General features: G+C 32.3%; 55 protein-coding genes (1 of these 55 cut by a window edge). 2 read left to right on the top strand and 53 right to left on the bottom strand.

The window, feature by feature from the left end; genetic code table 11:
- From LQ598_RS02940 to LQ598_RS02960, 5 genes are all read right to left on the bottom strand, one after another.
- On the bottom strand, positions 1-439 hold the 5' portion of the coding sequence (locus tag LQ598_RS02940; RefSeq protein ID WP_107557068.1) for a hypothetical protein. The gene continues 107 nt to the left of window position 1, outside the view; 439 of the gene's 546 nt are visible here — the first part of the coding sequence; it begins with the start codon at positions 437-439; the stop codon falls past the left edge of the window.
- A gap of 216 nt (positions 440-655) precedes the next feature.
- Complete coding sequence (locus LQ598_RS02945; RefSeq protein ID WP_107536970.1) at positions 656-1,510, bottom strand: peptidoglycan recognition protein family protein; 855 nt, start codon at positions 1,508-1,510, stop codon at positions 656-658.
- Positions 1,511-1,601: 91 nt separating this feature from the next.
- Entirely contained in the window at positions 1,602-2,054 is a 453-nt protein-coding gene (locus tag LQ598_RS02950; protein WP_239745161.1) for a phage holin family protein, read from the bottom strand.
- A gap of 67 nt (positions 2,055-2,121) precedes the next feature.
- Entirely contained in the window at positions 2,122-2,619 is a 498-nt protein-coding gene (locus LQ598_RS02955) for an XkdX family protein (protein WP_236590382.1), read from the bottom strand.
- Position 2,620: 1 nt separating this feature from the next.
- Positions 2,621-3,325, bottom strand: coding sequence for a hypothetical protein (locus tag LQ598_RS02960; protein ID WP_107536972.1), 705 nt, complete (start codon positions 3,323-3,325; stop codon positions 2,621-2,623).
- Positions 3,326-3,398: 73 nt separating this feature from the next.
- On the opposite strand from LQ598_RS02960, the gene LQ598_RS02965 reads away from it, so the two are divergent.
- On the top strand, positions 3,399-4,022 hold the full coding sequence (locus LQ598_RS02965) for a site-specific integrase (protein WP_107536973.1): 624 nt from the start codon (positions 3,399-3,401) through the stop codon (positions 4,020-4,022).
- Positions 4,023-4,115: 93 nt separating this feature from the next.
- Here the strand turns inward: LQ598_RS02965 and rny are convergent, their stop codons facing one another.
- The 33 genes from rny to LQ598_RS03130 form a co-directional block, all read right to left on the bottom strand.
- Positions 4,116-5,675, bottom strand: a complete 1,560-nt coding sequence (gene rny, locus LQ598_RS02970) for a ribonuclease Y (RefSeq protein WP_239745162.1) — start codon at positions 5,673-5,675, stop codon at positions 4,116-4,118.
- 215 nt (positions 5,676-5,890) lie between these two features.
- Complete coding sequence (gene recA, locus LQ598_RS02975; RefSeq protein ID WP_050997830.1) at positions 5,891-6,928, bottom strand: recombinase RecA; 1,038 nt, start codon at positions 6,926-6,928, stop codon at positions 5,891-5,893.
- Positions 6,929-7,130: 202 nt separating this feature from the next.
- Positions 7,131-8,288, bottom strand: coding sequence for a CinA family nicotinamide mononucleotide deamidase-related protein (locus LQ598_RS02980; RefSeq protein WP_107536974.1), 1,158 nt, complete (start codon positions 8,286-8,288; stop codon positions 7,131-7,133).
- A gap of 57 nt (positions 8,289-8,345) precedes the next feature.
- On the bottom strand, positions 8,346-8,927 hold the full coding sequence (gene pgsA, locus LQ598_RS02985; protein ID WP_016910801.1) for a CDP-diacylglycerol--glycerol-3-phosphate 3-phosphatidyltransferase: 582 nt from the start codon (positions 8,925-8,927) through the stop codon (positions 8,346-8,348).
- 64 nt (positions 8,928-8,991) lie between these two features.
- Positions 8,992-9,387 carry a helix-turn-helix domain-containing protein gene (locus tag LQ598_RS02990; protein ID WP_016910800.1) on the bottom strand — a complete coding sequence of 132 codons (396 nt, stop codon included), beginning with the start codon at positions 9,385-9,387 and terminating at the stop codon, positions 8,992-8,994.
- 21 nt (positions 9,388-9,408) lie between these two features.
- Positions 9,409-10,224 (bottom strand): YmfK family protein, encoded by an 816-nt coding sequence (locus LQ598_RS02995; RefSeq protein WP_016910799.1) that lies wholly within the window; start codon positions 10,222-10,224, stop codon positions 9,409-9,411.
- A gap of 16 nt (positions 10,225-10,240) precedes the next feature.
- Positions 10,241-10,945 (bottom strand): elongation factor P 5-aminopentanone reductase, encoded by a 705-nt coding sequence (ymfI, locus tag LQ598_RS03000; protein WP_107536975.1) that lies wholly within the window; start codon positions 10,943-10,945, stop codon positions 10,241-10,243.
- Complete coding sequence (gene yfmH, locus LQ598_RS03005) at positions 10,938-12,227, bottom strand: EF-P 5-aminopentanol modification-associated protein YfmH (RefSeq protein ID WP_016910797.1); 1,290 nt, start codon at positions 12,225-12,227, stop codon at positions 10,938-10,940. Before yfmH ends, ymfI begins: the two co-directional genes overlap by 8 nt.
- Entirely contained in the window at positions 12,220-13,494 is a 1,275-nt protein-coding gene (yfmF, locus tag LQ598_RS03010) for an EF-P 5-aminopentanol modification-associated protein YfmF (protein WP_107536976.1), read from the bottom strand. The genes yfmH and yfmF overlap by 8 nt, the downstream gene beginning before the upstream one ends.
- A gap of 77 nt (positions 13,495-13,571) precedes the next feature.
- The gene (locus LQ598_RS03015; protein ID WP_016910795.1) at positions 13,572-14,285 is read right to left on the bottom strand and encodes a GntR family transcriptional regulator; all 714 of its coding nucleotides are present in this window, start codon (positions 14,283-14,285) and stop codon (positions 13,572-13,574) included.
- Positions 14,286-14,294: 9 nt separating this feature from the next.
- Positions 14,295-16,631, bottom strand: coding sequence for a DNA translocase FtsK (locus LQ598_RS03020; RefSeq protein ID WP_192977739.1), 2,337 nt, complete (start codon positions 16,629-16,631; stop codon positions 14,295-14,297).
- Between the two features lie 88 nt (positions 16,632-16,719).
- Positions 16,720-18,393 (bottom strand): ribonuclease J2, encoded by a 1,674-nt coding sequence (gene rnjB, locus LQ598_RS03025; protein ID WP_239745163.1) that lies wholly within the window; start codon positions 18,391-18,393, stop codon positions 16,720-16,722.
- A 145-nt stretch (positions 18,394-18,538) separates the two neighbouring features.
- Positions 18,539-19,756 (bottom strand): M16 family metallopeptidase, encoded by a 1,218-nt coding sequence (locus tag LQ598_RS03030; RefSeq protein WP_107537038.1) that lies wholly within the window; start codon positions 19,754-19,756, stop codon positions 18,539-18,541.
- 70 nt (positions 19,757-19,826) lie between these two features.
- On the bottom strand, positions 19,827-21,941 hold the full coding sequence (pnp, locus tag LQ598_RS03035) for a polyribonucleotide nucleotidyltransferase (protein WP_239745164.1): 2,115 nt from the start codon (positions 21,939-21,941) through the stop codon (positions 19,827-19,829).
- A gap of 120 nt (positions 21,942-22,061) precedes the next feature.
- Positions 22,062-22,331 carry a 30S ribosomal protein S15 gene (rpsO, locus tag LQ598_RS03040; protein ID WP_016910790.1) on the bottom strand — a complete coding sequence of 90 codons (270 nt, stop codon included), beginning with the start codon at positions 22,329-22,331 and terminating at the stop codon, positions 22,062-22,064.
- A 104-nt stretch (positions 22,332-22,435) separates the two neighbouring features.
- Positions 22,436-23,389, bottom strand: coding sequence for a bifunctional riboflavin kinase/FAD synthetase (locus LQ598_RS03045; protein ID WP_016910789.1), 954 nt, complete (start codon positions 23,387-23,389; stop codon positions 22,436-22,438).
- 12 nt (positions 23,390-23,401) lie between these two features.
- Entirely contained in the window at positions 23,402-24,313 is a 912-nt protein-coding gene (gene truB / locus LQ598_RS03050) for a tRNA pseudouridine(55) synthase TruB (protein ID WP_107537036.1), read from the bottom strand.
- 85 nt (positions 24,314-24,398) lie between these two features.
- Complete coding sequence (locus LQ598_RS03055) at positions 24,399-25,037, bottom strand: hypothetical protein (RefSeq protein ID WP_107537035.1); 639 nt, start codon at positions 25,035-25,037, stop codon at positions 24,399-24,401.
- Between the two features lie 4 nt (positions 25,038-25,041).
- Positions 25,042-26,394, bottom strand: coding sequence for a sensor histidine kinase (locus LQ598_RS03060; RefSeq protein WP_107557072.1), 1,353 nt, complete (start codon positions 26,392-26,394; stop codon positions 25,042-25,044).
- Positions 26,395-26,398: 4 nt separating this feature from the next.
- Positions 26,399-27,076, bottom strand: coding sequence for a response regulator transcription factor (locus LQ598_RS03065; protein ID WP_103323540.1), 678 nt, complete (start codon positions 27,074-27,076; stop codon positions 26,399-26,401).
- Between the two features lie 11 nt (positions 27,077-27,087).
- Complete coding sequence (locus LQ598_RS03070) at positions 27,088-28,467, bottom strand: SLC13 family permease (protein ID WP_107557073.1); 1,380 nt, start codon at positions 28,465-28,467, stop codon at positions 27,088-27,090.
- Positions 28,464-29,648 carry a glycerate kinase family protein gene (locus LQ598_RS03075; protein WP_107537280.1) on the bottom strand — a complete coding sequence of 395 codons (1,185 nt, stop codon included), beginning with the start codon at positions 29,646-29,648 and terminating at the stop codon, positions 28,464-28,466. Before LQ598_RS03075 ends, LQ598_RS03070 begins: the two co-directional genes overlap by 4 nt.
- Before the next feature lie 176 nt (positions 29,649-29,824).
- Positions 29,825-30,169, bottom strand: coding sequence for a 30S ribosome-binding factor RbfA (rbfA, locus tag LQ598_RS03080; RefSeq protein WP_016910782.1), 345 nt, complete (start codon positions 30,167-30,169; stop codon positions 29,825-29,827).
- Between the two features lie 89 nt (positions 30,170-30,258).
- Entirely contained in the window at positions 30,259-30,702 is a 444-nt protein-coding gene (locus LQ598_RS03085; protein WP_016910781.1) for a hypothetical protein, read from the bottom strand.
- Positions 30,703-30,728: 26 nt separating this feature from the next.
- On the bottom strand, positions 30,729-31,718 hold the full coding sequence (locus tag LQ598_RS03090) for an alpha/beta hydrolase fold domain-containing protein (protein ID WP_107557074.1): 990 nt from the start codon (positions 31,716-31,718) through the stop codon (positions 30,729-30,731).
- Between the two features lie 80 nt (positions 31,719-31,798).
- Positions 31,799-32,413, bottom strand: a complete 615-nt coding sequence (locus LQ598_RS03095) for a LysE/ArgO family amino acid transporter (RefSeq protein ID WP_239745165.1) — start codon at positions 32,411-32,413, stop codon at positions 31,799-31,801.
- A 184-nt stretch (positions 32,414-32,597) separates the two neighbouring features.
- Positions 32,598-33,758, bottom strand: coding sequence for a MalY/PatB family protein (locus tag LQ598_RS03100; RefSeq protein ID WP_107557076.1), 1,161 nt, complete (start codon positions 33,756-33,758; stop codon positions 32,598-32,600).
- Between the two features lie 19 nt (positions 33,759-33,777).
- Positions 33,778-35,346 carry a maltose/glucose-specific PTS transporter subunit IIBC gene (malX, locus tag LQ598_RS03105; protein WP_275068175.1) on the bottom strand — a complete coding sequence of 523 codons (1,569 nt, stop codon included), beginning with the start codon at positions 35,344-35,346 and terminating at the stop codon, positions 33,778-33,780.
- A gap of 113 nt (positions 35,347-35,459) precedes the next feature.
- Positions 35,460-36,233 (bottom strand): MurR/RpiR family transcriptional regulator, encoded by a 774-nt coding sequence (locus LQ598_RS03110; RefSeq protein WP_103323411.1) that lies wholly within the window; start codon positions 36,231-36,233, stop codon positions 35,460-35,462.
- A 223-nt stretch (positions 36,234-36,456) separates the two neighbouring features.
- Positions 36,457-36,882, bottom strand: coding sequence for a GNAT family N-acetyltransferase (locus LQ598_RS03115; RefSeq protein ID WP_233709571.1), 426 nt, complete (start codon positions 36,880-36,882; stop codon positions 36,457-36,459).
- Positions 36,883-37,152: 270 nt separating this feature from the next.
- The gene (arsC, locus tag LQ598_RS03120; protein ID WP_107537479.1) at positions 37,153-37,560 is read right to left on the bottom strand and encodes an arsenate reductase (thioredoxin); all 408 of its coding nucleotides are present in this window, start codon (positions 37,558-37,560) and stop codon (positions 37,153-37,155) included.
- A 20-nt stretch (positions 37,561-37,580) separates the two neighbouring features.
- Positions 37,581-38,870 carry an arsenite efflux transporter membrane subunit ArsB gene (arsB, locus tag LQ598_RS03125; RefSeq protein WP_107537480.1) on the bottom strand — a complete coding sequence of 430 codons (1,290 nt, stop codon included), beginning with the start codon at positions 38,868-38,870 and terminating at the stop codon, positions 37,581-37,583.
- The gene (locus tag LQ598_RS03130) at positions 38,867-39,187 is read right to left on the bottom strand and encodes an ArsR/SmtB family transcription factor (protein WP_103323483.1); all 321 of its coding nucleotides are present in this window, start codon (positions 39,185-39,187) and stop codon (positions 38,867-38,869) included. The genes arsB and LQ598_RS03130 overlap by 4 nt, the downstream gene beginning before the upstream one ends.
- A 139-nt stretch (positions 39,188-39,326) precedes the next feature.
- Here LQ598_RS03130 and LQ598_RS03135 point away from each other — a divergent pair, with 139 nt between their 5' ends.
- Positions 39,327-39,542 (top strand): hypothetical protein, encoded by a 216-nt coding sequence (locus LQ598_RS03135; RefSeq protein WP_107536692.1) that lies wholly within the window; start codon positions 39,327-39,329, stop codon positions 39,540-39,542.
- A gap of 247 nt (positions 39,543-39,789) precedes the next feature.
- On the opposite strand, the gene infB is transcribed toward LQ598_RS03135, so the two are convergent.
- The 15 genes from infB to rpsB all read right to left on the bottom strand — a co-directional run bounded on the left by infB (position 39,790) and on the right by rpsB (position 57,598).
- Entirely contained in the window at positions 39,790-41,895 is a 2,106-nt protein-coding gene (infB, locus tag LQ598_RS03140; RefSeq protein WP_016910771.1) for a translation initiation factor IF-2, read from the bottom strand.
- Positions 41,896-41,899: 4 nt separating this feature from the next.
- Entirely contained in the window at positions 41,900-42,226 is a 327-nt protein-coding gene (locus tag LQ598_RS03145; protein ID WP_078356157.1) for a ribosomal L7Ae/L30e/S12e/Gadd45 family protein, read from the bottom strand.
- Positions 42,223-42,507, bottom strand: a complete 285-nt coding sequence (gene rnpM / locus LQ598_RS03150) for an RNase P modulator RnpM (protein ID WP_016910769.1) — start codon at positions 42,505-42,507, stop codon at positions 42,223-42,225. Before rnpM ends, LQ598_RS03145 begins: the two co-directional genes overlap by 4 nt.
- Positions 42,508-42,524: 17 nt before the next feature.
- Positions 42,525-43,592, bottom strand: a complete 1,068-nt coding sequence (gene nusA, locus LQ598_RS03155; protein ID WP_016910768.1) for a transcription termination factor NusA — start codon at positions 43,590-43,592, stop codon at positions 42,525-42,527.
- A gap of 18 nt (positions 43,593-43,610) precedes the next feature.
- A complete protein-coding gene (rimP, locus tag LQ598_RS03160; RefSeq protein ID WP_016910767.1) occupies positions 43,611-44,078 on the bottom strand; it encodes a ribosome maturation factor RimP in 468 nt (155 codons plus the stop codon).
- 121 nt (positions 44,079-44,199) lie between these two features.
- A complete protein-coding gene (locus LQ598_RS03165; RefSeq protein WP_182475363.1) occupies positions 44,200-48,516 on the bottom strand; it encodes a PolC-type DNA polymerase III in 4,317 nt (1,438 codons plus the stop codon).
- Positions 48,517-48,619: 103 nt separating this feature from the next.
- Entirely contained in the window at positions 48,620-50,323 is a 1,704-nt protein-coding gene (locus LQ598_RS03170) for a proline--tRNA ligase (protein ID WP_107536694.1), read from the bottom strand.
- A gap of 17 nt (positions 50,324-50,340) precedes the next feature.
- On the bottom strand, positions 50,341-51,627 hold the full coding sequence (rseP, locus tag LQ598_RS03175; RefSeq protein WP_016910765.1) for an RIP metalloprotease RseP: 1,287 nt from the start codon (positions 51,625-51,627) through the stop codon (positions 50,341-50,343).
- Positions 51,628-51,629: 2 nt separating this feature from the next.
- Positions 51,630-52,760, bottom strand: coding sequence for a 1-deoxy-D-xylulose-5-phosphate reductoisomerase (gene dxr / locus LQ598_RS03180; RefSeq protein ID WP_016910764.1), 1,131 nt, complete (start codon positions 52,758-52,760; stop codon positions 51,630-51,632).
- 15 nt (positions 52,761-52,775) lie between these two features.
- Positions 52,776-53,558 (bottom strand): phosphatidate cytidylyltransferase, encoded by a 783-nt coding sequence (locus tag LQ598_RS03185; RefSeq protein WP_016910763.1) that lies wholly within the window; start codon positions 53,556-53,558, stop codon positions 52,776-52,778.
- Positions 53,559-53,569: 11 nt separating this feature from the next.
- The gene (locus LQ598_RS03190; RefSeq protein WP_016910762.1) at positions 53,570-54,322 is read right to left on the bottom strand and encodes an isoprenyl transferase; all 753 of its coding nucleotides are present in this window, start codon (positions 54,320-54,322) and stop codon (positions 53,570-53,572) included.
- Between the two features lie 140 nt (positions 54,323-54,462).
- Entirely contained in the window at positions 54,463-55,017 is a 555-nt protein-coding gene (gene frr, locus LQ598_RS03195) for a ribosome recycling factor (protein ID WP_016910761.1), read from the bottom strand.
- Positions 55,018-55,034: 17 nt separating this feature from the next.
- Positions 55,035-55,757, bottom strand: a complete 723-nt coding sequence (gene pyrH / locus LQ598_RS03200) for a UMP kinase (RefSeq protein ID WP_016910760.1) — start codon at positions 55,755-55,757, stop codon at positions 55,035-55,037.
- Positions 55,758-55,841: 84 nt separating this feature from the next.
- Entirely contained in the window at positions 55,842-56,729 is an 888-nt protein-coding gene (gene tsf, locus LQ598_RS03205; protein WP_182475362.1) for a translation elongation factor Ts, read from the bottom strand.
- 92 nt (positions 56,730-56,821) lie between these two features.
- On the bottom strand, positions 56,822-57,598 hold the full coding sequence (gene rpsB, locus LQ598_RS03210) for a 30S ribosomal protein S2 (RefSeq protein WP_016910758.1): 777 nt from the start codon (positions 57,596-57,598) through the stop codon (positions 56,822-56,824).
- Positions 57,599-57,671 lie beyond the last annotated feature (73 nt).

Consider the following 57,671-nt stretch of genomic DNA (forward strand, 5'->3'; position numbering starts at 1 on the left):
TATGACTTACAGGTATCGTAATTCCCATTGATTTACCGCTACCTTTAATTTTGGTTTTAGTCCACTTTTTACCTCCACCAGTTACTCTAGCATTTGCACTTTTAAAATTTTTCCTAAATGATGTTAAATGTAAAACTACTTTACCTTTAGTACTAGAGACTTTTTTAGATGCTCCTACCATCGATACTACGTTTACTCCACCTTTCGCTCTTGTTGTGATTTCGTTACTAGCAGTATTTTCTTTTTCTATATAATCTGTCTTATAAAATAAATCATTCTCATCAAAACCATTTTCCATAAAAAATTGCTGACTTTCTATAGGTAATTCATCTAAACTTAATTCTTCTTGCTCTGTAGCTTGAGCTTCATTATTTATTACACCGAAAATACTAAGTAATAAAATGAATGAAACACTAATCAAAATTAACTTTCTCAACATAATAATCACCTCTGTTTAAATTTGATAAGGTTTATAATTATGATTTATGTATATTAACCTTATTCTTTAATTATTATATACATAATATAGACAAAAAATCTATGCAATTTACAAATATTTACTATAATGCAAAAATAACCCCACTCTACAAATAAGAATGGGGTTTGTGTGTATGAACTACCTAGCTGGTAAACTAAATAGAGTAAATATATAACACTATTTCTTACTTGTAATCTTCAAGTCAAACCATAATTTGGTTTCTTTTTCTAACTTCTCATCTTTGTGTGTAATAGGTCCTAACGCACAGTAAAAACGACCAGCTTTAGGGTTAGTTGGGTATTCAAACTCCGCCCACCAGTAGCCATCTTTTTTAGTAACTGAGAAGAAGTTAATATATTGACCTGCCAAAATATTGTTTGATGATGGTAATTCTGGTTCGTTTAAACCAGGTTTCTTCTTAGCTGCGATTGGTGATACACCTTTCTTAGCAGTTGCTTTACCAGACCATTTCCACGTTGTTTTTTTACCGCCATTATAATAATGTTTAATACGAGAAATGAAATAATCTTTTAACTTATTTCGATTAGCTAATGTATCTGGTGCACCTTTTCCAACATGCATATCCCAAGAACGATGTGGGCATGATGTGCCAAAATACTGTCTGTGAAGATTAACTGTCGTACGATTGACTGCTAAGCCATATGATTTCATTACAGCTGCTACTACTTTAAATGTTGCCTCTTCATTTAATTTGAACTGGGCATCTGTTAAACCAGCTGCTGGGTGTGATTGAGTAATTTCGAAACCAATCAAATTACTATTAGCCCAGTTATTACCACAATGCCATTCTACATAATCTGTTGGATGATACCAAAGTGTTTCATCTTTATTAACATAAACTGAAGCCCAACCATTAACATGTGTCCCATTTTGTTCTCTAGTGTATAGCCACGGTAAATATTGATTAGGTGTCATTGAACCGTAATCGTTGTGAATAACAATACCTGCTATACTTGCTTTTTTACCTGTTAATTTACTACCTTTAATGTGTTTTGAATAAATGTTTTTCATTATAAATACTCTCCTTTATTTTTAGTTTTTTCTTGGCTATAACTGCACTGTCATAACCAAGGCATAATAAAAAGCCGACTATTTAGCCGACTTAATTAATATCTTGCTCTTTATTATGTTTAGTTGTGAATTCTTCTTTAATTTCTTGCTTTACTGTTGAACCTTTATCACTTTTAATAACTTGCAATTTTTCAGCTATTTCCTTTGGAACTAATACGCCCATTTCAGCACAATTTTCTACAATACTTAATCCTTCATTCGCAATATAATAGAATATCGTAATCATTAACAAACCACTGTTTAGTCCCAATATTTGATCGATAATATTTTCTAAAACGATAATACAAAAAATCAGCATCTTTCTTGCAAATCCAAACATAGACTTTCGACTCCACAATGATTTGTTCTTTACGGCTTTAGATAATCCTGTAATAATATCTAGGATCATCAATATCATCAGAAACCACATAAGCTTGATGTCTCCTGCATAGATGAATGTATGAAATGCTTCTGACTCTGTAAATTTCACTATAATTTCCTCCATTTCCTCACTCCTTTATCGTCTTTCAATCTATATAAAAAGACACTGAAATTAATCAGTGCCTTGTGATTTATTCATTTTCATCTACATATACTGGATATTCTTCTCCAGTAATTTCTTGATAGTTTCGTTTTGTTAGAGAGCCATTATCCACTAACAATTTTATTGTGAAATTTGTATATATCCCTGCATCATACATGTATTGCACATCAGGAACGAGTATCGGGTTGCCTGGTATTTCAGCGCTTTGTCTAATATGAGCAATCTGAAATAAAATATCGCCTACATATTTGAGTAGACGATGATTGTGCGTTTCTATTTTATTGCTACGTTCAATAAAAAGTTTCAGTTTTTCATTTTGTGAATTTATCGCTTCTTCTAATATTGCTAAGTCACTATTTTTTAAAGGGGGTTCTGCACCAATCCATCTTTGATATTCCCGATCAAAATAAAATGGTTGCCATATCCCAGGATAAGGTGGTATTTCAGTGTAAGGCTCATTTGGATAATCCCAATCACTAATAACATTTCTAGGTGTGCCGTCATACAAATATACTGTTTTGGCCATTCTAATTACCTCCTAAATCATCTATTATCCAAGTGAATTCGCCGTATATATAGTGGCCTGGTAACCACTTAGAAGTATCATTTAAATTACAATAAAATTTTAATGTACCATCTAGATCAACTAACATAACCGCTGGATTCATACTTACTGGTGTTCGTATATAAAAATTTTGAACCTTAGGACACATATGTTTTGGTATGGACCCAAAGGCTGTTTGTGTAACAACATTATTCACATTTACTCTTAAATGCGCAATCTTTACACCATTAACTGTTCTTACACGATATTGACATTGTAAAGCTGTAGGGTCATCAGTTTGGCGTTTTGTAGCATCATTCATAATCTCCCAATCAACCCAACCTGTATCACTATTGAGCGCTTCAAACTCTTCAGCATCTTGTACTCTTTTCCAACCTTTAAATGCGTTAGACTCAACACCATCTGTATGAACAGTTGCATGATATTCAGTATTTAAATGACTCATTATAAGCCTAAATTGTTTACGTCCATTGTTACCCTCGTATACGTCTATTTCAGCATAGTATGATTTGCCATTTGGCTCTTGAGGTGCGTTAACAAGAAAGGCATCAGACGGTACAACACATTCATATAATCCAGGTTTTAAGGCTAGTAAATCATTGTACTCCGAATTTTCTACACCAATTGAACCTAGCGACTTACGTTTGTTTACTTCTGGATTTAGCAATTCCCAATCAGACCAAGTGCTAACTTCTTTTCTCTTAATGTATACTTTACAAATTCTTGAGGAACTATATGTAATGAAATTAACTGCTAATAATATTGATAATAGACGACATTATTTATTTATGTACTATATTGTTGAGTTTTTATCATTAAATGGAATGAGAATAGGAGAATTGTTAGCCATTGAAAACGAAAACGTGGATTTAATTAACAAAAAATTAACTATAGATGGCACTATACAACGAAAAGCAAATTCTAAAGGTCAGTATGGCGTAAAGGATACTACTAAAAACCTTAGCAGTTATAGAACGATAGATTTAACAAATCGCAGTTGTGAAATTTTAAAATCATGTATGTTGGAAAATAAAAAAGCTATTCAATGGGATACCAGGTATACAGACAGGAATTTTATTTTCACCAATTATCGAGGTAACCCTATATATTTTCATAGAGTCAATGAAGCACTTGAAAAAGCTAGAATTAATCTGAATATAAAAAATAAAATCACTACACATACTCTCAGACATACTCATATATCATTTCTAACACAAATGGGTATATCATTAAAAACAATTATGGATAGAGTTGGACATAGTGATTATAGAACTACTCTAGGAATTTATACCCACGTAACAAATCAGATGAAAAACGAGCTGATAAATAAGCTTGAGGACATAGAGCAAAAAGAATTATTATAATCAATCGGCCCTTTTTTGGCCCTTATTTTCACTAAATCATAAAAAAATAACCCTCTAACCATTACGGTTAAAGGGTTTTGAATTTGAAAGCAACTATTTTGCGTATTCTGTTGCTCTCATCTCCCGGACAACTGTCACTTTAATATGCCCTGGATATTGTAACTCGCCTTCTATTTGATCTTTGATATCTCTTGCTATCCTATGTGCTTTCAAGTCATCAATATCTTCAGGGGAAACGATTACTCTAATTTCTCTACCTGCTTGTATAGCAAAGGCTTTTTCTACGCCTTGATAACCTTCTGATATTTCTTCTAATCTTTCTAAACGTTTCACATAGTTTTCTAACGTTTCACGTCTAGCTCCTGGTCTTGCAGCACTTAATGCATCTGCTCCAGCTACCAATATAGAAATAACTGATGTTGGATCTACATCCCCATGATGTGAGTGTATTGCATTTATGACTGTATCATGTTCATGATATTTCTTTGCAAGTTCTACCCCTATTTCAACATGGCTACCTTCAACTTCGTGATCAATAGCTTTACCAATATCATGTAATAAACCTGCGCGTTTTGCTAAAGTGACGTCTTCACCTAGTTCAGCTGCTAACATTCCTGAAAGTTGTGCAACTTCAATAGAGTGTTTCAGTACACTTTGCCCATAACTTGTACGATATTTCATGCGTCCTAAAATTTTAACCAATTCTGGATGTAAGTTATGAATACCTAATTCAAAGGTAGCTTGTTCACCTGATTCTCTCATCAGTTCATCTACTTCTCTTCTCGCTTTTTCAACCATATCTTCAATTCTACCTGGATGAATACGTCCATCAGATACTAAATTAGTTAAAGCTGTCTTAGCGATTTCTCTACGAATTGGATCAAATCCAGATAAAATAACTGCTTCTGGTGTATCATCTATAATTAAATCTACGCCTGTCAATGTTTCTAAAGTACGTATATTTCGACCTTCACGACCTATAATACGACCTTTCATTTCATCGTTAGGGAGATTAACAACTGATACCGTTGACTCAGAAGTATGATCTGCAGCTAATCTTTGAACAGTAATAGCTAACAGTTCTTTTGCTTTCTTATCTACATTTGTTTTTAGTTCACGTTCTTTTTCTTTTACAAGTACAGCAATATCATGTGACAGTTCTTCTTCAACTTGTGAAAATTGCTCTTTACGAGCCTCATCACGTGTTAGTCCGGAGATGCGTTCTAGTTCTTGCTCATGTTTCGTTATTATGTCTTGAACATTACTCTCTTTTGCATCTACCTGTTGTTGTCGCTCTTCAATTTTAGCTTCTTTGTTTTCTAGAATTTCATCTTTTTTGTCTAAAAGATCAGATTTGCGCTCTAAGTTCTCTTCTTTTTGAAGTAATCTTGCTTCTTGCTTTTGTAGGTCACTTCTTCTCTCTCGAATTTCACTATCAAGATGATCTCTAATTTGTTGATTTTCTTCTTTCGCTTCAATCAACTTTTCTTTCTTTAGGCTCTCAGCTTCTTTATTAGCCTCACTTATTATATAGTGAGCAGACTGACGGGCTTGATCTTGCTTTTTAGTTAAGCTATTATGTGCGAAAAAGTATCCTACAACAACACCTAGAATAACTCCTAGCAAAATGAGTAAGAGGGTTAATAAGTCCACATAAACACCTCCTTCTATCTAGGTTATACGTCTTATATATACAAAAATATGATTAAATGGAACAATGGAATCATACAACTCAATTGTACGTTTAAATTTGTACAAGTGTCAAGAACATCAACTTTATTTTTATTACTCTTTCATAAAAAAACATTCTATCAATCAACTTTAAAAAAGTGATTAATAGAATGTTTCAATTTATAGAGATTTACAATTTAATCTAATAAAGTTTCTTGCTCTTTATCTGACTTATCTGCTTTGTCATCTTTTTTAGATTTATCGTCTTTTTTAGCTTCTTCTTTCTTTTTACCGTTGAAGCCTAATTTGTCTCTTAAAATACCATCAATTTCTTCAGTAATTTTTGGATTTTCTTTTAGATACGTTTTAACATTTTCTTTACCTTGACCCATACGCTCACCATTGTATGAATACCAAGCACCAGATTTATCGACAATATCAAACTCAACGGCTAAGTCGATTAATTCACCTTCACGTGAAATACCTTCACCATACATGATATCTACTTCTGCAATTCTAAATGGAGGTGCAACTTTATTTTTAACAACTTTAATTTTAGTACGGTTACCTACTATTTCTTGTCCTTGTTTCAATTGTTCAGCACGACGTACTTCTAAACGAACAGAACTATAGAATTTAAGTGCACGTCCACCTGGTGTTATTTCAGGATTACCGAACATTACGCCAACTTTTTCACGAATTTGGTTAATAAATACAGCAGTTGTATTAGATTTAGAAATAGCTGCTGATAATTTACGTAAAGCTTGACTCATTAATCTTGCTTGTAAACCAACATGAGTATCTCCCATTTCACCTTCAATTTCAGCTTTAGGTGTTAATGCAGCAACTGAGTCGATGATTACGATATCTACAGCACCACTACGTACAAAAGCTTCAGCGATTTCTAACCCTTGCTCTCCGTGGTCTGGCTGTGATAAGTATAGGTTATCAATATCTACGCCTAAGTTCTTAGCATAAACAGGATCTAATGCGTGTTCAGCATCAATGAAAGCAGCTAAACCCCCTTGTCGTTGTACTTCAGCAATAGCATGTAATGCTACAGTTGTTTTACCAGAACTTTCTGGTCCGTAAATTTCTATAATACGTCCATTAGGATATCCACCAACACCTAATGCTTTATCAAGTGTGATAGAACCACTTGAAACTGCAGATACTTCTCTACTTGTATTATCCCCTAGCTTCATTACTGCCCCTTTACCAAAGGATTTTTCCATATTCTTTATTACTGTATCGAGTGCTTTCTGACGGTCGTTCACGCGATAACCTCCTATATATATAAAATGAATTTACTTGTTTAATTAGCTATTATTACTATATATGTTTTCATGCTAAATTGCAAGTATAAAGCGAATATTTGTTCGTGTTTTTACACGCATTTTTTCAATATATGCGAACATAGGTACCGATTTTATTTAATTATGAATCCTGTCGTAAAAGATTTAAATATTCAATAAGGGCTATATTACTTATTCTATCGCGTTTTCCAGCATATGATTGACTTAAAGACGAAATAAATATTTTGCTTTTTTGCATATGTGATATATAAACTGTAGATTCTTTATCATTCTGTGATAGAACAATGATACTATCAACTTCAAATGCCTCTTTTAACTTGTTTGCTATTTCTTCAGTTGAGTCTTGTTCAGAAATATTAAGCACACGATCAGACCAATCATTTTTAACGATGTATGCTTTTAAGTATGCTTTATGATGTTCACTCAGTTTAAGTCTTGAATACAAAATACCATCAGTAATTTCATCATATATGACAAATGATTGATTTAATTCATTGAATACAGCTTCCTCAATCGTTAAATCATCACTCCCATAATAATATTCGCCAATTCTATTTAAGATTTCTGCTTTTACTGGCTTTATTAATTCAATCGCTTGTTGTTTCGTATTTGCATTTGCAGTAATTCGTAAAGACACCTCATGTTGACCTGCTAGTGGCGCTATCGTAGGATTTGTTTGTTGATCAATTAAATCCATCAATTCTGTTTCTAAACTCGATTCACCAATACCGGCAAATTTTAATGATTCAGAGAAGATAACACGTTCCTCATTTAAGAAATATGGTACAAGATATTGATTAACCATAGGCTGAAGTTCTTTCGGAGGACCTGGTAACAATACAACTTTTTTATCGTCAACCTCTAAATACATACCTGGTGCCATACCAAAATCATTATTTAATACCTCACTACCTTCGATTACAAGCGCTTGTTGTCTATTATTAGGCGTCATAGTTCGATTTTCTCTTTTAAAATATTGCTCTATATGATCCATAGATTGTTTATTCGTTTCAAGATTTTTATCCAGCACTTGAGCAACAGTTTGTTTCGTTAAATCATCTTTAGTTGGACCTAAACCACCAGTGAGAATGACAACATCATGGTTTGCCAATTCTTCTTTAAAAGTTTTTTCTAATCTTGCAGGATTATCGCCAACTGCAACATGCCTCATAACACTTGCGCCAAGTCCATTTAAAACTTTAGAAATAAATTGAGCGTTCGTATTCGCAATTTGTCCTAATAAAATTTCAGTACCAACGCTTAAAATGCTCACTTTCATAAATATACCTCCTACAGAAAAACCTACAAACTCAATGTTGTAGGTTAAATGTTAATATTATTTTGATCCTTTAAATACATCTCTACCGTTATAAAAATACTCTATTCCAGATAGAATTGTAAAGAATGTAGCAATATACATTAGCCATTGCCCTAAATCAATTTGCCATAAAGTAGAGAAAGGTTCTTGTAGTAAAATAAAGACAATTGCCACCATTGTAACAGCTGTTTTAATTTTACCTAATTGACCTGCCGCACTTACAAAACCTTGTTCTATTTGCAATAATCTCAAGCCAGTTACAGCAAACTCTCTCGCTATAATGATGATTGCGATAACAGAAGATACTTTATCAAGTTCTACTAATGCAATTAATGCACTAGCTACTAATAATTTATCCGCTAATGGGTCTAAAAATTTCCCCATATTTGTTACAAGTTCCCATTTTCTAGCTAAGTAGCCATCTAACCAATCTGTAACAGATGCTAGAATAAAGATAATGCCAGCTATAAATTGTTCAACACGCATTTCTTGCCCGAACAAAATGCTCATTTGTCCCATGTTAAAATCAACAAGTAAAAATAATACAAAAACAGGTATTAAAATAACGCGTAATACCGTTAACTGATTAGGAATATTCATATACTTTCTCCTTCTTTTCATACAAGCACATAATAATACTATTATAAATCAATCGCTTATATAATTAAATGATAATTATTAATAATATCCAACCAATAAGGCACAATCCGAAGAATGTGACCATTTGAGTGATGAGCTTAGCGACCATTTTATTCTCAGAGATTTCCGTTTGACTTCGTTTCTCTTGTGTTAACAAACGAAAAGCTTCTTTAGCAGAAGGTGGTGTTTTAGGCAATTCACTTTGGTGTTTATCGATTAATTCTGCAGGACTCACATTAATTGCTGATGCATATTTAGTAATAAAACCTCTTGTATAATCAGGGTTTGGTAAATTTTCAAAATCATTTTTTTCAATCATCACTAAAAATGGTCTTTGTATTTTTGTCTTTTCTTCTAGTTCAACTAATGTCATACCTAACTGTTCTCTTTTATTTCTTAATGTTTCCCCAATATATTTCAAAATATATTCACCTCAAACAATTTATTCAAAGAAACCAAATCCATCTCCAAATGCCATGTTGTCATTTGTAAACAAATCATTTTTATTTAATTGTTCATATGTAATCTCTTGATCTTCAGTTTCTCTTAATTCAATAATATAATCAAAATCTTCAAGACTATATTCAGAGCGTTGTACAAATAAGTCAGGATGTTCTACGACTTTAATTGTTGGTAAGCTCATAACTTCTCGAACTAATTGTTTATGCTTTTCATCAGTTTGCTTAGATGTTACAGCACCATCAATAATATAGACATTCTCATCTCCATATTCACCTTTTAGTAACGAACTTCTTACAGTTTGTTTAATAAGCGTCGAACTGATAAATAGCCATTTTTTATGAGCACACACACTAGCTGCTACTACTGACTCTGTTTTACCAACTCTTGGCATACCACGTACGCCAATTAATTTATGACGATTTTCTTTAAATAATTCTGCCATGAAATCAACTAATAAACCTAAATCGTTTCTTTCAAATCTAAATGTCTTTTTATCATCAACATCACGTTTAATATACCGACCGTGCCTAACTGCTAATCTATCTCTTAACCCAGGTGTACGCAGTTTTTTTATGGTAATATCATCAATTTCTTTCACGATATTTTCGAAGCGTTTAACTTTATTCATATCATCTGTCTTAATGAGCAAACCTCTACGACCTTGATCTACACCATTAATTGTAATGATATTAATACCTAAAATACCTAATAGACTAGATATATCCCCTAACAAACCTGCTCTATTAACTTGTATATCATATTCTAAGTACCATTCTCTTTTAATAACTTCTTCCATAATATCCACCCCAATATTAAATGTACCATCCTCCGTTAACACGAAGAACTTGGCCTGTTATGCTTTGAGAAAGTGGATTTAGTAAATAAGCTACTGTCCCACCAATCTCTTCTGTCGTAACAAATCGACCTTGTGGTATTTCTTCTTTTAATTGCGTTTGTGTAACTGCATCAAGTTCATCTGTCATTTTACCATGAACAACGCCTGGACTTATAGCATTAACTGTAATGGATGTTAATGCTAATTCTTTTGCTAATGACTTAACAAAACCTAATTGTGCTGCTTTCATAGTCGAATATATCGTTTCATAACTTGCACCTGTTTCTCCCCATATAGAAGATACAACAATAATTCTGCCATGCTCACTTTTTCGCAATCTATCTACAAATAATTGTACTACCTTAATTAAAGAAAAGACATTTATATTGTATTGTGCATCAATTTCTTCATCAGAAAAATCTTGAATCGCACCGAATGAAGATTGACCAGCCACATAAATTAAATGATCAATATTCCCAATAGAATCCAGATTATTTATATCGTGTCTCTTAGTTAAATCAAGTTGCAGAAAACTGACGGGTTGACCTTCATATCTTTGTTTAAGTACAGTTAAGTCTGACTTATTATAATGCAATATGACTTCGTTACCGAGTGATAAACATTCATCCACTATTGAAAGTCCGATATCTCCGCTTCCACCTAGTATAAGTGTTCTAGCCATTTTGTTTCACCAAACGACTTTCAACAGTGTGATTAAAATCAATTAATGATTTTAATGTTTGTTGTACACTATCTACAGTTATGGATTCTAAAATATCGACAAGTTCAAACAATTCAACACCTTCAAAATAAAACTTCGTATATTGATTTGCAATATATTCAGGTGAATTCAAACTTGAAATAATTTCTCCTAATGTTTGTTTTCTAACCCTTTCTAACTCATCATAATTAAATCCTTCATGAATATGTTGTTTCAGTTCATTAAATATCGCTTCTTTAAATGTTTCATGATGATTAGTTGTAACTGCAAGAATTAAATAACTATAAGTCATCTCATTAGCAAATTGATATCCGAAAGTATCGTCGATTACATCTTCTTCAAGAAGTGTTTGATAAAAGTCTGTTTGCTCTCCAAGCATTAAATCTAATGCAATCATCATTTCCATATCATTTTTAACTCTCATTTTATCTGAAATTGTGTTAGGTTCAAATTTAAATGCAATCATAGACTTTTCTTGTACAATATCCATCTTTGTTTCAACATAAGAACGATGCACTGATGTTGGTTCATCAATAAGTTGTCTCTTAATAGGTGGCATTTCTTTCATATTTCTTTTAGCTTCATGCTCACGTACTAATTCAATCGTATCTTCTGGTGTCACATCACCAACAATGATTAATACCATGTTAGCGGGATGATAAAATGTTTCATAAGATAAATATAAATCTTCAGCTGTAATGTTATAAATGCTATCCACCGAACCTGCGATATCTACTTGTACAGGATGATTATGGTATAGCGCGCCTAATGTTTGAAACATCAGTTTGTAATTTGGTTGTTCTTGGTACATTTTTATTTCTTCAGCTATAATCCCTTTTTCCTTTTCCACAGTCTTCTCAGTGAAATATGGACTTTCTATCATATTAAGCAGTCGTAAAATATTGTCATTCACATTCCCTGTTGCACTAAATAAATAACTTGTTCTATCAAAAGTTGTAAAAGCATTAACTTGTGCATCATTTTCAGCAAAACTCGTAAACACATCGCCTTCTTCTTTTTCAAAAAGTTTGTGCTCTAAAAAATGTGCTACGCCGTCTGGAACAGTTACATAATTGTCTTGACCATGTGGTTTAAATGTATGGTCTAACGAACCAAAGTTAGTTGTATAAGTCACATATGTTTTAGAAAATCCTGCTTTAGGTATAACAACTACTTTTAAGCCATTATTTAAAGTTTCTTCAAATACTGTTTCATCAATCTGTTCATAATATTGATTACTCATGATTTTCACCTTCAGTCAGTATATATATAGTATCCAATTGTCCAAGTCGTGCAATATTCTTAATATCGTCCATAGTAATGGATTCTATTTCCTTAATCCAATCATCGTAATTATATACGGATTGATAACGTGCATGTGTATGTAATAAATCAATCATTTGTCGCTGCTTATCAAACATTTCTCTCGCGTTAGATGTCAGTACTTTTTTTGCTAACACTAATTTTTGTTCATCAAAGTTTCCATCTTCTAAATCTTTATATATCGTTAATATTGTATCTTGAGCTTGTTGTACTTTATCTTTAGCAATGCCACCTACAATATATAAAAAGCCATTTCTTGGATCAATTTGAGAATGGATCGAATAAGCTAAACTTTGTTTTTCTCTTACTTCACTAAATAAAATTGAAGAAGCATCTCCACCTAAGAGCATATTCAATACTAAGAATGAATAATACTCTTTAGAATGGAATGTAATAGGAAATCTATAACCTATATTTAATTTAGCTTGATCAATTTTAGTGTAGTCTACTATTTCTTTTACTTTTTCTATATTTTTCAAAGATGAAGATTCAATTTCTAGATGACTATTATGTTCAAAGTTAAAGTACTCATTGCATAAGTTTTTAACTTCATCTAAATTAACATTTCCTATTATATATGTGGAAATCGCATTTCCATGAAGTAAATCATGATATGTATCGACTAATGTTTCTGGCGTCACATGTTCAATATCTTCTAAACGACCAGAAGCTAAATATTTATATGGTTCATCTTCAAACATATGGTTCATGAACTGAATAAATGCACGTTGAGATTTATTATCTTCTATAGCTGTTAATTTTTTATGTAAAAGTGATTTTTCTTGTTTCGTAAATTTTTCATTAAACTTATCATTTTCAATTAAAGGATTAAATATCACTTCGTGTAATAATTGAATCGCTTTTTCAAATAGTGGTAATTCACTTTTTAAATATTTTTCATTCACAATTTCAATCCCAATTGTCATGATGTGGTTATTAGCTTGCTTGTTCACATAACTAAATAAATGCGCACCATATAAATCAGCGAGTAAATTATTCATTTCTCTATCTGATTGATACTTTTTGGTCACTCTTGTTATTAACTTACTTAAAATTGACCTAGATGTAATCGTAGCACTATTTAACGGTGCCACAAATTTAAAAACAATTGTAGTTGTTTTAAATTTGTTTGTTGGTATTACATAAACGTCGTTTGATGCTAATTGTATATGTTCTGTCGTAATCATCTTGGACACCTCTCTTATATGTATGTATATAGAGAAACAAAGCAACATTTGTTACTTTGTTTCTCTCAATATATTTATTATATCCTATTTCTTGTAATTCGAAACTTTACAAGACTACTTTTGAAATAATTTAAAGAATAAAGTACAGGTGTACCATGTTCATTATAATGAATTTGCGTTAATAACATCATCGCATCGTCCGGATCAGAATTAAGTATTTCACTAATATATGGCTCATAGCTAATAGATTCCATAGAAGTGTTTGCATGTGTTATTTTAAATTCTACTTTACTCTCTATTGCAGATAATATTGACGAATTTGAACGATAATCACTACACGCAAATAAATCAGTCGCAATTTTGTCCAAACAATATACGACAGGTTCTCCATCTGCAGTTCTTAGTCTTTCAATTACAGATATTAATGAATCTTTTTCTAAATTAAGAACTTCTATATCTTTAGATGTTGCCACTTCTTCATCCAAACTGATAAATTCAGTGCCCGCAACTTCTCCATTTTTTTCTATCATGTTAGTAATACTCACTAATTCATCTAAAGGATAATAGTATGGTTGTTTAGGTTTAACAACCGTTACGCCTCCAGATTTTTGAGATAAAATTTGCTCAGTTACAAGTTCATGTATAGCATTTTCAATCTCATTATAATTTATGTTCAACAATTTTTTGATTTCGAACTCATTAGGAATCGCATCACCAGGATTAAGTTCTCCTGATTGAATTTGATCTAATATCCAGTTTTTCACAAAATTTGTAGTTGCATTTGTAGACATAATATCCCCCTATTCGTCTTGATAAATATCAACCAATACTTGTCTAGGTTTACTACCTGACTGAGGTCCAATAACACCATTACTTTCCAAGTCATCCATTAACCTAGATGCCCTATTATAACCTATTCTAAATCTTCTTTGTAACAAACTTGCACTTGCCTTTTGTTCTTCGACAATAAATAAATATGCTTCTTTATACAATGCATCTTCACTTTCCATTTCGCTCGCTTCAGTAGGTTCATCAGGTTCCATTTCTTTAATGTAGTTGGCAGTTTGTTCTCCAATTACGTGTTGAACGACTGTTTCTACTTCACCATCAGAAAGGAATGCACCTTGAATTCTCGTTGGTTTAGAAGAATCTCTTGATAAAAATAACATATCACCTCTACCAAGTAGTTTTTCAGCTCCACCACCATCTAAAATCGTTCTAGAATCTGTAGCAGAACTTACGGCAAATGCAATTCTGGATGGTATATTCGCTTTAATACTACCCGTAATAACATCGACTGAAGGTCTTTGTGTTGCAATAATTAAATGTATACCTGCTGCTCTAGCTAACTGCGCAATTCTCATAATTGAAGATTCCACATCTTTACCAGCAACCATCATTAAATCTGCAAGTTCATCCACAATAACGACGATATACGGTAATTGTGCTTGCTTTTCTTCCATTTCTTGATTCGTACGTTCAATAAATTGGTTATATCCTTCAATATTTCTTGCGCCAACATGTTGGAATAAGTCATATCTTTTTTCCATTTCAGATACTACTTTTTGTAATGCTTGGTTGGCCTTTTGTGGATTGGTCACAACTGGCGTTAATAAATGTGGCACACCATTATATACATTTAATTCAACCATTTTAGGATCAATAAGCATAAGCTTCACTTCATGCGGTTTCGCATTCATTAAAATACTCGTAATAATTCCGTTAATACAAACTGATTTACCACTACCCGTTGCACCGGCTACAAGTAAATGTGGCAATTTATTTAATTCTGCAGTGATAGGCTCACCAGAGATATCTCTACCTAACGCAACTTCTAGTTTGTTTTTTGTAGGTTTAGCTTCACTTAATACTTCTTTTAAAGTAACCGTAGAAATATGCTCATTCGGTACTTCAATACCTACCGCTGATTTACCAGGGATAGGGGCTTCTATTCTGATATCTTTAGCTGCTAAATTAAGCGCGATATCATTGCTTAAATTCACAATTTTATTAACTTTTACACCTTGTGCTGGTTGAACTTCGTATTGTGTTACAGCTGGTCCAATTCTAATTTGAGTCACTTTAGCATCTACATTAAAGTTTTTTAAAGTTGCTTCTAATAACTTACCTTTTTCTTGAACCGTTTTTTTAGAAACAGACTGAGATTGTGGTGGGTCATTTAAGATATCTAATGATGGTAATTTATAATTTAAATTCTCAGTTTCATCAATTGTAGACTCATTGTTCTCATTTTCTACTGTTTCAGTAGTTTGTGTTGATTGTGTTGGTTGTTTTGGTTGTTGTTTTCTTTTAGCTGCTAATTTTTCTTGTGATTCAAAAATTGGTATCTCTTCATTTACCGATTCTGTTTCAACAGTTGAAACTTCCTTCGCAGGTTCTATTTCTTTTAAATGTGACACATCTTTTGGTTGTTCTTTTCGAAGTTGTTCTTTTGGCGCTTCTTTTTGTTGTTCTTTTTGACGTTGTTCTTTTTCTAGCTGTTTTGTTCTCGCTTTTTCTTCACGTTTCTTTTCTAAATGCGTCATTTTAGATTTCGTCTTGCTCTGTGCAACATCGAAAGCTGATTTTGTAATATCACGATGTCTCTTTTTCAAAATTAAAATCACACTAGAAAACAATATAAGCAATGTTAATAAACTGTAACCGAAGACAGATATTAGTTTGCTGATGATGTTAAAAGCATAGTAACCTATGTATCCTCCACCATTAAAGTAAAATGCATTTCTTTCTAAACTAGAATATGTTTCACTTATAGTCGTTTTAAATGTATCAAAAGATTTATCTTTAAAATATAAAATAATTTGCATAACAAATAAGAGCGCAACTTGGAAAATAAACAGTCCATTTATTCTTCTTGTGAATTTCAATTTACCGTTTACAGTTATTAACATTGAAATTATTGCAATGAGTATATAAGTGAAGTACTTAGCGTAACCGAATATAAAATGAAAGAAGCTATCTATCATTAATCCTATAAACCCTAATTGAAAAACACCTAACACTAATAGAAACAACACAATGACTTGAATGACGTATTTTAAAGTATGATCTTTTTGTTTTTTCTTACCACGTGTTGTTTTTGTTTTACGTGTTGCTGGCTTCTTCTTTTGTACCATTATGAAATAGCCTCCTTATCTTTAATGCAAAAAATAAGCCCACTCATGGGCTTATTTGACTGTTAAAAATCTTCCATAAAACAATCCATTAGATTTCAGAAATAATTGGAATAATCATCGGGCGGCGTTTCGTTTGTTCATATAGATATTTGCCGAGTTTATCACGCATATTTTGTTTCATTTCAGACCATTCAATTTTCTTTTGAAGTAAACCTTCTTCAACAATTTCACGTACTTTTTCTGAAGCATCATTTAATAGTTCTTCACTTTCCCTTACATAAACAAATCCACGTGATTGAATTTCAGGTCCCCCAACAATTTTTCTATTCTTAGGATCTAATGTAACAACAGCTATAAATATGCCATCTTCAGCTAATAAATGTCTATCTCTTAAGACGATATTACCAACATCTCCAACGCCTATTCCATCTATTAAAACATTCCCTGCTGTTACTTTTTCATTAGCAAGCATTTTTGTACCATCAAAGTTAACAACATCACCTTTTTCAAGTAAGAAAATCTTTTCAGGATCTACGCCTGTTTCAGCAGCCAATTTCGCATGTGCAATTTGCATTTTAAATTCACCTTGTACAGGAATAAAGTACTCAGGTTTCATTAAATTAAGCATCAATTTAAGTTCTTCCATACAACCGTGACTTGATGCGTGTGTCTTTTTATTATTAGGCATAATATGTGCGCCAGCTCTAACAAGCTCATTTAAAGTTTGACCAATAATTACTTCCATATTTGCAGACGTAGTTGTAGAAATATAAACATTATCGCCTTCTAAAATATTTAAAATTGGATGTCTTTGTTGAGCCATTTGTCCAAGAGCTTCAATAGGCTCACCTTGCATACCTGTTGCAATGATGATCATTTCGTTCTTAGGATATTTACTAATATCATGTACAGGAACTAATAAATTTTCTGGAATATTAAAATATCCCAACTTACGTGCAACATTAAATGAACTTTCCAGTGAACGTCCTAAGAAAGATACTTTACGATTTAATTTATGTGCTGCATTTAACACTTGTTGTATACGAATGAAGTTTGATGCATAACAAGATACGATAATTCGACCGTTCGCTTTAGCAAATTCATCTACCATATGACTTTCGATAACATTTTCCGGAACATTATATCCTGGTTTTTCTGCTTCTGTCGAATCACTTATAAGCGCAAATACACCATTTTGACCGATTTGCGTCATTTTAGCGATATCGGGCGCATATGCACCTTGTAAACTTTGGTCAAATTTAAACTCACCAGTATAGACGATTGAGCCGTAAGATGTATGTATACATACACCTAAACTATCTGGAATTGAATGTGTTGTATTAAAGAACGTTACATTAACATTTTTAAATCTCATTACTGAATCTTTATTTACTGTGTAATAACGTACTTTTTTATTTATTTTTCTAATTTTCATATGATCTTTAACTAAAGCAATTGTTAATCTTGAACCATATACTGGTGCATCTAGCTTTTCAAGTATATAGCTAACTGCTCCTATTGAATCTTCATGTCCATGTGATAAAAAGATTCCTTTAAGTTTCTCTTTGTTTTCAATAACATATTGTATATCCGGTATAACAACGTCTACGCCTAGCATTTCGTCTTCTGGAAACATTAATCCAGCGTCTAACATGAACATTTCTTCATCCACTTCAACGATATACATATTTTTTGCTATTTCTCCAACACCACCGAGTGGTATGATACGAATTTTATCATTTTTCTTTTTTATTAAACTCAAAATTGTTCCTCCTAAATGTAATCCCGTCCATAATATATTTATTTAATCATACCATTTATATAATCGTTTATACAAGCACATACAACAGACTTATACATAATTAAAATAAAGGAGGGCAATATTTTTTATCTTATTAAGATATATATTATTTCTCCGTAAGTATGAATTCAGAATATGGCGCTTCAAGTAATATTTTTGTAGCTTCTTTTATATCTTTTAACTGTATTTGATTGATTGCTTTTTCGAACTTCTCATTTGAAATCAGTTCATTATGAAACATGATTGAACGTGCATTTCTCGTCATTTTATTTTGATTTGATTCTGACGCCATTAAAAAGCTTGTGATAATATGACTTTTCGCATCATCTAATTCTTCTTGTGTAATGCCATCATTAAGTAATGTTTTTAAAACCTCTGTAATTAACGCACTTGAAGCATCGACATTCTCTTTATCTGTAGCAACATATATTGTCAGTAAACCATCGTTGTGAAAACTTTGGAAGTCTGAGTACACATTATAACAAAGACCATGTTCTTCTCTAAGAACTTGGAACAATTTAGAACTCATTGTTTCTCCTAAAATTGTATTTAAAATATTCGTTGCATAGTAATGTTGATCATTATAACTCGGAGCTGCATAACTTCTCATAAAGTGAGTCTGTTCAAGTTCATTTTTATAATAAGTTTCTTTCTTCTCAACAAAATGCATATTAGGTTGTTCTTCATCTATGGAAATACTTTGTTCATCTGTTAATTGTTCAATAATTTCTTCTTTTAACGATTCACTGTATGCTCCAGCAACAGAAACAATCAAACGATTACTTTGATAATATTTTTCATGAAAATCAACTAATGTAGCTCTATCAATTTCATTCACACTTTGCGGTGAACCAAGAATCATTCTACCTAATGGTTGATCTTTATAAATTTCATTTTCTAATTTATCCATTAACCATTCTTCTGGTGTATCATCGATCATTTTAATTTCTTCAAGGATGACTTTTTTCTCACGCACAATTTCTTCTTCTAAAAACAACGGTCTTTTGACCATATCTAATAATAAATCTGTTGCTTTCTTTTCAAATCTTTTCAACGTTTTACAGAAATAACATGTATACATTTTTGTTGTATATGCATTGTTGTAACCGCCTATTTTATCAAATTCCGTTGATAGTTGTTGTCTAGTATAATGTTTACTACCTTTAAACAGCATATGCTCTATAAAATGCGCAATACCTTCTGGGTAATCGCCTTCGTTTGCTGTGCCAGTCTTTACGTATACACCTATGCTGATTGTCTCACTACTTGGCACATCCTCAAATATTAAAGTTGTACCATTTTCTAATTTTTTTAATTCTACCATGCTATCCACCTCATAATAAAAATAGGGACATCTCAATGTCCCTATTTAAACCATTTATTTAATTATAATACTATTTTTGTTCATTTTCTTCATTTGATAATACTTTGCGCGAAGCATTTACACGTCCTTGGCGGTCAATTTCAGTCACTTTAACTAAGAATTGATCACCAATTTTCGCTACATCTTCAACTTTATTGACTCTTTCATTTGAGAATTGAGAGATGTGAACAAGCGCGTCTTTACCAGGGAATATTTCAACAAATGCACCGAATTTCTCGATACGTTTAACTGTACCCATATATATAGCATCAACTTCAGCTTCTCGTACAATATCTTCGATAATTTTACGAGCACGATTAATCATTTCTTTATCTTTAGAACCAATAAATACTGTTCCGTCTTGTTCAATGTCTAATTTAACACCTGTTTCATCAATGATTTCATTGATTTTTTTACCACCAGGTCCGATAACATCTCTAATTTTCGCTGCTTTAATATGCATAATTTCAATCTTAGGAGCATATTGACTTAATTGTTCTCTTGGTTCACTTAACGTTTCTAGCATATGGTTTAAGATATATAATCTACCAATTCTAGCTTGTTCAAGTGATTCTCTTAAAATTTGTTCACTTAAACCGTCAATTTTGATATCCATTTGAATAGCTGTAATACCTTTTTCAGTACCTGCAACTTTAAAGTCCATATCACCTAAAGCATCTTCCATACCTTGAATATCAGATAAAATCGTATAGTTATCATCTTTAGTGATTAAGCCCATTGCAATACCAGCAACTGGTGCTTTAATAGGAACACCAGCATCCATTAATGCTAATGTAGACCCACAAATTGATGCTTGTGAAGAAGAACCATTTGATTCTAACACTTCAGAAACAACTCTTATTGTATAAGGGAATTCTTTTTCATCTGGCATTACTTCTAATAAAGCACGTTCACCCAATGCACCGTGTCCAATTTCACGACGGCCTGGTCCTCTTACTGGACCTGTTTCACCAACTGAGAAGTTAGGGAAATTATAATGGTGCATGTAACGTTTCTGATCTTCTGTACCAAGTCCATCAATAATTTGATGTTCTCCTAGAGCACCAAGCGTAGCAACTGAAAATGCTTGAGTTTGTCCGCGTGTAAATAAACCTGAACCGTGTGCTCTTGGTAATAAACCAACTTCTGATGCTAAAGGTCTAATTTCTTCTGGTTTACGGCCATCTGGTCTAACTTTATCTTCAGTTATTAAACGACGTACTTCGTCTTTAACAAGTGTATCTAAAATTTTACTTACAGTTTTAAGAACTTCTGCATTCTCAGGATCTTCTTCATTATCGAAAGCATTAAGAACTTCTGCTTTAACAGCCGTAATATTAATATCACGTTGTTGTTTTTCTTCTGTTCTAATTGCTGAATTAATATCTAAAGCTTCTGCTTTCGCACGAACAGCTTCTTCAAATGAAGATTCGATTTCAACTGGTATAAATTCTGATTTTACAGGTTGTATTTCTTCAATAATTGCTTCTTGGAATTCAACTAGTCTCTGAATTTCTTTATGACCAAATAAAATCGCATTTAACATCGTTTCTTCAGTTACTTCTTTAGCACCCGCTTCAACCATGTTAATAGCATCTTTATGTCCTGCTACTTGTAAATCCAATTGAGAAACTGATTTTTCTTCAACATTTGGATTGATGACAAATTCACCATCTACTAATCCTACATTCACTCCTGCAATAGGTCTTTCGAATGGTATGTCAGAAACAGATAAAGCCATTGATGAACCAATCATTGCTGCCATTTCTGGAGAACAATTTTGATCGACACTCATTACAATTGAAATGACTTGAACATCATTTCTATAACCTTTAGGAAATAGTGGTCTAATTGGTCTATCAATTAATCGACTTGTTAAAGTAGCATCCTCACCCGGTCTACCTTCACGTTTATTAAATCCACCAGGTATTTTACCTGCTGCATACATTTTTTCTTCATAATTTACCATTAATGGGAAAAAGTCTACGTTTCTAGGTTCTTTAGATGCAGTTGCTGTTGATAATACAACTGTATCCCCATATCTTACTAATACTGCACCATTAGCTTGTTTTGCTAATTGGCCCGTTTCAATTATTAATGGACTGCCTGCCCATTCTGTCTTAAAGACTTTTTTCTCTTGAGACATTTATGAATCTCCTCTCATACAATTAATCTCTTATATCATACCATTTTATACTTATTTTTTATATTTATTTATAAAAAAATCGAAAGAAATCTGATCGATTCCCTTCGATTGATATTGTGATTAGCGACGTAAGCCAAGTGATTTGATTAAATCACGGTAACGTTGAACATCATTATCACGTAAATATGTTAATAAATGTTTACGACGACCAACCATTTTTAATAATCCACGACGTGAATGATGGTCTTTTTTATGAGTACGTAAATGTTCGTTTAAAGCAGTAATTTCTGCTGTTAAAACTGCGATTTGTACTTCTGAAGAACCAGTATCAGTTTCGTGTACGCGGTATTGTTCGATTAGTTCGTTTTTTTTCTCTTGTGAAATTGCCATAGTCAATTTCCTCCTATAATTGTATTCACCATAAACCTGAGCGCATCGTCGGAGTGTCGATTAGCCAAGGATTAGGCACTCAAGCCATTATACATAAAACCACACTATCTTTCAAGTGATAATAATGCTTTCGCTTCTTCTTTATCTTTTGTTATTTGACTAACGAGCGCATCAATTCCATCAAACTTTTGTTCTGGTCTAATAAAGTGATGCCAATATACTTCGACACGTTCTCCATAAATACTTTCCTCAAAATCAAATATATTTACTTCAATGCTAATTTGAGAAACAGATGGATCATGGAATGTCGGTTTAACGCCAACGTTACAAACACCGTTATACGTTTTATCACGAGATTTGATGAGCAATGTTACAGCGTAAACACCTTTTCTAGGTAGTACGTATTCATCTACCGGTTCAACATTAGCTGTTGGAAATCCGATTGTTCTGCCTCTTTTTTCGCCTTGTACGACCATACCTTTAATAACGTAAGGTCTACCTAATGCTAAATTACAAGCTTCAATTTCTCCAAGTTCTAATGAAGCTCTTATATCAGTAGTAGATATTTTATCATCATCTTGCAATGTTTGTTTCGAAACAACATGTACACTGAAAGGATAATCATGCTCTTGAAGAGAAGACATATTCCCTTTTCCGTATTTACCAAAGCTAAAATCGTATCCTGCAATAACTGCTTTCACATGATTTTGTATAAAATATTGATTTATAAAATCATCCGCAGAAACATTTGCAAATGTTGAAGAAAAGTTTACGACGAAACAATAGTCTACGCCTAACTTTTCAATCGCTTCTACTTTATCAGCTATAGGCGTTAAATATGTCGTTCGTTTCTTCTCAGGATTCAACACCACTGAAGGATGTGGGTCAAATGTCATGACCGCTTTCTTCAAATGTTGATCTTTAGCTACTTCAATCATTTTTTGAAGTACTTTTTGATGACCTAAATGTATACCATCAAAAAATCCAATAGCTAAAGCAATATTTTCATTTACGAATTGTGTTGATTTTATTGGGTGTGTAATTTCTATAACTTCCATCAAAATACTCCTTTAAAGAAAAACTTTTTTCGGTTTATATAGTGCATTATTTTTTTCATATGTATCCATTATTGCTATCGCTTTATCTCCATACCAAACTACGAATATGCCTTCAAATTGATGATCAGCAATTAACTGTTTTTCTATTTTTTGTCCGTTCTGTATTCTTTTAACAATCTCTTCATCATTAATCGTCGTTTTTTCTAAACCATTCAATCCATATTCTAATGGAAGTAGCACATCTTGTAACTTATCTTGCTCAACTATTTGTCTTAATTCATCCAATTTTATGGCCTGTTCTAGAGAAAAACCACCGCTTTTCAATCTAATTAAATGAGACATATGTGCTGGAAATCCAAGTAACTCTCCTATTTGCGTTGCTAACGTTCTTATATATGTCCCTTTACCACATTCAACTTCAATTTCAAATTTACAAGTTTGATTGTCGTATGATATTTCAGAAATTAGTTCGATACTGTTAATAAAAACTTTGCGAACTGGTCTTTCAACTTCAATATTTTGACGAGCATATTCATATAATTTTTTTCCGTTTACTTTTACTGCAGAATACATAGGCGGTATTTGTTCAATTTCGCCTTCTAATTTATTGATTGTAGAACATATATCATCAGTGCTCCAAATATTTTCATTTACATTTTTCTCTTCTACAATATCTCCAGTTTGATCTTCGGTAGTCGTACTTACACCGATTGTAACTTCAGCTTTATATGTTTTACCACTTTCCATCACGTAGTCACTTACACGCGTCGCTTTGCCAATACAAATTGGTAATACACCGCTCACTTCAGGATCTAACGTTCCAGTATGACCGACTTTTTTAGTTTTTAATATTTTACGAAGTTTAAACACAACATCATGACTCGTCATGCCTACTTCTTTATGAATTGCTAATATGCCATCCAAATTTACGACCTCCAAAACATGCTTATATTCATTACAAGTTTACATTAAAACTCAAATAAAAAGAAGAAATAACTGATAATCCATATTAATCATCATCAACTTCGTCGTCATCGTAGTCGTCATCATCTTCATAATAATACTGTTCTTTATTGGCATAACCTTCATTATAGTCAGTTTGAGGTTGTTCGATATTAAACCAAGATACTGAATTTACTTTTCCATTTAACGAGTTAACAGAAACGACTGCACCTTCATCTTGATCTACATGCTGAGTGACTGTATATGTCGCTGGCTTAGAATTGTCATTTTTCTTAATGTCTACGAATGTGCCACCAACTTCATTCATCACAATTTGTTTGGCTCTTTTTTCAGTAATAATTGTTTTGTTCTTGTTTTCTTTTTTAGATTTCTGTTTTGTTTTAGGCTGTTGTTTTGTAGGTTGTTTAGATGTTGATTGAGATGTAACATTTTTAATTGTTTCTTTTCTTCGGTCAATTTCCAAACTATATTTTTTATCTTTATCTTTAATCTCTACATAAAACAAGCGATTATCTTTTGATTGCGTTAATTTAGAAATATCCCCTTTATATCTCTCTGATACTAATGTTTTAGCTGAATTTTTATCCATCAACTGTTCTGTTGACCTGATATAAATAATAGCAATTAAAGCTATTAGTAGTATTGCCATCATAACGATAAGAAAAGGTTTAATTAATTTTTTCATATTTTCACACCTTTCTCACTTTTAAAATGAATTCTGTTCCGGTGCCTTCTTTACTTTTAACTTGTATATCAATTTGGTTTTTGGATGCAAGTTCTTTCGCTATTGATAAACCTAATCCCGATCCTCCAGACTGTCGAGATCTCGCTTTATCTATTCTATAAAATCTCGTGAATATTTTTTCAATATCTTCTTCACGTATACCAGGACCATAATCTTTAATTTTAATTTCTATATGTTCTACTTTATTTATTAATGCTAAATCAATTTCTGATTGGCTATATTTATATGCATTATCTAAAAAAATCGTTATTAACTGATCAAAACTATCTTTATTGATTTTACCAATCAAAACATCTTCTGTTGTGTGTACATTAATTTTTCTTTTATATACTTGTGAAAGTTTTTTAGTTAAAATCGAAACTTGTGCAACAATATCCACTTTTGAAAACTTAATATCATGAAAAGTTCGTTCTATTTTAGCCAAATCTAACATTTGCTCAGTTAAATATTTTAACCTTTTGGCTTCTTCATTAATCGTATCAATACCTTCATCTAATAAATCAGGTCTCGTTTTACCAAACCTTTTTAACATTTCGCTATAAGAAGTCATAACTGTTATTGGTGTTTTTAATTCATGAGATGCATTAAGTATAAATGCTTGTTGTTTTTCATCATGATCTTTTAAATTGAGCATCATGTCATTAAATGTATTTGAAAGTTCTTTCAACTCTTTCGTATCATTATTATTTATATCTATTTTACTGTAATGTTTTGTTTCTCTCGTTTTATTCATTTGTTCAATGAGCTCATTGATTGGTTTCAAAATAATTTGCGTAATGATTCGATTCAACAGAAATATCACGATTAAAATAATGAATGTTGAAACAATTAATATCCACTTTAAGATAGCAAAAGTCTCGTACTTAAAATCAATATTTTCAAATATTTGGAGATTACTCACTTCACCATTTTTCCAAATAATCGGTAAAGATACCATCGCAAAATGGTTACCATTTTTATCGACGACTTTTTTATATTGTTCATTTTTATATGATTCTGCTAAATTTTTATATTTAATATCTGTTGATATTTGAACGACACTTTTATTTTTTTGATTTACTACTGTGATATATCCATCTGAAAGCAAATAAGATTGCAAGACTGCCTCTGTGTTAACATCGGTATCTGAAGTGTTTTGCAACTCTTTCATAATATTAATCCCTCTGCTTTCGAGTTGGGTAACTTCAGAGTCGAGCGAAACCTTTTGATAAACAAAGTAAACAAATAAATTTATGCAAATAACAACAATGACTATCATGACTGTAGTATAGAGTTGAATTTTAGTTCCGAGTTTCATAGATTCAATCCTTTATCATATATCCAATACCTCTAACGCTAGATATCAAGGATATGTCATTTTGATCTAGTTTTTTTCTTAAATATCTAACATAAACATCAATGACATTTGTGTCACCATAATATTCGTATCCCCATACCGCTTCAATAATTTGTTCTCTCGTTAAGGCTTGGTTTTTATTCTCAATAAAATATAACAATAAATCATACTCTTTCTGTGTTAAGTTAATTAATGTTTGATTTATATATACTTCGCGACTTAGTGGATGAATAACCAAATGTTTAAAGTGAATTTCACTATTGTTCTCGTCTGACACTTCATTATTTTGTTTTAAATGAACTCTAATTCTAGCGAGGAGTTCTTCTATTTCAAATGGTTTAGTCATATAATCATTTGCACCAGAATCTAAACCACTTACTTTATCCATCACTGCATCCCTTGCAGTTAACATAATAATTTTAATGTTATCATCTACTTCACGAATTCTTCTTAGCACTTCTAATCCATTTAATTCAGGAATCATGACATCTAACAAGACTAAATCAAAGTCATTTGATTCAAATAAATCTAAAGCTTGCCTACCTGTATGTGCGATACTAATTTCGTAATTTGCATACTCTAACTCCAACTGTATAACTCTTGCTATTTTCACTTCATCTTCTACTATTAATATTTTTTCCATTTCATTGCTCCTTACCTAAGCGACAGACCCGTATATTGCCACCAAAAATAATAACATGCGATCATTATCAACATATATATAGGCATCAAAATACTACTAACTTTCGCTAAATCTTTATTTTTAAAAGGCTTCTTATCTTGTTCGTAAAATAGCAGCAATGCTTTTGAACTCACTGGAAAAGTAACACAATAATTCGTTCCCATTAAAGTTATAAAAACAACTGCAACTGGATTTAAATTAAACATATCACTAAACAATAAAAATAATGGAACAAAAACGACAGCTCTTGTTGTATGACTTGTCACATATAAATGTGATGTTACTGTTATTATAACAATGATCAATAATATAACTTGTACATTTATATTTTCAAATTGCGATAAGTAACCAAATAAATTTTCTTGTATATATTGAATAACCTTATATGAAACAAGTAGTTCGCCAAGTGCCGTTGCCCCAGCTACAAAGAATATTAGACTCCAAGAGACACTTTGTAATCCTTGTTTCCATGAGATGACACCTACATTAGGGGTCATCATAACGATACTCATAGCAATCGTAATAAAAGCAATATCAAACCCGTGTATAGATTCTGTTATCCATAAACTAATCGTAATCAATAAATATAGCAAAGTCTTTTGTTCTTTCACACTTAATGGTGAGCGTGTTCTTTTTACATTATTTAAAATGGGTTGATCATTGATGTCATTTTTAATAAAAAACATTTTCTTTATAACAATTAAACTTATCAATCCCATAATGATACCGAATGGACTACCCCATATAAGAAAGTCTACATAAGAGATGGTTTCATTCGTCTGACCTTTTAACAACCCAATCCCAACAATATGACTACCAGCACCAATTAGTGTGAGATTGGCACCCATTAAAATAAGCACGGGTATCAGCAATGCAAAATATTTTTGATTGGACTGAAACCTAGTAGAAAATGCTTTATAAATAGGCAACATTGATGCGGCTCTCCCTGATGTAGAAGGTACCAATATAGATATTAATTGAACAATCATAAATAGAAATAAATTCATTTTATTTTCTGTATGACATTTATCACCTATCCAATGAATTAGTCTATCTAGCAAACCACTTATCTCAACTGCTGCGCCAATCATAAACGCACCAATCATGAGCCAAACAACTTGCTCATTTAACGATTCAAACAATACTTTTTCCGGGATGCCTAGCACAATCCCTATGACTAATGCTATAAATGCAGATAACCCTGCAGGCATATTCGTTAACAAAAATAAACCTAAAGATAATACAAATACAATTAAACTGAGCTGCCCTAAATAAGGTAAATCAGCATATAAGAATACAACGATAGAAAAAACAAAATATAAACACAGATATATTAATTGTTTATTGGTCATTGAACAACATCTTTTGTAACATACATTTGATTGCCTAAATTTATGCCAATCATAATGTGTCTCAGTGCATTTTCAGAACAATTTTCTAACCATTTATCTGCGTCTAAAATTGAATTTTCTAATGTCGTTGGTTCTGGAATAATGCTACTATAAGCATCAATGCCACTTTGATAATTTATCTTTGCGTTATGACCTATCGTACCTGCAAAAGCGATAACAGGTTTTTCGTGTATTTTAGCGATTCTTGCAACTTCTGATGGGATTTTTCCATTCGGTGTTTGAAAGTCGATACAACCTTCAGCAGTAATTACTAAATCTGCATTTTTTATGGCATCAGAAATTTCAATATATTTCATGATAATTTCAAATCTAGGGTGTAAACGTGCATTAAGAAATCCATGCAACCCAGCACCTAAACCACCAGACGCACCCCCGCCATTCATTAAAGAAACATCCTCTTTTTTAAAGCTTTTTATAAGTCTTGCAAGGTGTTCTAGATTATTAGACAACTGCTCAACATTTTCGGAAGATGCACCTTTTTGCGGACCATACACTCTTGCTACACCTTTCTTGCCACATAACAAATTCGTCCAATTTACTGCTACATCTATATCTACTAAGTGAACTCTAGCGTCCATATATCTCATATCAACACCATGAATTCGGTCAATTTCACCTCCACCATTTACAAATATTTCTACACCGTTTATATTCAAGAATTTCACACCTAATGCTTGAGCCATCCCTACGCCACCATCAGATGTACCTGAATCTCCACATCCGATTAAAATGCGTTCTGCACCAATATCTAATGCTTTAATAATTGTTTCACCTACGCCAAAAGTAGTTGTATTTAATGGGTTTCTCATATTCTGAGGGACATGTCTTAACCCTGCAATTGCTGCCATTTCGATCACAGCTGTCTTAACGCCATTTTCTTCAAATACACCAAAGAAAGATTCAATAGGCTTACCAACTGGTCCCATCACGTGAGTCTTAACTTTTTTTCCTTCTTTCAATTTTGTAATCGTGTCTACAAAGCCTTCACCACCATCTACCATCGGAATAGTCGTAACTTGATGGTCAGGATTAACCTTTTTTATACCTCTAGCAATTGATTGCCCTACTTCCTCTGCACTTAAACTTTCTTTAAAACCTGAAGGTACAACGACAATTCTCATATTTATTTCCTCCTTATTTATTCTTTGCTTTTTTTAACTTAACTACACTGTACCTTTGCAAAGTTCACAAATAATTAGAGAAAAATTAAAACTTGATTAAAAAGAAAAAACACCTGATAAATTCACTTAAACAGTGAAAATATCAGGTGTTTTTTTAAATATATAATCATAAAGCTTTATTCTTTGCGATTTAAATCTTGAATCATGCGTTCAATTTTATTACCATAATCAATTGATTCATCATATTCAAAATGTAATTCAGGTAATATGCGTAATTGCATACGGTTTCCAAGCTCAGATTTAATGAAACCTTTTGCTTTTTCTAAACCTTTAAATGTATCTTCTTTTTCTTTATCTGTTCCTAAAACTGTTAAATAAACTTTAGCGTGAGATAAATCACCAGGAAGTTCTACATCTGTAATTGTTAAAAATCCAACTCTTGGATCTTTAAGTTTATTGTTTATAATATCCATTAATTCTTTTTTCATTTGTTCGCCTACACGTTCAGAACGAATACTCATTTCTTTCACCTCTTAACATTCTTATCTAATTTATTCATTATTAAATTATAACACATGCTTGAAGGCTTAAAAAGACAATCATATCAAAGTTAAGCATGTTTAAATATTATGATAAATGAGACAATAAATAGTATTTGAATGCATGCTCTTAAATAAATATTTGTTGGTGCTTTACTTCCGAATGATATATTTCTAGCATGCGCTTTTATGTTACCTGGAAACAACATGAAACATAAAATAATACCTACAACACTAAAGATATAATTCAGTTTTGGTATAAATACGCTTATAGCTATTATGAACTCTAACCAGCCTGTAACATATACTACAAGTTTAGGATTTGGTATCCCATCTGGAACCATTTGTATAAGTGATTTTCTAATTGAAGGTATAAACCTTCCTAAAAATGTATACATAAATGTTATAAATATTGAAAACTGTGCGATGGACATCCAAATATTTTCTGTTTGGAACAGACGATGCACTATGAAGCCAATAAAACACCCGACAAAATAGACAATCAGGGTTTGCATAAGAACCACTCCTATTCTGAGTATTTTTAAACGTTCTTACCTTTATATCTATTGATTGTATTATAAATGATACTTCTAGCATCTTTAGCTTCTGGTATAGGCTCTAATAGAAATACATGATTTTGATTCACATACTCATGATAAGCAACATTATTATTAAATGCTTGCAACTTATCGCTAAATAATTGAATATCTGGTAATAATATTTCTCTTGTTCCTACGAATATCGTAATGGGAGGTAAACCATGTAAATCTCCATAAATAGGAGATAAGAGATAATGGTTTTTATCCGTATGTCCACTCCATAAATCACCAGCAAACTTCAATGATTCAATCGTTAACATTGGATCGCTTTCTAGTAAATCTTTTGTAATTTTATCGTTATCCATATTAATATCTATCCATGGAGAAAGTAAAAAAACATGAAGCGGTTGTTTAACTGCTCGTTCTTTCAATAACTGAATTAAACCTGCTGCGAGTCCACCTCCTGCTGAATCCCCTATAATTATGACATCATCATATGTTTCAACCATTCTGCGATATAAATCAATGATCAGTTCATAAGATCTTAAAAATATATCATTAGGTGCTTTAGGATAAACTGGCATTTCTACTGTAGCATTAACTTTTAAAGACAATTCATCTATAAAATAATGATGAAAAATAGACGGTTGGTATATATAGGCACCACCATGTAAATAAAGTATACCTATATTTGATGGTACCTTCACATTATGTTTAAGTACTTTCATTTCATCTATAAAATACTCTTCCATATGCGTTTTTGGTTTATACATTTTAGGTAGTTTAAATTCTTCCTTATTCATATCGTACAATGCATTAACAAACTCATGTTTAGAATCATCATCTTCATAATTAGGATGATTAATTTTTAAATCGAGCATCCACTCAATTAATTGACTTCTCATGCTTCTTTTAGATACTTTCTTTAATACAATTTGGCTAACTGCTAATGTTCCGCCGACAGCAGCTACACCTTTAAATAACGTTTTCATACATATCTACTCCATATATCTTTATACTTGTATATTCCCACTTATCGACTAAAGTATACATACGATATTAAATCTTCATCTTACATCAGAAGACCAATAATGTTTTTCAAAATAATTATAGCAACAATGACAATAATAACACTCGACAATTTATTCAAGTAAACAATCCATTTTCCAGTTTTATCAACCGAACCAATCATTTTACCTAAAAATGCTAATAAAATAAACCAAAGCCAAGAAACAGCAATCGTAGAAATTGAAAAGATCCATTTATCCACGCCATCATAAATAGATGCACTTGTTCCGATTACACCTATTGTGTCCATAATAGCATGTGGGTTTAATAATGAAACAGACATCGCAAAACCAATTTGTTTTTTGGCAGACATTGGACTTTGATATTCTAAGTTTTTAGGCTTTTCATTCCATAAGCTTATAGCCATATAAATTAAAAATATAAATCCAATGATATAAACTATGAGTTGTAAAATAGGCAATGATAATAAAACAAGAGACACGCCCAATATTGCTAATATAATTAATAACGTATCACACAAACCAGCCATAATAATAACCGGCATCGTTTTGCTAATCCTTTTATGATTCGCGCCTTGATTAAAGATAAAAACATTTTGCGCACCAAGAGGCAAAATCAGACCTAAAGCTAATAAAAATCCATGTAAAAAAGCAGCCACACAAAAATCCTCCAATACTTTAAATGCAAATGCACACTATAATCTCATAATTTAATCATATCAATAAACAGTGTTTATTCAATTAATTTCAGCTGAGTAATTTTTTAAATTTTATAACATTATGAATATATTAACTTTAAAAACAGAAATACCAGACCTCCATGAGTCCGGAACTTTTCATTACTTATATACTTAACATCAATCTATTTAAACCTTCTATAACTTTGGATTTTGGGCAACCAATATTATATCTTAGAAATAATTCCCCATTCCCACCATATGTTGCGCCATCCATAATTGCAACATTACCAATCTTGATTAAACGTTCCTGTAAATCATTCATGCTAATATTCAGTCTTGAGACATCTAACCAAAGAAGATAAGTTGATTCGGGATACACTAGTTTAATATCTGGCAAATTTTCTTTCAAATATGCTTGTACAATCTTAATATTTTCATCTAAATAATTATTTAATTCCTCTACCCAGTCACTACATTCGTTATATGCTGCAATAGTTGCTTCCATTCCCATTATACTAGGAGATGATAGACCATCTTGTTTTTTTAAATATTTCAAGAACATATCACCATCTTCTACATTTGGTATTAATACATAAGCAAAAAGTAGTCCTGGAAAGTTAAACGTTTTGCTAGCACTTGTGACAATAGCGATATTTTCAGTACTTTTTTTAAATAACGGTATATGACTTTTACCTTTTCTAACTATATCCATATGAATTTCATCAGAAATAATGTATACATTATGCTGCTTGCACAATTCAATTATTGTATTTAATTCATAATCATTCCATATTCTTCCTGTTGGATTATGAGGAGAACAAAGCAATAATATTTTATTAGTTTGTTTCGACAATTGTTTTTCTAGTTCTATAAAATCTATTGAATATAAACCATCATCATATAATAATTTGTTTTCTACTATTTTTCTTTTATTTTCTTTTATAACATTGAAAAATGCATCATATGCAGGTGTTTGTATAATTACTCCATCATTTTCAGTTGATTTTATTTTTATTAATTGAGAAACCGCATAGATTACAGTTGGTGTATAATATATCCAATTCTTTTCTACTTTAGTATCAAATCTTTTCTGATACCATGTTTCAACAGAATTTTTAAAGTCTTTATGATTCCATCTTGTATAACCAAACACTGGATGACTCATTCTTACATTCAAGCTTTGGATTACTTGTTTTGGTGAAGCAAAATCAGTATCAGATATTGTGAAAGGTAATAAGCCACTTTGTCCAAACCGATCTTGCACATAGTCCCATTGTGTACAATTCGTTCCTTTTCTATTGATAACTTCATCAAAATTATACATATAAATTCTCCTTCTAATCCTAAATGATTGCATCAAGTTGTTTTCTAACTGTTGTTACTTTTGTACCGATAATAATTTGCACATTTTGTTTATCTAAATGAACAACTCCTAATGCACCTAATTCTTTTAATTTATCATCATCAACCTTATTTGCATTTTTAAGTACTAACCTTAATCTCGTAATACAATTGTCTATACTCAATATATTTTCAGATCCACCAATTGCTAATAGCATATCATTTGCTACATTATCTAGTTGTGTAGATGTATCCTTTGTAATATTTGATTTATTTTTATCAACATTCCTACCTGGTGTTTTTAAATCAAATTTAAGAATAACTATTTTAAATATAAAGTAGTAAATACTAAACCATACTATGCCAACTAAAATAACTAGCCACCATTTAGTATAACTTCCTTGCATAACCCCAAATATTAAGAAATCTAATACACCGCCATCAGTATTACCAATTGTTACACCAAGAATATTCATCACCATAAACCCTAATCCAGTCATAAAAACATGGAATATCCATAGTAAAGGACTGACAAATAAAAATAGAAATTCAATTGGCTCAGTTATTCCTGTTACAAATGTAGCGACAAACCCTGATATCAATAACCCTTTTATTTTATGTCTATTTTCTTTAGGTGCTGAATGATAAATAGCCAATGCTGCTGCAGGTAATCCAAACATAAATGTTGGCATTTTACCTTGCGATAAAAATGCAGTAACATCTGAGGATATAGGGATACTATGTTGTAATTGAGCATAAAAAATATTCAAAGCTCCAAAAACATCTTTACCCTCTATAATCGAGTGTCCACCTACTTCAGTAAACCTTACCATAGACACTAAAATATGATGTAAACCAAATGGTAACAATAATCTTTCTCCTGCTCCAAATAAGAAAGGACCAAATACACCTGAATGTTGTATAAGAGAACCTACACTCCCGATAATCATTCCCAAAAATGGCCAAATAATAGGAATAATCAGACCAATAACAGCTAGAACAAGTGAAGTTACGATAGGTACAAACCTTGAACCTGAAAAGAAAGCAAAACTATCAGGTAGCTGAATATAGCTAAATTTATTGTGTAATTTATATACAATTAGCCCTGAAATAATACCACCAAGTACGCCCATTTCTAATGTTTGTATACCTAAGATCATACTTTGTCCAGCTTGCTGCAAATTATCAGGATCAGCTAATTGATTAGTTTCAGTTAAATAAAAATTAATGGTTAAATTCATTATTGTATAACCTACAAATCCAGAAAATGCAGCAACCCCTTTTTCGTGCTTAACAAGACCTATAGGTAATGCAATAGCAAATAATACTGGTAAATATGTGAATGCAAATCCACCAACTGTTGCTAGAAATTTCAATACAAGTTGTATCATATTATTTTCTAAAAACGGAAATACATCAATCATTGAATCACTCGTAAAAGAACTTCCAATTCCTAAAATCAAGCCCATAAAAGCTAATAATGCAACAGGTAACATAAAAGTTTTTCCCATGTTTTGTAAAAAATCCCACATACTACTCTGTTTATCATTTTTATTCCCCAATAATTTCACACCCCTATAATATATTTGTACATTTATTATTCACTAATATACAAATATATTATAGGGGTATCAATAGCAATTAAGTATTTAGGTTACGCTTACATATTATGAAAGTTGTTACATTATAATTGTTTTCCATACATCATAAGTATTAAATCGATTATAAATATAGTAGCGTGCCTAGAACTCAAATCTACATTCCCAATATATATATTATTTGTTTTAGCAATTAAAGCAATTGTTGATAACTGTGCCAACTGTGAATTGCGATTACTTACAATTGAGATAATAGGTACATGTTTACTTTTCAGCTTTTTAGCGTAATTAATCATATATGAAGTCTCTCCACTAGAACTTATACATATAGCTAAGCAATCATCGTTTAAATTATGAGATATGGCTTCTAATTCGTCCCAATCCGTTCTAGCGTGAGCAATCTGTCCTAGGAAAGTTAATTTTCTACTTAAATCTAGTCCATTTGCAAGACTTGCTCCAACACTAATGATTTCTATTACTTGTGCCCTATTTATATATGTAACTGCTGTTTCTAAATCTTTAATATTTATATCATTAATAGTATTTTGTAGATTATTTACATTTTCTATCATAAATTCATTAATTTCAGCGCTAAAATTCTGTACTTCCTTACTTTTTTTCAATTTTGTTTGATTTTGTATTAAAGTATATTTTAATTCTCTAAATCCTTCATATCCTAATTTTCGAGAACATCTGCTAACCGTTGCAGTAGAAACATATAAACGATTTGCTATATCATCAATAGTCATAGTTGCAATTAATTCATAATCATTCAGAATAAAGTCTAAAACTCGCTTTTCTAATTCGCTTAAATCATTTCTTTTTTTCTGTAATTTACCGATAAGTGCGTTTTGTTCCATATTATCCCCCTTAATGTTATCTAATTTTACATTATCTGTTATATTTATTAACACATATTTCACTTTTAAAAATAAGTAGATATACTTATATTATCAAGTATATCTTGTAGAGAATATTTTATATTCTTGTCTCAACAATAAAAGTGCTTATCTTCCAAAATGGGAAGTATATCTCCAGCCAAGGTATACTTCCCATTTTACTTTTTTATTCTTTATTAAGATTCTATTCAGTATACTCATTCTCTAATTTCAATGATCGATAAATGGCCATACCTGTTTTTAATTTCTTAAAGCCAAGTTTACGATAAAATTCGACATTTTCGGTTGTAGAAATTAAATGAATACATGATAAGCTATCAAACTCATTTAAAAATTCTTCTAATATTCTTTTAGCAATACCTTGACCCTGGTGTTTTTCTTTTACTACTACATCATAAATTGCGGCATTAAACACTCCATCTGATAATGCTCTTGCAACTGCAATAATTTCATCATCATTTTTTACTAATACAACATGTGTGCTGGCTTTATATATTTCTTCTATTTTTTCATTGTTATGGCCCATCCATCCAACTGATTCATAAACTTTTCTTATTCCGTCTACATACGAAATTTTGAATTCATTTTCATAAATATATATAATGTCCACCTTCTTATTTAACTCTAATTATTGCTATAGTCTATTTATATCCTCACTTTTATAACACTCTACTTACAATACTAACATCCCAATTAATTTGGCCCAATAACTTTTGATAGAAATGCCTCTATTTCATTATGTTATTAAAGGGTCTAACAAATACTAATCCTACATCTTTGTAATAATCTATATAAAATTCAATCGATTTTATTTATGAACACCTTTTCAATTTCTCAAACAAAAAAAGCTTATTCAATAATAAGCTTTAAAAATTATATTTTATTTATTTGTCATTTCTTCTTCAAAGCTTTTTAATTTCAAGCCTATTTCATCTCTTACACGTTGAAATTCTGACCAATCTTTTCCTGCTGGGTCATCAAATCCCCAATGTTCTTTATGTACATGTTTAGGTATAGTTGGACAATGTTCATCTGCATGACCACATAATGTTACAACTAAATCTGATTGATTAAGTATCGTTTGATCAATCAAGTCAGAAGTTTGATCTGTAATATCGATATTAACTTCTTTCATTGCTTCGATTGCTTTAGGATTTACACCATGTGTTTCAATACCTGCAGAATATATGTTCCAATTTTCTCCTAGTATATGTTTTGCCCATCCTTCAGCCATTTGACTTCGACATGAATTTCCTGTGCATATAAAATAAATTGTTTTGTTAGTCATTATTCTCTCCACTTTCTTTATTAGAATATAAGCAATGTAAGATATAAACCCAATAATGTAATAAATAGTACTGGGATTGTAATGATTATACCTGTTTTAAAATATGTACCCCATGGAATTTTCACGCCTTTTTGTGAAAGTACGTGCAACCACAGTAATGTAGCTAATGATCCTATAGGTGTTATTTTAGGTCCCAAGTCTGAACCAATGACATTGGCATAAATCATGCCTTCTTTTAATGTGCCGAGCACGTTTGATTGATGGATAGCAAGTGCATCTATAAGTACAGTTGGCATATTATTCATAATGGATGATAGAAATGCTGCTATAAATCCCATCCCCATAATGCTTGCAAATAAGCCTTGTTCTGAAATTGCTGAAAGTATGTTACCGAGCATAACTGTAATACCTACATTTTTAAGTCCGAACACGACAAGATACATACCTATTGAGAATATAACAATATTCCAAGGTGCACCTTTTATCACTGCTTTCGTATGCACAGCTTTCGATTTTCGAGCAAGTAAAATAAACACTATCGCAATAGCACCCGCAATAATAGACACAGGCACGTGAACAAATTCGCTTATTAAATAGCCAATCAGTAATATTGCTAACACAATCCAAGATATATAAAACAATCTTTCATCTTTAATCGCATCTTTCGGTTTTTGCATATGACTACTATCAAACTTACGCGGAATTGAAGTTCTAAAAAATAACCATAATACAGTAATGCTCCCGATTAATGAAAAGATATTTGGAATAATCATACGTGTGAAATATTCTAAAAATCCTATATCAAAATAATCTGCAGATACGATGTTAACTAAATTACTGACTATGAATGGTAATGAAGTCGTATCTGCAATAAATCCACTCGCAATAATGAAAGGGAAAATATGCTTTTTGTTAAAGCCTAAGTGACGAACCATTGCTAAAACAATTGGTGTTAATATTAAAGCTGCACCATCATTCGCAAAAAATGCTGCTACTACTGAACCTAGCAACATAATATAAATAAACATCTTTAATCCATTACCATTAGATGCTTTGACCATATGTATAGCAGACCATTCAAAGAAACCAATTTCATCAAGAATCAGTGATATTAATATAACGGCCACGAATGTTAATGTCGCATTCCATACAATGCCTGTTACTTCAATTACATCAGAAAAACTGACTACTCCAGTTATAATAGCTGCAAGTGCTCCAATAAGCGCTGTAATACCGATATCTAGCCCCTTAGGTTGCCAAATAACAAAAATAAGCGTTATAACAAAAATCAATATTGCTAATATCGTCATGCTTCACACACCTCTGATTTCATAGTGTTACAAATACATGACTCATTTTTATGATGAATAAGTTGTAATTGATGACCTAACTGTTCAAATGTCTTTGTATTTAATCGATACATTTTTTTATTTCCTTCTTTTCTCATAAAAATCATATTACTATTTTCTAGAGATTTCATATGATGACTTAATGTAGGTTGAGAAAACTGAAAATGTTCTAATAAATCACAAGCACACAGTTCTCCGCAAGAAAGTAAATCTATAATCTCTAAACGACTTGGGTCAGAAATTGTTTTTAATAGTTTTGATAGTGCATGATAATCCAAACGATCTCCTCCATTCCATTATATAGATTATCATCTATATAGATTATTGTCTATGTTTAATATTTTACATTTTATGGTATATTTGTAAAAAGGTATATAGTAATAGAAAGATGGCGTTAAAATGAAAAGGAGAGATATCATGAAAACAAAATATTTCCTTATAAGTACACTGTTGTATTTCGCTATTGGGATTTCAATATTAGCTTTTACTGATTTTTCATTAATAACTAAGCCCTTATGCATTATTACTTTAATTATAATTTCTGGTATTTTAAAAGAATATGTTTTTAAAATAAAAGAATCTAATACCGATATAATAGTTAACTTATTTACTGGTAATAGTAAAAATAATTAGCACATACGCTTTTCTTAGCTACTCATTTGAGTAGCTATTTTTTATGCACTTTTATATTTAAACATTCAATACGCTTTTCTTAATCTTCTCGAGATTAGTCTTTTATTCATACATACACAACACATTTTAGAAACACAAAAAAAAAAACCTCGTTATTCATTTTAAAATAAATAACGAGGTGTACATAAATTTATATTTTCACTATCTGATTTCTTTCAACTTTGCTAAGTTGCTCAATCATGCGAATTTATTTTCTTTCAATTTCAACCATTTTGAAAGCTTCAAAGATGTCGCCTTCTTTAATATCGTTGAATTTCTCGATTGTGATACCACATTCGTATCCTGTTGCTACTTCTTTAGCATCATCTTTGAAGCGTTTTAATGTATCTAATTCACCTTCAAAGATAACGATGCCATCACGTATAATACGAACTCTTGAATCTCTCGTAATTTTACCTTCAGTTACGTAACTACCTGCAATAGTACCTACTTTAGATACTTTGAATGTTTGACGTACTTCTGCTTGTCCAATTACTTTTTCTTCATATTCAGGATCTAATAATCCTTTCATTGCAGATTCAATTTCTTCGATTACTTTATAGATAATACGGTGTAATCTCATATCTACGTTTTCTTCTTCAGCGGCACGTTTAGCACCTGCATCTGGTCTTACATTAAATCCGATAATAATACCGTTTGATGCTGCTGCAAGTGTAACGTCTGATGCGTTAATAGCACCAACTGCTGTATGAATAATACGTACGTTAACACCTTCAACATCAATTTTCATTAATGACGCTGCTAAAGCTTCTACTGAACCTTGTACATCACCTTTAATGATAATGTTTAAGTCTTTCATTTCACCTTGTTTCATTTGTTCGAACAAGTTATCTAATGAAACACTCTTACTATCTTGACGTTGTTTTAAGATGTTATCTTGTTGACGTTTTTCACCGATTTGACGTGCTTGTTTTTCATTTTTAAATACTACAAAACGATCTCCGGCTTGAGGTACATCATGTAAACCTGTGATTTCAACAGGTGTAGATGGACCAGCTGATTTAATTCGTTTACCTAAATCACTTACCATAGCACGTACACGTCCATAAGTATTACCTACTACTAATGAATCTCCAACTTCTAAAGTACCATTTTGTACTAATAGAGAAGCGGCTGGTCCACGTGATTTATCTAACTCAGCTTCAATCACTGTACCAACTGCTGCGCGGTCAGGTTTAGCTTTTAATTCTTCGATTTCAGAAACAAGTCCGATCATTTCTAGTAAATCGTCGATACCATCACCTTGAATTGCTGATAGTTGTACGAAGATAGTGTCGCCACCCCAATCTTCAGGGTATAAACCATGTTCACCTAATTCTTGCATGACACGATCAGGGTTTGCAGTTGGTTTATCAACTTTGTTTACAGCAACAATAATTGGTACTTCTGCAGCTTTAGCGTGGTTTATTGCTTCAATTGTTTGAGGCATAACACCATCATCAGCAGCTACTACAAGTATTGTAATATCTGTTACTTGAGCGCCACGTGCTCTCATTGTTGTAAATGCAGCATGCCCTGGTGTATCTAGGAATGTGATTTTTTTATTGTTGTTTTCAATTTGGTATGCACCAATATGTTGTGTAATACCACCAGCTTCTCCAGCCGTTACACGCGTATTACGGATTGAGTCTAATAATGTTGTTTTACCATGGTCAACGTGTCCCATGATTGTAACAACTGCTGGTCTTTCAATTAAGCTTTCATCATTTTCGTCTTCTACATCAAAGTAATTTTCTAAGTCCATTGCATCAACATGAACTTCTAACTCTGATTCAATATCATAATCTGCACAAATCAATTCAACAGTTTCTGTATCTAATCCTTGGTTTATATTAGCTACTACACCAAGTAAGAATAATTTTTTAATAATTTCAGACGCATCTTTATTAATTTTATCAGCTAATTCACCAACTGTAATACCTTCTTCATAAGTAATTAAAGATGGTGTCTCTTGAACTACTTCTTTAGGTTGTTGTTGTTGGTTGTTTTGCTTTTTATTATTTTGCTTCTTATTTTTATTATTTTTTTGTTGGTTATTGTTAGGCTTATTATTCGGTTTGTTTGTATTTGGTTTATTTGTATTCGGTTTGTTTGTATTTGCTTGAGTAGTCGTTTGCTCTTTTTTAGCAGTTTCTTGTTTTTTAAATGTTTTATCCAAAATTTTAATGTCGTTCTCCTCTAATGCTTGCATGTGATTTGATACTTCTATATTATTCTTCTTTAATTCATCAATTATGTCTTTACTCTTTAAATTGATTTCTTTTGCATACTCATATATTCTTTTTTTACTCATATACTCACTCCTCATGAAAATCATGAATCATTGTTTTTAGTTTCTTACTAAACCCAATGTCAGTTATGCCCAACACCACTCTGCTTTCTTTTCCAATTGCGTAGCCTAATTCAAAGCGTGTAGCAAAAGTTAAAAGTGTTACATGATAAGTTGCACATTTATTTTTTATTGTTTTTGTAACATTTGCTGCAGCATCTTCTGATAGTATGACAAGTTTCACGTTGCCTCTTCTCATTTCACTTATTACAATTTCTTCCCCTGTTTTAATCTTTCTAGCCCTTGTCGCTAGACCGAGAAGGTTCAAAATTTGGTCTTTCTTATCTATACTCATTTAGGTATACGCTCACGATATATTAAACGAATAATTTCTTTATATACTGGTTCAAGTGTATCTTTATCACTAGCGAAATAACGTTCTAATTTTCCTTGTTGTTGAGCAGTTTCAACAACATCTAAATCTTTAGAAACATAAGCGCCACGTCCTGGTGCTTTACCAGTTGCGTCAGCTTTAATTTCGCCTTCTTTATTTTTAACGACTCGAATCATATCATTTTTTGGTTTCATTTCATTTGAAAGTATACATTTACGCATTGGTATCTTTTTCTTTTTCACGATAAAAGCACCTCACTTTATGATTCTTCAGTTGAAATAATGCCAGCTTCTCTTGCATCACTTTCTGATTTTATGTCAATTTTCCAACCAGTTAATTTTGCTGCAAGACGAGCATTTTGTCCACGTTTACCGATTGCTAATGACAATTGATAATCAGGTACAACTACTGTAGTTGATTGATTTTGTTCATCTACAATGACTTCTACAACTTGTGAAGGGCTTAACGCATTTCTTACAAATACTTTAGGATCTTCATCCCATTCAACAATGTCGATTTTTTCTCCGCCTAATTCATTAACAACAGCTTCTACACGAACACCTTTAGCACCAACACAAGCACCTACTGCATCGATATCGCCATTCTCAGAAGTAACACTTATTTTAGAGCGGTCTCCAGCTTCACGCGCTACTGATTTTACAATAACTGTACCGTCATAAATTTCTGGTACTTCTTGTTCAAATAAACGCTTTAATAGACCTGGATGTGTACGTGAAACAAAGATTTGAGGTCCTTTAGTAGTTTGCTCAACTTTATTTACATAAACTTTAATGCGTTCATTAGGTAAGTATTGTTCATTTGGACTTCTTTCAGCTTCAGAAAGCACGGCTTCAGTACGTCCTAAGTTAACATATACATAACGATGATCGACACGGTCAATAACACCTGTTACGATGTCATCTTCTTTATCGATAAATTCATCGTAAAGAATACCTCGTTCAGCATCTCTCAAACGCTGCATGACAGCTTGTTTTGCAGCTTGTGCACCAACACGACCAAAATCTTTAGGCGTAACATCTTCTTCAAAGACATCACCAATTTCGTATGCAGGATTCGTTAAAAGCGCTGTGTCTAGTGCAACTTGATCTCTATAATCTTCCACATCTTCGACAACATCTTTTCTTGAGATAACTCTATAAGTACCTTCGTCAAGATTTAGTTCAATTCTAACGTTTTTGGCGCTGTCATAGTTCTTCTTATAAGCAGTAATTAATGCCGCTTCAATTGCATCAATTAATACCTCACGTGGTATTCTTTTTTCCTTCTCAAGGTATTCAATTGCAAGTAATAATTCATTACCTTTCACAATGTATCCTCCTTTATATTATAACATTACTGATCGACGTGCTTTTGCTATTTTTTCGCGAGGCAACGTGACATTTTTAGTTCTTGTTTTAATTTTCACTTCGAGCGTAATTGATTCTTCAGTAACTTCTTTTAAAGTACCTAACCATTCTTTATCCCCTTCAACAGGTTCATATAATGAGATGAATACAGGTTGATCAATTGCATTTAGATAATCTTTTTCTTTTTTTAATGGACGTTCTGCCCCAGGAGATGATACATCCATGAAATACGGCTCTTTAATAGGATCTTCTTTGTCCATAACTTCACTTATCTTTTCAGAAGCAATTGCGCAGTCGTTTAAATCAACGCCACCGTCTTTATCAATTGCAATACGTAGATAATAGTCTGATCCCTCTTTAACATATTCCACATCTACTAGTTCATAATTTAATGTTTCAAGTATTGGTTGAATGATTTCCTCAACGTGTGCTGCAACTTTACTCATAATGACCTCCCTCTTAATACAAACAGAAAAGAGCGGGAAATGTCCCACTCTTTTAACGTCAGAGTATTATTTTAAGCAATAATAGTATATCATATAATGGCGCTATGCTCAAGGATATACGTTACAAATCAAAAATAGAAAGCTGTGCTTTATCAGGCATATTTGGAAGTGAACCAAGTTCATCCAAGTATTCGATGACTTTTTGTGAAACACCTGCTTTTTTATTAAGATCTTCTTTAGCTAAGAAAGGTCCTTCTTCTCTCGTTTCTACGATACGTTTTGCAACGTTTTCACCTAGGCCAGGAACTGAAATAAACGGTGGTATCAACGTGTCACCTTCGATTTTGAATTCGAATGAGTCACTTTTCTCTATACTAACCGGTTGTATTTTAAAGCCACGATGAGCCATTTCATTAGCAATTTCTAAAACTGTTAATACATCTTTTTCTTTTTTAGCTAATTCATGGAATCTGCTGTAATAATCATTTTTAATAGTTGATTTAATGGATTCTTTATCTTTAGTCATTGTCTTTAAATCAAAGTCAGTTGCACGTACTGTAAAGTAACTTGCGTAATAATACAATGGATAATGAACTTTAAAATATGCAATTCTTAAGGCCATTAATACATAAGCTGCAGCATGGGCTTTAGGGAACATATATTTAATTTTCTTACATGAGTCTAAGTACCAATCTGGCACATTATTTTCTTTCATTGCTTCTTCAAACTCATCTGTTAATCCTTTACCTTTACGTACCGCTTCCATAATTTTAAAGGCAAGTGAAGGTTCTAAGCCGTTATACATTAAATAAACCATAATATCATCACGACAACCAATAACACTCGATAAATCACACGTACCTGTTTTAATTAATTCTTGTGCATTTCCTAACCAAACATCAGTACCGTGTGATAATCCAGAAATTTGAACCAGCTCTGAGAACGTCGTTGGTTTTGTATCTTCAAGCATTTGCCTTACAAAACCTGTACCAAATTCTGGCACGCCGAATGTTCCAGTCTTACAAAGAATATCTTCTTCTGTAACACCTAAAGATTCTGGTGTACTAAATATTTTCATTGTTTCTTTATCATCTACTGGTATTGTCTTCGGATCAATTCCTGATAAGTCTTGCAACATTCTAATCATTGTAGGATCATCGTGTCCAAGTATATCTAGTTTCAGGATATTATCGTGAATCGAATGGAAATCAAAATGCGTTGTCTTCCATGCTGATTTTTGGTCGTCTGCAGGAAATTGTATCGGTGTGAAATCATAAATATCCATGTAATCAGGGACAACGATAATACCACCCGGGTGTTGCCCAGTTGTTCTTTTAACGCCTGAACAACCTTTTACTAATCTATCAACTTCAGCTGCTCGTTTATGGATACCTTGATCATTTAAATAGCCTTTCACATAACCGAATGCTGTTTTTTCAGCGACTGTACCTATTGTACCTGCTCTAAAAACTTTATCTTCACCGAAAAGTTCTTTCGTATAGTTATGTGCTATCGGTTGATACTCTCCACTAAAGTTCAAGTCAATATCCGGGACTTTATCCCCTTTGAATCCTAAGAACGTTTCGAACGGAATATCTTGGCCTTCTTTAATCATATCTACATGACATTTTTCACATTGCTTGTCTGGTAAATCAAATCCTGAACTTACTGAACCATCATCAAAGAAGTGACTTTCTTTACAAGATGGACAAATATAATGTGGTGGTAATGGATTGACCTCCGTAATTTCCGTCATTGTTGCAACGAAACTCGATCCGACCGACCCACGTGAACCTACTAAGTATCCGTCATTAAGAGATTTCTTAACCAGTCTTTGAGATATTAAATAAATAACTGCAAATCCGTTACCGATAATACTTTCAAGTTCTTTTTCCAATCGATCAATAACGATTTGAGGTAGTTCTTCACCGTATAATTTTCGAGCATTATCATAGCTCATTTCACGAATTTCTTCATTTGCACCTTCCATATTAGGCGTATAAAGTTCATCTCTAATAGGTACAACTGTTTCTAAACGATCAGCAAGTTCATTTGTATTTTTCACAACGATTTCATATGCTTTTTCTTCACCTAAGAAGTGGAATTCATCTAACATTTCATCTGTTGTTCTAAAATGCGCTTTCGGTAACGTTTGTCTATTAAGTGGGTTACCTGGCTGTGCTGCTATTAATATTTTTCGAGATACAGCATCATGCTCATTTAAATAATGGGCATTACCAGTTGCTATAACAGGAATATCAAGTTTTTCACCAACACTTAATATACGAGAATATATCTCTTCCATCGTTTCATTATCTTTAATCAGTTCTCTATCAACTAAATCTTGATATAAACTTTTCGGTTGAACTTCAATATAGTCATAATATTGAGCAACCTTCTCAACTTCATCTTGGTCTTTTTGCATAACAGTTGTAAATACTTCACCTTCGTCACACGCACTACCTACTAAAATACCTTCTCGATGTTTATTTAACAACGAACGCGGTATACGTGGCGTACGATAAAAGTAATCTACTAAAGAAGCACTTACAATTTTAAATAGATTTTTTAAACCTACTTGATTTTGAACAATTAACGTAACATGAGAAGGTCTCGCACGTTTATATGCTTCATCGTTCGTTAAGCGTTCGTTAATTTGGTTATGATTATGAACACCTAATTCTTCTAACTGTTTTAACATTTTTATAAAGATATGCGCTGTTGTTTCAGCATCATATATCGCTCTATGATGTTGAGTAAGTTCGACTCCATATTTTTTAGCTAAAAAGTTCAATCCGTGCTTGCCGTATTCAGTATTAACTGTACGTGATAATTCTAATGTATCTATTACAGCATTTGTAGTAGCACCAATTCCTATTCTTTCAAATCCTGTATCTATAAAGCCCATATCAAATGACGCATTGTGCGCGATATATATCGCATCTCCAACCCATTCATGAAAATCAGTTAAGACTGTTTTAATATCTGGTTGACCTTGTAGCATTTCATCAGTGATTCCAGTTAAGTTCTTAATTGTTTCAGATAAACGTTCTCCTGGATCTGAGAAACGTTCAAACGTATCAATAACTTCTCCGTTTTTCACTTTTACAGCTGCTAATTCTATAATTTGATCATATTGACTTGAAAGACCCGTTGTTTCCACGTCAAACACGATATATGTAGCAGTCTTAAGCAGAATATCTTGAGGTTTATATGCTATTGGGACACCGTCATCCACTAACATACCTTCCATACCATAAATCATTTTAATATCGTTTTTCATAGCTGCGGCATGTGCGTCTGGGAAACCTTGTACACCATTATGGTCCGTTATTGCGATCGCTTTATGACCCCACTTAGCAGCTTGTTCAACATACTTACTTATATGACTTATACCATCCATTTGGCTCATTGAAGTATGTAAATGAAATTCTACTCGTTTGTCAGGCGCTTTATCTAGTTTCGGAGCTTTCTTAATTTCATGGATATCAGTCATCATCATGACTAAATCGCGAATAAATTGATCTTGCTCAATTCGACCTTGTGCTCTAACCCACGTACCGACTTTTAAAGCTTTGAAATGTTCTAAGTCATCTTTACCTTTTCTAGTGAACATTTTAAGAATAAGAGAATCCGTATAATCTGTAATTTTAAGTGTAACAATATGTCTGCCACTCTTTAATTCTTTCATTTCGATATCAAAAATAACACCTTCAAGTGCAACTTTGTACTCTTCTTCGATAATTTCTTCAATTTTACGGATGGAATCAACTTGAATGTCTTTCCCAATTTGGCATCGTGAAACTGCATTTTCACTATCCCCAGATTCAGCTTTTTCTTTCTTCATACGTTCCATTTTTTCTGATGCAATTCGTGCAGCTTCTTCATCTTCTTGTTGTATATGTGCTTCAAATGATTCGAGTTCTCTCTTCATTTGCTCTTCGTTATCCATCGTTTCAAAAACAACACGATTAATTTGAAATCCACATTTTTGTAATGCTTTAACTAATGAGCCATTTACACGTTTATCGAAATAGTCGCGTTCAATATCATTATTAACTTGAACTTTCACGACATCTTCTGCAAAAATTATCGGTTTTTGTTTCAATTGATGTTTTACTTTATCACTTAGTTCTGTGCCATCAATACAATGAGGCATATATTTTAGTACATGCTCATCTATCTGTTCTTTATTCGTCACTTCAATTGTCCAATCAACTTCTGCAATACTTTGAAATGCAGACTTCAGTTGATTCGTAAAGACAAGATACATTTCGCTTGATAAGTATTGTGGTAATTTTATGTAGAAATGCCACAATCTTTTTGATTGTGATACATCGATTCGTGATAATTCACCATGTTCAACAATACTGCTATCAAGTTCATTTGTAATGTTCATCTGTGTGAGAAGCGTTTGGAATTTCTCTTTCCCTGTCATTGACACTTATACGACCACCTTCGTCAAAATGAAAAAGAGGCTAATCTTAAAATAGCCTCTTTAAATATCTTATATTATATCAGATTCAGTTGTTTTTATCAGTCTATTTCACTGCATTATAAAACGATGCTAGTACATCATTTAATTCATCAATATGTACTTCTTGACTCTCTGAATTATCACGACGTTTAACTTCAACGATACCTTCACCAGCTTTTTTACCAACCATAACACGTACTGGTAAGCCGATTAAATCAGCATCGTTAAATTTAACACCTGCACTTTCTTTACGATCATCATATAATACATCATATTGATTTTTCAATTGCCCATAAAGTTGTTCAGCAAGTTCTTTTTGTTCATCTTTCTTAGGGTTAATCGCGATTAAATGCACTTCATAAGGTGCAATAGATTTTGGCCAAATAATACCTTTTTCATCGTGATGTTGTTCTATCACTGCTGATAATGTTCTTGAAATACCAACACCATAGCAACCCATAATGAGTGGCTTCGCTTTACCTTGTTCATCTAAGAATGTTGCATCCATACTTTCAGAGTATTTTGTTCCAAGTTTAAATACTTGTCCAACTTCAATACCTTCAGCAAATTTCGCTTTACCTAAATCATTAGGCAGTTCTTCATCTTCAAGAATAAACCTGAAATCACCGTAAGCTTCAATATTAAAATCTCTATCTACGTTAGCATTTAAATAGTGGAAGTCATTTTCATTTGCTCCGACAGCTAAATTGTTAATATCTTGAACAAAATTATCTGCATATATTTTTATTTGATTCACATTTACTGGCCCTAGACTACCTGGTTTTGCACCTAAAATGTTTTCAATTTCATTCTCACTCGCCATTTCGATATTTTCAGTTTTGAAATATGATTTCAACTTCACATCATTTACTTCATGATGTCCTCTAATTAATATCATGACATATTCATCTTCAACTTTAACAATCATAGATTTAATAATTTTATCTAAGCTAACATTTAAGAAATCAGCTAAAGCTTGAGCTGTTTTAATATTAGGTGTTTCAACTTTTTCTAATTCTTTTACAGGTGTATGATCATGGTTTGGCGTGTAAGCAACTTCTGCTTTTTCAATGTTTGCAGCAAAATCACTTGTTTCACTATAAACAATCGTATCTTCACCGATTTCTGCTAGTGCCATAAATTCATGCGTATGATCGCCACCGATAGCACCTGAATCAGCTAATACAGGTCTGAAGTTTAATCCAACTCTTGTGAAAATTTTATGGTATGCATGATACATATCATTATAAGTATCATCTAATGAAGATTCATCTGCATGGAATGAATACGCATCTTTCATAATAAATTCACGACCACGTAATAGTCCAAATCTTGGGCGTTGCTCATCTCTAAATTTAGTTTGAATTTGGAATAATGTAATAGGTAAACGTTTGTAAGATTTTAATTCATCACGTACGAGAGAAGTAACGACTTCTTCATGCGTAGGTCCAAGACTAAATTCACGCTTGTTACGATCTTTTAATCTCATCAATTCTGGACCATAAGCATCCCATCTGCCTGATTCTTTCCATAATTCTGCTTGTTGTAATACAGGCATTAATACTTCTACACCATCGATGTTTTCCATTTCTTCACGAACGATTTGCTCAATTTTATTAAGTACACGCTTAGCAGTTGGTAAATAACTATAAATACCACGTGCATTTTGTTTAATCATACCTGACTTTAATAGAAGTTTATGACTAATCGCTTCCGCTTCTGCTGGAACTTCTCTTAATGTTGGTATAAATATTTTAGACTGTTTCATTAGTTTCCTCCTATAAATTACATGAAGTATCGCTGAATATCATTCCATGTAACCATAATCATTACAAATATTAAAAATACTGCGCCGATGGAAAGCATAACCATTTCGGCTTTTTTATTAATTGGTTTTCTAAATATCATTTCATAAATTACAAATAATAGTCTACCGCCGTCTAATGCAGGAATTGGTAATAAATTCATAATACCTAAATTCACACTTAACAATGCAGTAAAGCCCATTAATGTTTCAAAACCTTGTTTAACGACCGTATCGACATTACTATAGATGCCAACTGGCCCATTCAACATATCAAAAGAGAATCCACCCGTAAATATACTACCGATGAGTCCTAGCACAGCTTGGAAGATTAATTGACCTGCGACGATCGTTTTCTCTATACCCGCTAATAAAGGCCCAAATACAGTATGTTCTGTCGGTTGTGCAACACCAATGATATATCTTGTTTCAAATTCACCTTTACTTACTTCTTGTCTATCTTTCTTAGCCGCTACTTTGAAAGTCTTCTCTTGACCATCGCGGTCTACTTTAATTTCAACTGGTTCTGTTTTCTTTTCTTTAAAAATAGGTTGCAAATCAGTAAATTCATTTATCTTTTTACCATCAACTGATTTAATTTCATCACCTTTTTTAATACCAACAGTTTGAGCAGGTGCACCATCTTCTAAATCTCCAAATACTGGTTCATCCGTAGGTACGCCATTCCAGTATGCTAATCCTACAAAAATAACGAGTGCAAGTATAAAGTTAAACAAAGGACCTGCAAACAAAGTAAGGAATCTTTGATAAGGCTTTTTAGACATTAGTTGTCTATCTTTTGGTGCAATTTGAATTAAATCTCCACCTTGAACAAAATAAGCCTCTCTTGCTAATTTATAATGATGTCTTTCTTCATCACTTGCAGTAATACCTTCAATATAAATATCTTTTTCAAAATCACTATCTTTAATTTCTAAATGTTCAATTTGCTGGAATTTGTGTTGATCATCCATAATAACATGAGTGATTTCATTTTGATCATTCAATTTTATCGCAATATGCATACCAGGTGACAATGGATTTTGTTCTAAACCATCCCCAGCCATTCTGACATATCCACCAACCGGCAATAATCTTATCGTATATAATGTTTCATTTTTCTTATATGAATAAATTTTCGGCCCCATACCTATCGCAAATTCAGGACACATAATTCCTGCTCTTTTTGCAAAAAACATATGTCCGTATTCATGCACAGTAACTAACAGACCGAATACAAATATAAATGCTAAAATTGTATAAATCACGCTTACACCCCGTAATCCTTAGATTTATAAGCTGCATCAACTTTTAGAATTGTATCTAAATCTGGATGCTCTATAACTTCATGCTCTTTCATTGCTTCCTCAATCATATCTTCAATTGCTAAAAATGATATTTCATTATTTAGAAATTTGTGCACAGCTACTTCATTAACAGCATTTAAAACAACAGGCATTGTACCTCCAATTTTAATTGCATCATAAGCAAACTGTATACATTTAAAGCGGCTAAAATCCATTTCTTCAAAATTCAATTGACCTATTTGAGCTAAATTTAATTTTTCAGCATCTCTTGTAGCTCTTTTTGGGTATGTAAATGCATACTGTATCGGTGTTCTCATATCCGGAGTACCTAACTGGGCAATTACACTCGTATCCTTAAATTCAACCATAGAATGAATAATACTTTCTTTATGTAATACTGTTTCAATTTGATTAATATCTAAATCAAATAGCCATTTTGCTTCAATAACTTCTAAACCTTTATTCATCATCGTTGCAGAATCAATAGTTATTTTTTGACCCATTGACCAATTAGGGTGATTTAACGCATCTTCAAGTGTTACATTTTTCAAATCTGCTCGTGTTAAGTCTCTAAACGAGCCTCCACTTGCAGTGATGATCAGCTTATTGATATCTTGTTGATGTTCTCCGTTTAAACATTGAAATATAGCAGAGTGTTCAGAATCTACCGGCAAAATTTTAACGTTTTTCTCTTTTGCTTTTGCCATGACAAGTTCACCAGCTGCTACTAATGTTTCTTTATTCGCTAAACCAATATCTATACCTGCATCAATTGCAGACATTGTAGGTCGCAATCCAATACTGCCTAATATAGAATTCAATAGTAAATCCGTCTTGTGATATGTCGCTACTGACAGCAAACCCATTTCTCCATGCACGAGTTCTACATCTAAATGTTTGAGCTTTTCCATATCTTCCTCACGTTGTACGGATACAAGTTCTGGACGGAATTCTTCTATTATATTTTGAGCATATGCGATATTTTTGCCAACAGAAAATGCCACCAAATTAAACTGTGAAGCATGTTCTCTAATTACATCTAAAGCTTGTTGTCCTACAGAACCACTTGCTCCCAAAATAGCTATATTTTTCATAGATTGCACCCCAATTTACAATTGAAATAGGAATAGATTTAATAATGGTAATACAAAGATAAAACTATCAAATCTATCCAGTATACCACCGTGTCCTGGCATAATATTCCCCGAATCTTTCACACCAAAATGTCTTTTTAGTCCTGATTCTACAAGGTCACCTAATTGACCAAACATACTTAATAACATAGTTAAAGGAATTAATAACCATAATGATACATCCATATCAAAAGATTGTCCAAAAATAACTGCTACTATTAAGCTCGAGAAAATACCGCCAATGAAGCCTTCTATAGTCTTATTAGGACTGATAAGCGGCCATAATTTGTGCTTTCCAAATAATCTACCAAATATATATGCACCTGTATCAGTCAACCAAACTAATAATAGTGCAAACAAGATAAATTGTAAGCCATGTTCTCTCGTTTCGTAAAAGTACATAAATCCTATACCAATATATGTAACTGACATCACGCAAAAAGATGCATCCATAAAATTAAATCTGTTTTTAGACATAACTGTGTAACTCAGCATTAAGAAACTCATAATGATTAATAATTGTAATTGTATACGTATATCATAATTAATCAGTTCTTGAGGTAATAAAATAATGCATAGTGAAACAGTAGATAAAAAACCTGGTATAGAAATAATTGATAAATTATTCATATTTAAAATTTCTTTTAATGCAATTATACCAAGTAGATATGCTAATGCGATAACTGGTAGTCCACCATATATAACAATCGGAAGAAATACAGCCATTGCAACAATTGCAGATATTGTTCTCGTCTTCATTTTTATCTCCTTTATAGCCCACCAAATCTACGTTGTCTCGACTGGTAAATTTTTAAACAGTCTATTAAAGATTGTTCATCAAAATCTGGCCACAATGTTTTAGTGAATATAAACTCACTATAAGATGATTGCCATATTAAAAAATTACTCAATCTTTCTTCACCTGATGTACGTATAAGCAATTCGGGATCTGGTATTTCAGAAGTAAATAAATGCTTTTTCAAATTATCTTCACATACTTCATCAATAGATAAATGCCCTTTTTCTACTTCATGATAAAGTTCTTTAACTGCATTAAGAATTTCGGCTCTTCCACCATAATTCAATGCAAATACAAGATTTAATCCAGTATTATCTTTAGTTTTTTCGATAGCTTCTTCAATAGCATTTTTAGTATGCTTCGGCAAAGCTTCCGTAAAACCAATAGTCGTAACTTTAACATTTTTTTCTATGAGTTCTGGCAAGAACGTTTTAAGGAAATCAACAGGTAATTTCATTAAATATTTCACTTCATCTTCTGGACGAGACCAGTTTTCCGTAGAAAATGCATATAAAGTCAAATATTTCACACCTAAATCATTTGCTTTACGTGTGATTTTTTTTACCGTTTGCATACCTTCATAATGTCCTTTAATACGAGGCATTTTTCTATTCTTTGCCCATCTACCATTACCATCCATAATGATTGCTATATGTTCAGGGACTGTTAATTCAATGTCTTGATTATTTATTTGTTGTTTTTGCTTTATAAACTTTTTTATCATAGCGTCCTCCATCAAACAAACGCGAATTTATATGTATAATTTATTAAACATATCGTAATACATTTTATCACAAAAAGAACGATTCTGTGTACATAAAGAAAAAAACCATACCAAAGTCTGATTTGGTACAGTTCTTATCTTTAAACTTCCAATATATCGTTTTCTTTTTGTACAGTTAAATCATCAATCTTTTTGATGAAATCATCCGTAATTTTTTGTACTTGCTCTGTTTGATTTCTCAAGTCATCTTCAGAAATATCGCCGTTCTTTTCTTGTTTCTTCAAATCTTCATTTGAATCACGACGAACGTTACGAATTGCAACTTTAGCATTTTCAGCTTCTTTTTTAGCTTCTTTTACTAATTCTTTTCTGCGCTCTTCTGTTAATGCAGGTACAGCAATTCTAATAACCGTTCCATCACTAGTAGGATTAACGCCAAGATTTGCTGCGTTGATCGCTTTAAGAACATTTTCTACTGAAGATTTATCATATGGTTGTACGACAAGTAGTCGAGCTTCTGGTACTGAAATACCAGCTAACTGTTGAATAGGAGTTGGAACACCATAATATTCAACATTGACTCTTTCTAAAAGATTCGCATTTGCATGTCCAGTTCTTATTGCAGCTAAATCTCTACTAAAACTTTCAATTGTTTTGTTCATTCTTGATTTTGTTTCATGAATAACATCTGCCATGGAATCACACCTCGTGTTTATTTTGTAATAACTGTACCAATTTCTTCACCTTGTACAGCACGTTTAATATTTCCTTCTTCCATAATTGAGAATACAACAAGTGGGATATCATTGTCCATACAGAATGATGAAGCAGTTGAATCCATTACTTGTAATCCCTCTTGTAACATTTGAATATAAGTTAATCTTTCGTATTTTTCTGCATTAGGATCTAATTTAGGGTCAGCAGAGTATACGCCATCTACGTTGTTTTTACCCATTAAGATAACATCAGCTTCAACTTCAGCTGCTCTTAAAGCTGCAGTTGTATCTGTAGAGAAATATGGATTGCCAATTCCTGCTGCAAATATAACCACTCTCTTTTTCTCTAAGTGACGAATCGCACGTCTTCTAATATATGGTTCAGCTACTTGTTTCATTTCAATAGAAGTTAATACACGCGTATCACATTCTAATTGTTCTAAACTATCTTGTAATGCTAAAGCATTCATTACTGTGGCTAACATGCCCATATAATCTGCCGTTCCACGATCCATTCCTAAATCGCTTCCTGTTTTACCTCTCCATATGTTTCCGCCACCAACGATCACTGCAACTTCACAGTCCATTTGTGCTACTTCTGACACTTGTTGTGCAATACTTTTGATCACAACTGGATTGATACCAAAGCCTGAATCTCCAGCTAAAGCCTCACCACTTAGTTTTAGAACGACACGTTTATATTTAGAATTTTTAGTCATCTTAATCCCTCTCTATGCTCATAATTAGGTCTTTATATATAACGAAAGAAGACACTAGACGTGTCTTCTTTCTAAAAAGCAAACTTAGTTGCCTTTCATTTGTCCTTTTACTTCATCAGCAAAGTTATCAGAACGTTTCTCGATACCTTCCCCAACTTCGTAACGAACGAAATCTACAAGCACGCCACCTTCTGTTTTTAAGAATTCAGCAACAGTTTGGTCTGGATTTTTAACGAATGCTTGATCTACAGCACAGATTTCTTCTAAATATTTACGCATTCTACCTTCAACCATTTTTTCAACGATATTTTCAGGTTTACCTTCATTTAAAGCTTGTTGTTTAAGAACTTCTTTTTCGTGAGCTAATTCTTCTTCAGAAACTTGGTCACGAGAAACAAATTTAGGATTTAAAGCAGCAATGTGCATAGCAACATCTTTAGCAGCTTCAACATTAGTTGATCCTTCAACAACAGTTAATACACCGATACGTCCACCCATGTGTAAGTACTCACCGAATGAATCATTATCTGTTTTAGTTTTTAAAGTGAATCTACGTAACGTTAATTTTTCACCAATTGTAGAAATTGATTCGTTCATTTTTTCATCAACAGTTTGACCATTTGCTAATTTAGAAGCGCTTAATTCTTCAACGTTAGCTGGTTTAACTTCAAGAATATGATCAGCCATTTCTTTAACTAAGTTTTGGAAACCTTCGTTACGAGCAACGAAATCTGTTTCTGAGTTTAATTCAAGAATAACTGCATCGTTACCATTAGAAGCAACAAAAGTTGTTCCTTCTGCAGCAATACGGTCTGCTTTTTTAGCAGCTTTAGCAATACCATTTTCACGTAAGAAATCTACCGCTTTATCGATGTCACCATCAGTTTCTGTTAAAGCTTTTTTACAGTCCATCATACCTGCGCCAGTTTTTTCACGTAATTCTTTAACAAGTTTAGCTGAAATAGCCATAATTTAATTCCTCCATTTATATAAATAATAAGTTCTCAAAGTAAATCTTTCTAAAAAAAGGTGATAAGTTATAGAACCTTATCACCTTTTTGAAATTATGCTTCAGTAGTTTCAGTTGATTCTTCTTTAGGTGCTTGTTCTGTTTCTTTTAAGTCGATGTTTTGCTCTGCAGCTACATCTTCATTTGAAACGCCTTGTTGACCTTCTAAAATAGCGTCAGCCATTTTACCAGTTAACAATTTAACAGCACGAATAGCATCATCGTTTGCAGGGATAACATAATCGATTTCATCTGGATCACAGTTTGTATCAACAATACCAACGATTGGAATGTGTAATTTACGTGCTTCAGCAATCGCGTTACGCTCTTTACGAGGGTCAACTACGAATAATGCTTGAGGCATTGATTTCATATCACGAATACCGCCTAAGAATTTGATTAAACGGTTGTATTCTTTTTTAAGTTCTACAACTTCTTTTTTAGGTAACACATCAAATGTGCCGTCTTCTTCCATTTTTTCGATTTCAGAAATACGTTTTACACGTTTAGAAATTGTTTTGTAGTTAGTTAATGTACCACCTAACCATCTTTGGTTAATGTAGTAGTGTCCAGCACGTTCAGCTTCTTCTTTAACTGACTCTTGTGCTTGTTTTTTAGTACCTACGAATAATACTTTACCGCCTTCTTCAGAAACAGATTTAATAAAGTTGTATGCTTCGTCAACTTTCTTAACTGTTTTTTGTAAGTCGATAATATAGATACCGTTTCTTTCTGTGAAAATATATCTTTTCATTTTTGGGTTCCAACGGCGTGTTTGGTGACCGAAGTGAACACCTGCTTCAAGCAATTGTTTCATTGAGATAACTGCCATGATAATTCCTCCTAATTGGTTTTATTCCGCCATAAACACTCATTATAGAAACAACAAAGTATGTTGCACCACT

This window comes from Mammaliicoccus sp. F-M27 (genome assembly GCF_022387115.1).
Lineage (GTDB): Bacteria > Bacillota > Bacilli > Staphylococcales > Staphylococcaceae > Mammaliicoccus > Mammaliicoccus vitulinus.

Bases quoted from the DNA above. Each gene is read 5' to 3' on its own strand.
- pnp (WP_239745164.1), bottom strand. From the start codon at position 21,941: ATGTCTCAAGAGAAAAAAGTCTTTAAGACAGAATGGGCAGGCAGTCCA.
- LQ598_RS03110 (WP_103323411.1), bottom strand. From the start codon at position 36,233: ATGGAACAAAACGCACTTATCGGTAAATTACAGAAAAAAAGAAATGAT.
- LQ598_RS03015 (WP_016910795.1), bottom strand. From the start codon at position 14,285: ATGTCTACAAATGCAACTACAAATTTTGTGAAAAACTGGATATTAGAT.
- LQ598_RS03075 (WP_107537280.1), bottom strand. From the start codon at position 29,648: ATGAGAATTGTCGTTGTACCTTCAGGTTTTAAAGAAAGTTTAAGTGCA.
- LQ598_RS03165 (WP_182475363.1), bottom strand. From the start codon at position 48,516: ATGACAGGGAAAGAGAAATTCCAAACGCTTCTCACACAGATGAACATT.
- rpsO (WP_016910790.1), bottom strand. From the start codon at position 22,331: ATGGCAATTTCACAAGAGAAAAAAAACGAACTAATCGAACAATACCGC.
- arsC (WP_107537479.1), bottom strand. From the start codon at position 37,560: ATGACTAACAAAACAATTTATTTTATATGCACAGGAAATTCATGTCGA.
- dxr (WP_016910764.1), bottom strand. From the start codon at position 52,760: ATGAAAAATATAGCTATTTTGGGAGCAAGTGGTTCTGTAGGACAACAA.
- LQ598_RS03085 (WP_016910781.1), bottom strand. From the start codon at position 30,702: ATGCAAACCCTGATTGTCTATTTTGTCGGGTGTTTTATTGGCTTCATA.
- LQ598_RS03135 (WP_107536692.1), top strand. From the start codon at position 39,327: ATGAAAACAAAATATTTCCTTATAAGTACACTGTTGTATTTCGCTATT.
- LQ598_RS03065 (WP_103323540.1), bottom strand. From the start codon at position 27,076: ATGGAAAAAATATTAATAGTAGAAGATGAAGTGAAAATAGCAAGAGTT.
- LQ598_RS03185 (WP_016910763.1), bottom strand. From the start codon at position 53,558: ATGAAGACGAGAACAATATCTGCAATTGTTGCAATGGCTGTATTTCTT.
- LQ598_RS03170 (WP_107536694.1), bottom strand. From the start codon at position 50,323: ATGAAACAGTCTAAAATATTTATACCAACATTAAGAGAAGTTCCAGCA.
- rbfA (WP_016910782.1), bottom strand. From the start codon at position 30,169: ATGAGTATTCGTTCTGAACGTGTAGGCGAACAAATGAAAAAAGAATTA.
- LQ598_RS03055 (WP_107537035.1), bottom strand. From the start codon at position 25,037: ATGAAAAAATTAATTAAACCTTTTCTTATCGTTATGATGGCAATACTA.
- rpsB (WP_016910758.1), bottom strand. From the start codon at position 57,598: ATGGCAGTTATCTCAATGAAACAATTGCTTGAAGCAGGTGTTCACTTC.
- LQ598_RS03030 (WP_107537038.1), bottom strand. From the start codon at position 19,756: ATGGTAGAATTAAAAAAATTAGAAAATGGTACAACTTTAATATTTGAG.
- infB (WP_016910771.1), bottom strand. From the start codon at position 41,895: ATGAGTAAAAAAAGAATATATGAGTATGCAAAAGAAATCAATTTAAAG.
- LQ598_RS02980 (WP_107536974.1), bottom strand. From the start codon at position 8,288: ATGAAAGTGAGCATTTTAAGCGTTGGTACTGAAATTTTATTAGGACAA.
- LQ598_RS02995 (WP_016910799.1), bottom strand. From the start codon at position 10,224: ATGGAAGAAGTTATTAAAAGAGAATGGTACTTAGAATATGATATACAA.
- LQ598_RS03100 (WP_107557076.1), bottom strand. From the start codon at position 33,758: ATGTATAATTTTGATGAAGTTATCAATAGAAAAGGAACGAATTGTACA.
- LQ598_RS03090 (WP_107557074.1), bottom strand. From the start codon at position 31,718: ATGAAAACGTTATTTAAAGGTGTAGCTGCTGTCGGCGGAACATTAGCA.
- pyrH (WP_016910760.1), bottom strand. From the start codon at position 55,757: ATGACTAAAAATTCTAAATATAAACGTGTCGTTCTAAAACTAAGTGGT.
- ymfI (WP_107536975.1), bottom strand. From the start codon at position 10,945: ATGGCTAGAACACTTATACTAGGTGGAAGCGGAGATATCGGACTTTCA.
- LQ598_RS03020 (WP_192977739.1), bottom strand. From the start codon at position 16,631: ATGGTACAAAAGAAGAAGCCAGCAACACGTAAAACAAAAACAACACGT.
- frr (WP_016910761.1), bottom strand. From the start codon at position 55,017: ATGGCAGATGTTATTCATGAAACAAAATCAAGAATGAACAAAACAATT.
- LQ598_RS02950 (WP_239745161.1), bottom strand. From the start codon at position 2,054: ATGGAGGAAATTATAGTGAAATTTACAGAGTCAGAAGCATTTCATACA.
- LQ598_RS02955 (WP_236590382.1), bottom strand. From the start codon at position 2,619: ATGGCCAAAACAGTATATTTGTATGACGGCACACCTAGAAATGTTATT.
- LQ598_RS03145 (WP_078356157.1), bottom strand. From the start codon at position 42,226: ATGAGTATAGATAAGAAAGACCAAATTTTGAACCTTCTCGGTCTAGCG.
- pgsA (WP_016910801.1), bottom strand. From the start codon at position 8,927: ATGAATATTCCTAATCAGTTAACGGTATTACGCGTTATTTTAATACCT.
- LQ598_RS03060 (WP_107557072.1), bottom strand. From the start codon at position 26,394: ATGAAACTCGGAACTAAAATTCAACTCTATACTACAGTCATGATAGTC.
- arsB (WP_107537480.1), bottom strand. From the start codon at position 38,870: ATGACGATATTAGCAATATTGATTTTTGTTATAACGCTTATTTTTGTT.
- yfmH (WP_016910797.1), bottom strand. From the start codon at position 12,227: ATGAGTAATCAATATTATGAACAGATTGATGAAACAGTATTTGAAGAA.
- rimP (WP_016910767.1), bottom strand. From the start codon at position 44,078: ATGAGTAAAGTTGCAGCACACGTTGAGGAAATCATTCAACCAATACTT.
- LQ598_RS02965 (WP_107536973.1), top strand. From the start codon at position 3,399: ATGAAATTAACTGCTAATAATATTGATAATAGACGACATTATTTATTT.
- yfmF (WP_107536976.1), bottom strand. From the start codon at position 13,494: ATGATTACGACAGAACATATACAATTAGCATCAAACGACGTTTATGTA.
- LQ598_RS03045 (WP_016910789.1), bottom strand. From the start codon at position 23,389: ATGGAAGTTATAGAAATTACACACCCAATAAAATCAACACAATTCGTA.
- LQ598_RS02945 (WP_107536970.1), bottom strand. From the start codon at position 1,510: ATGAAAAACATTTATTCAAAACACATTAAAGGTAGTAAATTAACAGGT.
- LQ598_RS03190 (WP_016910762.1), bottom strand. From the start codon at position 54,322: ATGATAAAAAAGTTTATAAAGCAAAAACAACAAATAAATAATCAAGAC.
- recA (WP_050997830.1), bottom strand. From the start codon at position 6,928: ATGGAAAAATCCTTTGGTAAAGGGGCAGTAATGAAGCTAGGGGATAAT.
- LQ598_RS03070 (WP_107557073.1), bottom strand. From the start codon at position 28,467: ATGACCAATAAACAATTAATATATCTGTGTTTATATTTTGTTTTTTCT.